The following is a 57671-nucleotide window of genomic DNA, read 5'->3' on the forward strand; positions in this document are numbered from 1 at the left end:
GCTCGGAGATACTGTATTCGTTAGAATACTTGACCGAGAACCCCGCGACTTTAGTCGTGGGAGGTTCAGACTCATATGTATGTACGTCGCGAAACAGTTGAAGTCGCAAAATTAATCAAAGAATTACAAACTGCTTTGACTGAAACAGCTACAAAATACAAAGATGTAATCATGCCTGGTTATACTCACCTTCAACGTGCACAGCCTATTTTATTTTCTCATCATATGATGGCATATTTCTCTATGCTCAGCCGTGACTTCTCCCGTTTCAAAGGTGTTTATGAACGCTGTGATATTATGCCACTTGGTGCTGGTGCTCTTGCTGGTACAACTTTCCCTATTGATCGTGAATTTGTTGCTAAACAGCTTAATTTTGATGCTATTTATGCAAATAGCTTAGACGCTGTAAGTGATAGAGATTATATCATGGAATTTTTATCCGCAGCTTCTATTCTCATGGTTCATTTAAGCCGTATCAGTGAAGAAATCATCTTCTGGTGCTCTCGTGAATTCTCTTTCGTAGAATTAGACGACGCTCATTGCACTGGTTCTAGTATGATGCCACAGAAGAAAAATCCTGATGTATCCGAACTTGTTCGCGGTAAAACAGGTCGTGTAATTGGTCATTTGATGGCTATGCTCACAACTGTAAAAGGTTTACCTCTTGCTTATAATAAAGATTTACAAGAAGATAAAGAAGGTTTATTTGACGCTATTGATACTATCAAATTCAGCCTTGCTGTATATGCTCAATTAATCCGTGGCATGAAAGTTAGAAAAGATGTAATGCTTAAAGCTGTTCGTGAAGACTTCTCTAATGCTACTGACCTTGCTGATTATCTTGTAAAAAAAGGTATGCCATTTAGAAAAGCTCATAGTGTATCTGGTCATGCTGTTCATTACTGCATTGAAAATAACAAATGGCTTGAAGACTTAACTATGGACGAATTCAAACAGATGTCTGATTTATTTGAAGAAGATATCTATGAAGCTATTGCACCAGAAACTTGCGTTAAAAACCGCAATTCCTATGGTGGAACTTCTTATCAACAAGTAGATATGCAACTTGCTCTTGCTGATAAAATCTTATCTCAAGAACAAGCTCAATTAGATATCTACAAAGATAAACAAATTAAACTTTAATATCTTAAAATATAGAAAGCACGCAAATTCTATAGATTTGCGTGCTTTTTGTTTTACTTATTGTATAAAATCTTTATTGTAAAGTTTACACTTTTTATTATTCACTCTAAATCTAAATTATGTTAATATATTACTAACATAAATTTTATTTAGAAAATTAATATATATTATATATAAAGGTAGGTTGATGACATGATTGAGGATAGCACAAAATTTGAGCTAACAGATGAACTCAAAGAAAAAATTGATAATATCTTAAAAGCTCACGATTATGATTACACTCAAATTGTTGGTATTCTAGTAGAAGTTCAACAAAAGATTACTCAACATTATATTCCTAAAATTGTAGCTTACTACATTGTGGAAAAACTCCCAAATGTTAAACTTTCTGTAATCTATGATTGCATAACATTTTATGATACTTTATCTGATAAACCTCGTGGACGTTATCCAATTGAAGTATGTGATAGCATAGCTTGCAAAGTAAATAACAATGAATTTTTAATCAATACATTGCGTCGCCTTTTAAATATTGATTTTAATTCTGTAACTTATGATGGCAGATTTACTTTAGAAAAAGTATCTTGCTTCGGTGCTTGTGATGTCGCTCCAGCAGTAAAAATAAACGGTACAATATACGGTCATTTAGATAGCGAAGAAAAAATCAGAGATTTATTACAAAAATTCATCTAAGAAACGGAGGTATTTTCATGAGTAGTGTAAAATACATAACTGAAAATTTTGGTAAATATGATGTATTTTCCATTGAGTCATATATGAATATCGGTGGCTTTTCTGCTTTAAAAAAAGCTATTACTATGGACGGAGAAGAAATAGCCACTTTATTAAGTGAAGCAAAAATCAAAGGTCGTGGTGGTGCAGCTTATCCTATGGGACGCAAATGGTCTCAAGCTCGTGCTGTAGAACGTCCTCATCACTGCGTAATCTGTAATGCTGATGAAGGGGAAACTTGCACTTTTAAAGATCGTGAATTAATAAAAAATGATCCATTTAATTTAATTGAAGCCATCATCATTGCTGGTTGGGCAGTAAATGCAGAAGACGGCTATATTTATATGCGTTCCGAATACAGCAGATTTCGCCCTCGTCTTTTAAATGCTATCAAACAAGCTGAAGAAAATGGTTTCTTAGGTGAAAATATTTTAGGCACTGGTTGGAATTATAAAATCCATCTCTATTCTGGTGCTGGTGCATACGTTTGCGGTGAAGGTACTGCTCTTATTCGCTCTATGGAAGGTAAAGCTGGTCGTCCTCGTATGAAACCACCATTTATGAAACAAAGTGGTTTATTCGCTCGCCCTACTTGCATGAACAATGTAGAAAGTTTATCTATCGTACCTCATTTACTTCGCGACAGTGCCAAAACTTATATGAAATATGGTGTAGGTGAATCCTTAGGTACAAAACTTGTAAGCGTTGGCGGTAATGTTAATAAACCTGGTGTATATGAAATACCATTTGGCACTACAATTCGTGAAATCATCTATGATTTAGCAGGTGGCATCCAAGGCGATCGTAAAATTCGCCTAATTCAATTCGGTGGTGCTTCTGGAAAAATCTCCGATGATAGCATTTTAGATGTTCCTTATACTTATGAAGATTTTAAAGAACATGATTTAATCATTGGTTCTGGTTCTATTCTAGTAATTGATGAACGTACTTCTGTAATTGATTTTTTACGTTATACTCAAGATTTCTTCTTACATGAAAGTTGCGGTCAATGCACTCCATGTCGTGAAGGAAATCGCCATATCAAAATGTTCCTAGATAAAATCAAAGCCCAAACTCATACAAAAGAAGACTTAGAAACCATGAAAACTTTCGCTAAAGTTATGCCTATGTCTTCACTTTGTGGCTTAGGAGAAACAGCTCAAAACGCTTTAAAATCCGCTATGAAAATTTTCCCTGATACGTTTAAAATAAAAAACTAGGAGGAATTGGAAGTTAATGGAAGAGTTAATTAATCTTAAAATAAATAATATGCCTATAAGTGTAAAAAAAGGCACTAAAATTTTACAAGCAGCTCAAATGCTTCATATAGATATTCCCCATTTATGTTATCATCCTGATCAACGCATCAAAGCCCGTTGCCGTATCTGCTCTGTAGAAGTTGTCGGTCAACGTCGTTTACTTGCGGCTTGCTCTACTGAATGTTGGGAAGGCATGGAAGTATTCACTGATACAAAAGTTGTTCGTGATACTCAGCGTGGTATTTTGCAGTTGATCATGGCTGACCATGAAGAAAATTGTTTGACTTGTCCTCGTAATGGCAACTGTGTGCTTCAACAACTCTGTAGCCGTTTCAATGTACTTCGCCCAAACATTCCTCATGTTGGTCAACATATCGAAAAACGTGGCACAAATCCAAGTTTAGTACATGATCCAGAAAAATGTGTAAAATGCGGTCGCTGTATCCGTGCTTGTAAAGAAATCCAAGGTATTGAAGTATTAGGTTTTGCAGGACGCAGTACAAATATCCATGTAACTACACCATTTGATATTGAATTTGACAATACAAAATGTGTTCTCTGCGGTCAATGTAGCCTTGCTTGCCCTGTAGGAGCACTCGTTGAAAAAGACGATACTGATCGCGTTCTCGATGCTATCTTTGATCCTAATAAAACAGTTATTGTACAAACAGCACCAAGTGTACGCATAGCCTTAGGCGATGAATTTGGTATGCCAAAAGGATCTATCGTAACTAAAAAAATGGTTACAGCCCTTCGCATGATCGGCTTTGATAAAGTATTCGATACAAACTATGGTGCAGACCTCACAATCACTGAAGAAGCTAACGAATTAATCGAACGCATAAAATCTGGCAAAAAAATGCCAATGACAACTTCTTGCTGTCCTGGTTGGGTAAATTATATGGAAAAACATTATCCTGACCTATTAGACCATTTATCTACTACAAAATCCCCTATGCAGATTTTCTCCGCTATCGCAAAAACACATTATGCTAAACAAGAAAATCTTGATCCTAAAAATATATTCACTGTAGCCATCATGCCATGTATCGCTAAAAAATATGAAATCACTCGTCCAGAAATGGCTCATGATGGTCGTCCTGATACTGACGCAGTATTGACTACTCGCGAATTGATTAAACTCATAAAATACATCGGTATTGATTTTGAAAATCTACCTGAAAGTGAGTTTGATAATCCTATGGGTACTGCAACAGGAGCTGCTGCTATATTCGGCACTACTGGTGGTGTTATGGAAGCTGCACTTCGCACTACTTATGAATGGCTCACTGGTGAAGAAATGAAAAATGTAGAATACACACCTGTACGCGGTTTTGATGGCATCAAAGAAGCTCAAATCAATATCGGCGATAAAACCATCAATATTGCTGTAGCTCATACATTAAATAATGCCAAAGTGCTCATGGATAAATTGCGTGCTGGCGAATGTAAATATGATTTCATTGAAGTAATGGCTTGTCCTGGTGGTTGCTTGGGTGGCGGTGGTCAGCCAATAGGCACTACTATGGCAGTAAATAAAAAACGCATGGAATCCATCTATCAAATAGATAAAAATACCAAATATCGTAAATCTCATGAAAATCCTTATCTCAAACAACTTTATAAAGATTTTCTTGAAAAACCAGGTAGTGAAATCGCTCATAAATTATTGCATACTCATTACCATGCACGCAAAAAACAATTTGATTTTGAAAAATAATTTAAAAATAATTTAAAAATAATTTATTGAAATAATTCATCATGGATACTAAATTAAACTCATTACAAATCATTGATGATTTAGTCATCAAACCCCAATTTAATAAATCAAACATAAAAAAACTTCTTGATGAATTATCTCAAGAAGCCTATGCAGGGCCGCTTAGCAAATATCTATTTGCAGCGGCTCGCTTTGTTCGCGAAAAATCTTATGGACATAATGTCTTTTTACGCGGTCTTATCGAATTTACCAACTACTGCAAAAATGATTGCTACTATTGCGGTATTCGCTGTTCTAATCATAAAGCTACTCGCTATCGTCTATCTTTAGAAGAAATATTATTATCTTGTCAAATAGGCTATAAAAACAATCTTCGCACCTTTGTCCTACAAGGCGGTGAAGATATGTATTTCACTGACGATAAAATGACACATATCATTAAAGAGATAAAAAATAAATATCCTGATTGTGCTATCACTTTATCTATCGGTGAAAAAACAAGAGCAAGCTATCAAAAATATTTTGATGCTGGTGCAGATAGATATTTACTCCGCCATGAAACGGCAGATATCCATCATTATCATAAACTACACCCAGACCAAATGGATTTAAATAACCGCTTAAATTGCCTTAAAAATTTAAAATATATTGGCTATCAAGTAGGAGCTGGTATGATGATCGGCTCTCCATATCAAACTTTAGACAATTTATTAACTGACTTAGAATTTTTAAGCGATTTTCAACCTCATATGATAGGCATGGGACCATTTATTCCTCATGAGCAAACACCTTTTAAAGATGAAAGAGCCGGCAGTGTTCCTCTTACTCTAATCATCTTAGCTATAACTCGCTTATTGTTGCCAAAAGTCTTATTACCTGCAACAACTGCCCTTGCTACTTTAGCTCCCAATGGAACTATACAAGGATTAGAAGCTGGTGCTAATGTCATCATGCCCAATATTTCACCTTTAAATATTCGTTCACTCTATACTTTATACAATAACAAAAAAATAACAGGTGGCGAATCCTTAGAAGGAATTCTTAAACTAACACAATTATTGCAAGAACATGGCTATCATGTAACCTCTACTAGAGGTGATAGCTTAATGTCTTAATATAAATTTCTAATAAAAAATAGAAAGAAGTTGATATTTTTGTATAATCCAAAGTCTAGTAAAGCAGAAGAATTCATCAATCATGAAGAAATTTTGTCTACACTTGCTTATGCTGATGAACATAAACATGATAAAGCCTTAATCTCTGAAATCATAGCTAAAGCCAAACTTGAAAAAGGTCTTTCTCATCGTGAAGCTTCTGTGCTTTTAGCTTGCGATATTCCTGAACTCAATGAAGAAATTTTCGCTCTAGCCAAAAAAATTAAAGATGATTTTTATGGCGATAGAATTGTTCTATTTGCTCCGCTTTATCTTTCTAATTACTGTGTTAATGGCTGTGTTTACTGCCCTTATCATGCCAAAAATAAACATATAGCTAGAAAAAAATTAACCCAAGAAGATATCAAACGCGAAGTCATTGCCCTTCAAGATATGGGACACAAACGCCTCGCTTTAGAAACAGGTGAAGATCCAGTAAATAATCCTATTGAATATGTACTTGAAAGCATCAAAACAATCTATAGCATAAAACATAAAAATGGTGCTATCCGTCGTGTCAATGTCAATATCGCTGCTACAACTGTTGAAAATTATCGCAAATTAAAAGAAGCAGGTATCGGCACTTATATTTTATTCCAAGAAACTTACCATAAAGAAAGCTATGAACAACTTCACCCAACAGGGCCAAAACACAATTATGCTTACCATACAGAAGCTATGGATAGAGCTATGGAAGGTGGCATTGATGATGTTGGTTGTGGCGTATTATTCGGCTTAGAAAAATATCGCTATGAATTTGCCGGTCTACTCATGCATGCAGAACACCTCGAAGCTCGCTTTGGCGTAGGCCCTCATACTATTAGTGTTCCTCGTATTCGCCGTGCCGATGATATCGATCCATCTACTTTTGATAATGGTATTGATGATGATACTTTCGCCAAAATCGTAGCTTGTATCCGTGTAGCTGTTCCTTATACTGGCATGATCGTCTCCACTCGTGAAAGTCAAGCTTGCCGTGAAAAAGTATTGCAACTTGGCATCTCTCAAATCAGTGGTGGTTCTCGCACTAGTGTCGGTGGTTATGCCGAAAAAGAAGCTCCTGAAGATAATTCTAGTCAATTTGATGTCAGCGATAATCGCTCCTTAGATGAAGTCGTAAATTGGCTCATGAAATCTGGTTTTGTTCCTAGCTTCTGTACAGCTTGCTATCGTGAAGGTAGAACAGGTGATAGATTTATGAGTTTATGTAAGAGTGGTCAAATTTCTAATTGTTGTTTGCCTAACGCTTTAATGACACTTAAAGAATATCTTTGCGATTATGCTAGTGAAGATACAAAACAAGTAGGCGATAAATTAATTCATGAACAATTATCCCAAATAAAAAGCGATAAAGTTCGTGATATCGTAACTAAACAACTTAAATTAATCGCTGAAGGTCAACGCGATTTTAGATTTTAATAGAAAATAAGGTGTATATTATGGATTTAAATCAAACTCCACTTGCCAATCGCACCCATATTGCCTTTTTTGGTATTCGTAATGCCGGTAAATCCAGCATTATGAATGCCTTAACCAATCAAAATATCGCTGTAGTTTCTCCAGTCAAAGGAACAACAACAGACCCAGTGCATAAAGCTATGGAACTTTTACCACTTGGCCCTGTAAATATCATTGATACAGCTGGTCTTGACGATATTGGCGAACTTGGCAAATTACGTATAGAAAAAACTAAACAAATTTTAAATAAAACTGATATCGCTATTTTAGTCATTGATGCTACTTTAGATTTTACCGATTTTGACAAAGATATTTTAAAATTAATCACTGACAAAAATATTCCCTATATCGTAGCTTATAATAAAGTCGATTTAATACCTGATTTTAAACCTAAAAATAAAGATATTAAACAATATGTATATATCAGTGCCAAAGAAAAAACAGGCATTGAAGAGCTAAAATCTAAACTCACTCAATTGACTAAAAACACACAGGAAAAATTCATCTTAAAAGATATCGTAAATCCCAAAGATACGGTAATTTTAGTAATTCCTATTGATAAAGCTGCACCTAAAGGACGACTCATCTTGCCACAACAGCAAGTAATCCGCGAATTGCTTGATATTGGTGCTACTGCTATCATGACTCAAGATGATAATTTAGAAAATACTTTAGCCAATCTAAAAACTAAACCAAAACTCGTCATCACAGATAGTCAGGCTTTCGGCAAAGTAAATAAAATCGTTCCGCAAGATATAGAATTAACTTCTTTTTCAATTCTCTTTTCTCGCTATAAAGGAGATTTAAAACGACAAGTAAATGCTGTTAAAATCTTAGACACAATCAAAGATAATGATAAAATTTTAATCGCTGAAGGTTGTACACATCACCGCCAATGCGATGATATCGGCACTGTGAAATTACCTAATTGGATAAAAAATTACACAAAAGCTAACCCAGAATTTTTCTTTACCTCTGGCACAGAATTTCCTGATGATTTATCTAGATATAAATTAATCATTCACTGTGGTGGCTGTATGCTCAATCAAGCGGAAATGCAATCAAGATTAAAAAAAGCTCATGAGCAAAATATACCCATGAGCAATTACGGTACTACTATTGCCTACATTCACGGCATTTTAAATAGAACCTTACATGTATTTTCTGATTTTTAATTTCATAAATTATAATTTTATTCTGCGTGCTACAGTTTTAATAACTTTAGCACCTTTATTTTTTATACTGCGAAGTGGTCTAAGTGGTGCAATACGAATTTTTATACGTGGTTTAACATCTTTGACCGTACCAAAATCGCCACGTTTTAAATAAGTCATTCTTATTTTTTCTGGCTTCATTAATTTTTTCAAAGCCTTAATTGCTTTTTCAGGTTTACCATCTTCTTGGCAAATAAATACATCGCTAGCAACATATTTTAATTTTGGATACGTACGCACTACTGCATGACCTTCTTGAAGTAAAATAAATACAATAGCTTGTTCTTCATTCCATAGTTGAGCACGAACTTCTATCGGTGTATATCCAGCCATATTCATCGCCATGTCCAAGGACTCACGCAAATCTTCATAATTACTTAAATCTTTATTTTTACAATCGTACATATCTACAGTTAATTGTCTGGCCAAAATCTTCACATCGCTTCTCTCCCTGCCTTAAAATTTACTAATATTATATCATAGCTATAAAAATTATTATATATATCAATCGATTAATAATATATAATAATTATAGAATATATTAGCTTTAAGGAGTGATTTTTATGTTAAAAAAAGTTATGACTTTAATATGCTTTTGCTGTTATCTTTGCTTTATGCAAATAGGTTTTGCTCAAGACATTATCAAACAAGAAACACCCCAAAAACAGACATTGAAAGTAGCTATTTTACCTACGCTTTCCAGTAGCCAACGCTATCCAGATGTCAATCAATTACTCTATAACAATTTAACCCAAGAAATGCATGTTCCTCTAAATGATACCTTACAAGCAGTTGAATATATTGATGAAAACAGTATTTATGCTGCGATAAAACAATCCAACTTTACTTATAATCAAAATCTTGATACACTAAAAGATACATCTGATTTATTAGATGCTGATGTCGTAGTTGGCTATACTATCCCTACTATGTATCAACATTATTATCATTCCATCTCTCGTTTAGATGGTTCTCCGCTTTTAAATAGTTATATATCAGTAAATCTTTGGGTATATTATCGCCCATTGAATAAAACATTTAAAATCTCTGATAGACGTCAATATTTTGATGAAATCTCTACATGGGGAATGTTAACTGAACTTGCTAAAGATGCTTCATCAAATCTCAATAAAAAAGCTGAACTAAAATCGCTATTAAAACAATCAATAAAAATAAAGAAAGGTGAATTATAATATGAATATCACTTACTCTCAAGAAAAAAATTTCGATGCTAAAACTCTTTTAGATTTCTTCACAGTATCTGGTAATCCTGATGCTAAATATGAAGAAACATTAGTTGAAGCTATCAACAATGCAGGCACTGTAGTTTCTGCATGGGATAAAGATACAAATGAACTTGCTGCACTTATCACTGTAGTTGATGATGGCAAAATGACAGCTTATATTCGCTATCTCGTTGTTGCGCCAAACTATCGTGGTAAAGGCATCAATGATGAATTAATTGCTCAAATAAAAGCTAAATACGAAAATTATCCTTATCTTTTTGCTTTTGCTCCAGATGATTTCCATGCTTCCTTCTTCTCCAAATTAGGATTTAATGTATTAGATGGTGCCAAAGTATTAGCTCGTTAATTTATAATACTAATACAAAACCGCATTTATTAACTTAAGTGCGGTTTTATTTTATACATATCGAGGTGTTTATCTATGGAATTAACTACTCTTTTATATTTTTTGATAGCTTCTGTGCTACTGACTTTAGCACCTGGCCCAGATATCATGTATTTACTTGCTAAAAGTCTAGCTGATGGCACTAAAGCAGGTATTAGCTTAGCTCTAGGCTTAACGACTGGTCTTATCTTTCATACAACGCTTGTAATCATCGGCGTTGCTGCTATCATTCAACAATCACCACTTGCCTTTGCCACCTTAAAATATATCGGTGCTGCTTATTTATTATATCTTGCTTGGGGAGCATTCCATGCTCAAGGCAATTTAAAATTAAACGCTGTAAATAATAGTACTTCCTTTTTTAAATTATATCGTCGTGGGCTCATCATGAATGTTTTAAATCCTAAAGTATTATTATTTTTCTTAGCCTTCTTACCTCAATTTGTCAATTTAAATTCTGATAGTGTGAGCCTTCAAATTGCATTTTTAGGATTTATCTTTGGCTTACAAACACTTATAATATTTTCCCTAGTCGCTATCTGTGCTGGCAAAGTTCGTGACTATATTTTAAACGTAAAAAACTTCAACAAAATAATGGGCTATATTCAAGGTATTGTATTACTCTTTATCAGCTTAGCCCTAATCATAAGTTAATTTTAAAAAGCTCTTATAAATATTTATAAGAGCTTTTAATATCTAATATGCTATAATATCAATATAAAATAAGTTCTAAAATACTGAAAGGAATACCTAAAATGATTAATAAAGAACTTGCTGAAAATGTTGCTTCTGCTATAAAAAGTTGTGAATTAGAAGGTTTTATTTATACTAAAGATGAACAAAAAATCTTTGCTAAAATTGCTTCAGGAGAAATTTCTACATCAGAAGCTAGAGAGCTTTTTAAAAGGATGTTTTAATTTGGACGAATATGTATTACAAAATAAATTTGGCATAAAAGATGAACTTACATTAAACAAAGAAGAACGTCGATATACTGCTATTAGAATTATTGAATTACGAGAAAAAACTTTTCATATTTTTTCTTTTAATACTTTAAAATATATGCATAAATATATTTTTCAAGATATCTACAAATGGGCTGGTACCACAAGAAATGTAAATATTTCTAAAGGAAAAGCCTTTTTTTGTCCAGTTGAAAATATTAATTCTTATGCAAATGATATATTCCAAAAATTAAAAACTAATAATTATTAAAAAAAACTATCAATAGATGAATTTTGCCAAAAAGCCGCTGATTTATTTGGTGATATAAATGCTTTACATCCATTTCGTGAAGGTAATGGTAGAACACAAAGAGAATTTTTTTATCATTTAGCCAAAAATGCCAAATACAAACTTGATTTAAACCAAATAAATAAAAATGAATATATGATAGCTTCTATCGAATCTATGTTAGTAAATAATAATAAAATAGAAAAATTAATGAAATCTATTATAAAACCTTTATAATAAAAAGACAGAACAAAAAACTTAAATGTTTCATGTTCTGCCTTTTTTTATATCTTATAATTAATTTTCAATTGGTTTCATTGTTGGGAATAAAAGTACATCACGAATAGAAGAGCTGTCTGTTAAGAACATTACTAAACGGTCAATACCGATACCAAGACCACATGTTGGTGGAAGACCATATTCAAGAGCTGTGATATAGTCATGGTCCATCATATGAGCTTCATCATCACCATCTTCACGAGCTTTTTGCTGATCGATAAAGCGTTGTTCCTGATCGATTGGATCATTAAGCTCGGAGAATGCATTTCCAAGTTCACGACCATAAACGAACATTTCAAAACGGTCAGTGAATGCAGGATTTTCTTTATTGCGTTTTGCAAGTGGAGAAACTTCTGTTGGATATTGAGTTACAATTGTAGGCTGAATTAATGTAGATTCAACTTTTTCGTCAAATACTTCATATAAAACTTCGCCAATAGAATGTTTACCTTCACAAGGAACTTCTAATTCATTTGCCATTGCTTTAGCTTCTTCTAAAGTCTGAGCTTTGCTGAAGTCTTTACCTGTTTTTTCTAAAACGATATCGTTCATTGTAACACGGCGGAAACTGTTTAAATCAATTTCTGTACCTTCATAAGTAATTTTAGTAGTGCCACAAGCATCTATAGCAGCCTGTCTAATAATACCTTCTGCTAAATCTATTAATTCATTGAAATCCGCATATGCCTGATATACTTCAATGGATGTAAATTCTGGATTATGTCTTACGTCGATACCTTCATTACGGAAAACACGACCGATTTCATAAACACGTTCAAAACCGCCAACTACAAGACGTTTTAAATATAATTCTGTAGCGATACGAAGATACATATCAATATCAAGTGCATTATGATGAGTGATGAATGGACGAGCATTTGCACCACCAGCGATTGGACTTAATACAGGTGTTTCAACTTCTAAGAAATTACGACTATCTAAGTAATTACGAATAGATCTAATAATTTTTGTACGTGTGATGAAAGTCTGACGTACATCTGGATTTACGATTAAATCTAAGTAACGTTGACGATAACGAGTTTCTACGTCTTTTAAGCCATGGAATTTTTCTGGCAATGGACGAAGAGATTTCGCCAAAATAGAGAAATCAGATACTTTAATAGTGATTTCGCCACGATGAGTTTTAAATAAAGTACCTTCTACACCGATGATATCGCCGATATCTAATAATTTAAATTCACCATATTTTTCTTCGCCGAGATTATCAAGACGGAAATATGCTTGAATTTTTCCACTAAGATCAGAAACAACAGTAAAGCTAGCTTTACCATGACCACGAACAGCCATCAAACGACCAGCTACACGCACTACAGTTTCTTCTCCCAAAGTTTCAAATTGGTCTAAAAGTTCTTGAGCATGATGAGTTACATCATATTTACGACCAAAAGGTTCAATCCCTTTATCTATAAAAGCCTGCATTTTGTCGCGACGCACTTGCATGAGCTCATTAATATCTTGTTGTTTTTCTTCTATATGCTGTTTTGCCAACGAAAGTCCTCCTCTTCTTATTTTTTAATTTCTACAATTTTATATTCTAAAGTACCAGCTGGAACTTTTACTTGAACTACTGTTCCTACTGTTTTACCTAAAATAGCCATACCTACAGGAGATTCATTGGAGATTTTTCCTTCTGTAGTATCTGCTTCTGTAGAACCTACGATTGTATATGTTTCATCTTCATCATATTCCATATCTTTGATTACTACAGTATTACCAAGATGTACTACATCTTTATTGCTATCATCAGCTTTGATGATTTCACTATTTCTAATCTGGCTTTCTAAAGTGAGAATTTCACCTTCAATGAAAGCCTGTTCATTTTTAGCATCATCATATTCAGAGTTTTCGCTAAGGTCGCCTAGTGCGATAGCTGCTTTCAAACGGTCAGCAACTTCTAAACGACGGACACTTTTTAAATATTCAAGTTTTTCTTCTAGCTTTTTCAAGCCTTCTTCGGTCAAAACTACTCGCTTATCTGCCATTTTAATGCTTCCTTTCAGTTATACAATTCAATTATACAAAATCGTACAATAGTTAAAAATAATAGAAGAAGTGCCAAGCTAACGCCTGACACTACCTTTTTGCAATCAGCAAATATTATATAGGTTTTAAGGTGTTTTGTCAATTTTTGACAGTCGTTTTTGAGACATTTATACTATACATAACACAGAAAATTTTTTCTTTTTTCTGTAAAAATTTAAACGAAAAGGGGTTTTAATATGCGACTTTATTTAATTATTCTTTGTCTTTGTTTCAGTATCCTTTCCATGGGTATGACTTTTGCTCCTACAAAAAATAATCTGCATTATAATCATTTAGCTCTAGGCGACAGTTATGACGATATGATATCTCAATTTGGTACACCACGCTATGATGAAAAAGACTACCTTTGGAGGCAAAAAATCACATATTATGTTTATAAAAATAATAATAAAATCGGTATAAATGACGATACAAAACAAATCGTTGATATGATCATTGTCGATGATACTTACAATCACAATGATAAATTAAAAACTGGAATGACTGCTTATAAAATAGAACAAGTATTTGGCAAAGCCGATAGACAATTATTCGAAGGCAATACATGCTATATTTATAAAAATGAAGCTAATGAAAAAATCATCATCCAAGTCGAACCTACAGACAAATATCTAGAAAGCTTCCGCATAACTAATTTACCGATTGAATTGCCTATAGATACTACAGAATATCTACCTGATGATGCCACTGACGAAACTGAAAATCCTTTAATGGCAGATAAAGAGATAGATACTTCTGCTGTCACTACTCCTGCCAAAGATAAATTCCAAATAAGTTATAACTATTCCTTTACAAAATAATCTTTTGTTTGTTTTACATCTTTTTTCATTTGATTCAATAGTGCATCAACAGAAGTAAATTTGATTTCTCGACGCAACATTTTTAAAAAATCTACACGAATGATTTTACCATAGATATCTCGTCTAAAATCAAAAATATTCACTTCCACACGGCGACTTATATCTTCAAATGTTGGATTTGTACCTACACTAGCTACTGCTTGATATTTTTCGCCTTCCACATAAGCCTCTACGACGTAAACTCCATTTGGTACCATAGCACGTTCTGCTTTTATCGCTAAATTAGCTGTAGGGAAGCCCAATAAACGACCACGCTTTTTACCATGAATTACTTCTTCATCTATGCTAAAAGGTTTACCTAACATTTTATTAGCACAATCTAAGTCACCTTCTAATAAGGCTTTGCGAATAGCCGTACTGCTCACCATATTATTACGACAATAAATAAAATGTTGCATATATGCTTTAAAGCCATATTTCTTGCCAAGTTCTTTTAATAATTCTGGTGTTCCCAATCCTTTTACACCAAAACTATAATTAGGACCTGTAACTAAAAATTTAGGTGATAAATAATCTTTTAACATTTTTACAAAAGCTTCCGGTTCCATCTGACAAAGTTCTGGCGTAAATTCTACATTAAATAGAATATCTACACCTAAAGCTTCAATATCTCTAATTTTGGCTAAAGTATCATTGATGATGAGTGGTCTATGAGTTGGTGCAATCACAGATAATGGGTGATTACTAAATGTAAATACCGCACTTACTCCTTGATGTTCTTTAGCCAATTTAACAGCCTGCATGATAACATTTTGATGACCTATATGAATACCATCAAATGTACCTAAGGCGACTGCCAAATTTTTACCTTGCAAATTCAAATTCTTTATATCCACAAGCGAGGAAAAAACTTGCATACAATTCTACCTCTTTACTACTTAAAATTTATATATATTTTAGGATAACATACTTCATCTAAAAAATAAATCTATACGCAAAGGAGCCTTATTATGGGCAAAATAATTCTAATAACTGGCGGTGCTCGCTGTGGCAAAAGTAGCTTTGCCGAAGACTATGTAACGACTCATGGCAAAGACATTGCCTATATCGCTACTTCACAAATTTATGATGATGAAATGGCTTATCGCGTGAAACTACATCAACAACGCCGTCCTAGTTCATGGCAAACTTTTGAAGCTCCATTTGACGCAGACACTGCTATCAATGAAGCTTTTTGTCATCATGATATAATCTTATTCGATTGCTTGACACTTTACTTAAGCAATTATCTCTGTAGTGAACAAACCCAAACATATACCATGGAACAATTATCTGCTGGAGCTAAAGACATGATGTCAGCTCTAATTGAAGCAGTACAAGCACAAAATACAGATAAAACATGTGTATTTGTAACTAATGAAGTCGGTTCTGGCATAGTTCCAGAAAATGCTCTTGCTAGAAAATATCGCGATTTAGCTGGGCTTTGTAATCAACAGATTGCCCAAGCTTCCGATGAAGTCTATCTCGTTGTTTCTGGCATTCCTGTAAAAATAAAATAATTTTTATATTTATATTTAACATTTTTTCGTCTATTATATAAATTATTCGCATTCGTTCGTTTCTTTTGAATTAAATTCCATAAAATTCTTAGGAAACGAACATATTATTTTTAAGGAGGTATTTTATTTGTGAATGATTTTTTATTAGGTTTGCAATTTTTAACACGTATCACTATCAAGAAAAATCTGGATTGGTCAGAAAAAGCTTGTGGCGGTAGTGTTAAATTTTTTCCTTTAATTGGTGTGATTTTAGGTATAATATATGTTCTAGTGGGTTATGTGGTATATTATTTATTACCTAGTTTTAACATTCATCTATCAGAGCATCTAATAGGGTTCATCTTTTTAATTTGCAATATCTTTTTGACGGGAGCTCTTCACTGCGATGGTTTCACTGATACAATGGACGGAATTTTATCAGGCAGAAAACGCGAACGCATCTTAGAAATCATGAAAGATAGCCGTGTAGGAGCTCATGGTGCTACTTGTCTGATTTTAATTTTAATTGGTAAATACACTATGTTTACTGATTTACTGGTCAGTCAAAATACTTTTGATACTCATATTCAACTTTTCAATGCTTTGATTGCTTTATTTTTAATGCCTGTTATCGCTCGCTGTTGCATGAGTATCGCTGTAGTCAATTTTCCTTATGCACGCAAAGAAGGTCTTGGTAAAGCTTTCCATGAATACTCTTCTCCCAAAAGTATGTTTATGGCTTTTATTTTCACGCTCATACTTTCTTTAGCTTTAGGAATTACTGCTACTGTTACTTTTATTTTAACTACAATTATCATGTATTTATTTAATCGTTACGTTTCTAATTTATTAGGTGGCTTAACCGGTGATGTATACGGGGCTACTGCTGAATTAGGAGAATTAGTAGTATTATTTATTTTTGTTTTAGCACAAGCTTTTGTATAATTATATGATTTTATTTTAATTTTTAAGGAGGACTTTCTTTGACTAAGCTTATTTTAGTTCGCCATGGTAGAACACTTTGGAACAGTTCAGGAAAATTTCAAGGACAATCTGATGTTGAATTATCCGAGGAAGGGATTTCACAAGCTAAAAAATTAGCTGAAAATTTTCCTGTCGCTCATATAGATAGAGTATATAGCAGTAATCTACAACGTGCTTACGTCACTGGAGAAATAATCGCTAATAAATTTAACGTACCTATCATCAAAGATGAACGTCTTCGTGAAGTATGCTTCGGCTCTTGGGAAGGTCTTACTTATGATGAAATTCATGAAAAATGGCCTAAAGAAATCGAAACCATGTTTTCTACTCCAGATGTTTTAACCATGCCAAATGGTGAATCTTTTGCCCAAGTACAAAAACGAGGTGTTGAAGCTTTATTGGATATCGTGCATAAACACCCTGATGAAACTATTGCCATTACAGCTCATGGTGGAATTTTACGCACTTTACTTGCTTATGCTTTGCATATGCCACTTCGCTATATTTGGACTTTAAGACAAGATAACACCGCTGTAAATATCGTTACTTTTTATGGCGATAAAATCAATGTTGAGTTATTAAATAGCACAGCACATCTTAGCCTTACACAATTGCCAAAATTAGGTCGTTTTTCTTAATTAACGAGGTTTATTATGACAAAAAAATATCTTATTTTACCTCAAAATGGTGGCGATAAATTTCGTCAGCTTCTTGCTTCTATGCCCGGAACAGCTCAAGAACAAAAAATCATGCAAGAAGCTACTATTAAACATGTAGAAATTGATGTAAATAACAATTCATGGGAAATCCTCATGCAAACTTACAATGGTATACCTGATGAATTATTAACCAAAGCTTCGTCATATATCTCGCAAAGATGCAATATTCCTACAGTTATCTTTTATCAAGACATCGTTGACTTACCACAGGAAGTGACTCGTCATTGGCCAATCATTGTTCAAAATGCAGCCAATGGCAATCCCACTTTATTTACACTATTAAATCAAGCAACTCATAGTGTCGATGGTAATAAAATCATGATTGACTTCAAAGGCGATCATGTCGAAGAAATATTGCGTTCTCACAATCTTGAAGAAACCATCTCTCAAGCAGTGCAAGCTATGGTTCATTGTCCCTGTCATGTTATTTGTCGCATTGAACCACAACAAACTTCTAATTTAAATAATAACAATACTAATGCTCTAGCTGATTTTGACCCTGAATCATATCTTCGTCAACTTCAACAACAAGCTAAAACACAAAATCATACTAATAATAAAAATACTACTCCTTCACATACTGCAAATAATAATGATAACTCTGCTCCAAAATTCCGTCGTAAAAGCGAACGCAAATTAATGATTGATAATATTCCTGAAGAACATATTGAAATCACAAGTATTGATGGTGAAATGAGAAATATCGTTCTACGCGGTCGTATTTTCAATATCAACAGTCGTGAATTCAATACGGGAACTAATCTTTTAACTTTTGATCTAGCTGATGAATCTGATGGTATTTCTTGTAAAGTATTCTTAAAAAATAAAGAAGACTTTGAAGAAGTGATGTCCGCTCTGAAAAAAGCTGATATTGTCAAAATAAAAGGCTCTATTCGTTTTGATTCCTATCTCAATGACTATGTAATGATGCCACTTAATATTTGTCTATCAGAATTGCCCAAAAGAGAAGATAGAGCTATCGAAAAACGTGTAGAATTGCACGCTCATACACATATGAGCAATATGGATGCTGTTGTATCTGCCAAAGATTTGATTGCTACTGCCGCTCGCTGGGGCTGGCCTGCTATCGCTATCACTGATCATGGTGTAGTCCAAGCATTTCCTGAAGCGATGAAAGCTGCTAAAGATAATAAAATAAAGGTAATCTATGGTATCGAAGGCTATCTAACAGGCGATGATTATCAACAGCGAAGAGCTAATCATATCATCATGTTAGCCAAAAATTCTATCGGTCTTAGAAATATTTATCGAATGGTATCTTTATCTCATTTAAAATATCTCTACAAAGCAAGACCTAGATTACCAAAAAAAATCATCTCGGAATTACGTGAAGGGGTAATCATCGGTTCTGCTTGTGAAGCAGGAGAATTAATCAGAGCTATTGTAAACAAAGAAAGCGATGAAAAATTACTTGAAATCGCCAGCTTCTATGATTATCTTGAAATCCAACCAATTGGCAATAATGCCTTTTTAATTCGCAATGAAAATTTCCCTGAAGTACAAACTGATGAAGATTTAATTAAAATCAATCTAAAAGTTGCTGAGCTTGCCAAAAAATTAAATAAGATGCTCATAGCTACTTGTGACGTTCATTTCTTAAATGCTAAAGATAGTATTTATCGTGCCATCTTAATGAAAGGCAAAGGTTTTGACGATGCTGAAAAGCAACCGCCATTATATCTTCGTACAACAGATGAAATGCTTAAAGAATTCAGCTATTTAGGTGAAGAATTAGCCTATGAAGCAGTTGTTACTAATCCACGTAAAATAGCAGATATGGTAGAAGTCTTCAAGCCTATCCCTGATGAATTATATTCACCTATGATACCGGGAGCTGACCAAGAAATTCACGATATGTCCTATGCCAAAGCCCGTGAATTATACGGTGAAAATCTGCCCAAAGTAGTACAAGACCGCTTAGAACTAGAATTAAATTCCATCATTGGTCATGGTTTTGCCGTACTTTATTTAATCGCTCACAAACTAGTAAAAAAATCACTTGATGATGGCTATCTCGTTGGCTCTAGGGGTTCAGTTGGTTCTTCATTTGTCGCTACTATGACTAATATCACTGAAGTAAATCCTCTGCCACCACATTGGCGTTGTCCTCATTGTCGCCATAGCGAATTTGTTGAAGATGGTACTTATGGCTGTGGTTTTGATATGCCAGATAAAGAATGCCCTTATTGCGGTACAAAAATGATTAAAGATGGTCATGATATCCCATTTGCTGTATTTATGGGATTTGATGGCGATAAAGTTCCTGATATTGACTTAAACTTCTCGGGAGATTATCAACCAGTTGCTCATAAATACACTGAAGAATTATTCGGCAAAGACAATGTTTTCCGTGCTGGAACTATCGCCACTGTAGCTGATAAAACAGCTTATGGTTATGTAAAAAAATTCTTTGATGAAAAAGGCATCAAAAAGCGTGATGCTTATATCAACAGCCTTGTAAATGGTTGTACTGGTGTAAAACGCACTACAGGGCAACATCCTGGTGGTATTATGGTTATTCCACGCAATATGGACGTTCACCATTTCACACCAATTCAAAGACCTGCTGATGATACTACAACAAATACCATCACTACACATTTTGATTATCACTCTATCAGTAGCCGTCTAGTAAAATTAGATATACTTGGCCACGATGATCCTACAGTAATAAAAATGCTTGAAAATATAACTCATCGCGACCCTAGAACTATTCCTTTTGATGATCCAGCTACCATGAGTATCTTCTCTTCCACCGAAGCACTCGGTGTAACACCAGAAGAACTAGGTGCTACATCTGGTACATTTGGTATCCCTGAATTTAGAACACCATTCACACGTCAAATGCTCGATGATACTAAACCTAAAAAATTCAGTGATTTAGTGCGTATCAGTGGATTTTCTCATGGTACTAACGTATGGCTTGAAAATGCTCAAGACTTGATCACCTCAGGAACTTGCACTGTTTCTGATGCGATTTCTTGCCGTGATGATATCATGATGCATTTAATTCACAGTGGTATTGATCCATTATTTTCCTTTAAAACTATGGAAAAAGTGCGTAAAGGTAAAGGACTCAGCGAAGATGATATTAAAGTCATGAAAGATGGCGGTATCCCTCAGTGGTATATTGATTCTTGTCTAAAAATAAAATATCTCTTCCCACGTGCTCATGCCACAGCTTATGTTATGATGGCATATCGCATAGCCTTCTGCAAAGTTCACTATCCACTTGCCTTTTATGCCGCTTATTTCTCTATTCGTGCTGCCGAATTTGATGCAGATATTATCTCTAAAGGTAAATTAGCCGTGCGAGATAAACTCGATGAAATCATTGAACTTGAAAAACAGAAAAAATTATCCGTAAAAGATAAAGGCTTCCAAGTCGTCTTAGAACTTGCTTGGGAAATGTATCTTCGTGGTTTCTCTGTAGAAAAAGTAGACCTTTATAAATCAAATGCGGATAAATTCATCTTACATGAAAAATCACTATTACCACCATTTACTGCCCTTACTGGCATCAGTACCATGGCTGCAAACAATATTGTTCAAGCTCGCCTTGAGGGCGAATTCACCTCTATTGATGACCTCAAAAAACGTGCCAGTCTATCTACGCCAATTATTGAACGTTTGCGTGAACATGGTTGCTTAAATGGTCTCCAAGAAAGTGATCAACTTTCCTTATTCAGTTAAACAATAAAATTAAATAAAGACAAATCAGAAAGGATTTATCATGAAACGAACTCTTTCACTTTCCCAATATATTTTAGTTGGGTCTATGTTATTTGGTTTGTTCTTTGGTGCAGGAAATTTAATATTTCCTGTACACTTAGGACAAGCAGCAGGCAGTAATGTCTTAATGGCTAATATCGGCTTTATGCTCACTGCTATCGGTCTTCCTTTTTTAGGTATTATTGCTATGGGTATATCTCGCAGTGAAGGTCTTTTTGATTTAGCTAGTCGCATTAATAAGCCTTATGCCCATTTTATAACTGTACTTTTATATCTCACGATCGGGCCTGCTTTCGCTATTCCACGTACAGCAGCTGTTTCTTATGAAATTGGTTTATCCAGTCATATTGATGCTTCTATGCAAACAATTTATTTAGCAATTTTTTCACTTATTTTCTTCGTTTTAGCTTTAGCTTTCGCTTTAAAACCTGGAAAAATCCTTACTTGGATCGGTAAAATCTTAAATCCACTCTTTTTAATATTTATCGCGATTTTAATGGTAACAGCTATAATCAATCCGATGGGCTCACCTTCTGCCATGCCTGTACAGGAAGCATATCAACAAGAAGCATTCTTTAAAGGCTTTACTGAAGGTTATAACACTATGGATGCTTTAGCTTCCCTTGCTTTTGGTATCATCGTTATTCATACACTTCATGATTTAGGACTGAAAAATCCTAAAGATGTTGCTTATGGCACTTTAAAAGCTGGTATTGTTGTCTTAATTCTCATGGGTATTATCTACAGCTTTCTAGCTTATATCGGAGCTTGTAGTTTAGGACAATTTGCTTTATCTGATAATGGCGGTATTGCTCTTGCTCAAATCTCCACATATTATTTTGGTTCATTTGGTCATATCCTTTTAGCCCTCACAGTTACTGTAGCTTGCTTAAAAACTTCCATTGGTCTTATCACTGCTTGTTCTACTACATTTAGTGAATTATATCCACATTCTTTTAGCTACAAAACATATGCTTTTATCTTTACTATTGTTTCCTTCTTAATTGCTAATGTTGGTTTAACTAGTATTATTTTCTTAGCTATTCCAATTCTCATGTTATTATATCCACTAGCTATAACACTCATCTTCTTAGCATTCATCAGTGCAATTTTTGGCTATCATCGTTATGTATACTCTGTAACGACGCTATTCACTTTATTTGCAGCTATCGGTGATATGTTAAACGCCCTACCTTTTGGATTAAATAACACCGCCACTATTAGTGCTATTATCGAAGTATATAAAAATACTTTGCCATTTTTTGATATGGGTATGGGCTGGATTGTTCCTGCTCTTATCGGTCTAATCATTGGCGTCATTATCTCTTTTATCAAAAAAGATTAAAAAAAATGCGGTAACACAAATAAGTGTTACCGCTTTTCTTATTTTTTAGGATAAACGCCTATAGTCAATTCATTTAATCTTGGATATTTTGTATTGCCAAGCTTTCTAAATACTATAGCTACGATTAAAGTAAATAATACTACTAATACATAAAAAATCATAGAATTAACAGCTGTCATAACTATATTAAACTTTGCCATAAATAAAGCTAAATAAGTGATTGCTATAGGATGAGCTAAATATACAAAATATGAATGTCTACCTAATAGAGAAAATAAACTCGTTCCTATCTTAGCTAAAAATCCATATTGAAATTCTGCAAATAAATATAAACTTGCACCTAAAGTATAAACAAGGCCAGCTGGAGATAATTGATGAGCTGTATTTATTGCTCCTTCTGGAGAATAGCCATTATAGTAAATACAATAATAATAATATGCTAATAAACCAATCAGACTTATAAAACCAAAAGCTCTTAATTTATTTAAATTATCTCTCATGAAAATTTTAAATTCATCATAATGTACAGATACATATCCACCTAATAAAAAGATAAATACATAATGTATTACCCAATAATTTAAACGATACATAAAAATAGCTTTAACTATTTCATTTTGCATACCATATGGATTCAGCAAAAAGCTTGAATAATAATCTACTGCCATTTGAAAAACAAATAAAACTGCCAATAATACAAGATTTAATCTTTTTACTATAAAAATCCAAAGTGGCATTAAAGCATAGAACCAAACTAATAAAACCATAAAATACAATTGATAACATGCTAAACCAAAAAATAAAATGCCAATTAAATTCAATGGATGAAGTAAATACAATGTTTGATTTGTCACTGTATAATGCAAAATATAAAAGACAGACCAAACAAGATATGGAATTAATACTGTTTTAAATCTTCGCTTCATAAAATTTTTATAATTAAATTTATCATCTAAATCTAAATTATAAAATAGACCAAAAGCGGAGATAAAGAAAAAAATCGGTACTGAAAATCTCGTTACAATTTCATATAAAGCCAATAATTGTAAATTAGGCGTGGGATTATTCATCAAGTATTGTGAACCCACATGTATACCAACTACACCTAACATGGATATTCCTCGCATATATTCAATAGCTGGCACTCTCTCTTTTTTCATACTCACATGAATACCTCTTTTATTATTTATTTTTATTCATCATAGCAAATCCCTTCTCAAAATACAATAACTACCATATAATACACTAATAAAGCAGGATATTTAACCATACGTATTGAATACTATAGGTAAAGTCTCTAAAATGTAAATGCAAAAAATTTTTAAATAAAATTTAAAAATAAAGCAGGATTTATATAATTCTATGTAGAATGTATTTACGTTATGGCAAAAATCATCTATAATTAAATAGTTTTATTGAAAGGTGAGTTTATATGCGTACACAAAACTTGCATGATGATTTTGTTGAACAAGTTCGTTCATCTTCAGATATATTATCTGTCATCTCAAGTTATGTTCATCTCAAAAAACGAGGTAATCGCTATTGGGGTTGTTGCCCCTTTCACAATGAAAAAACGCCTTCATTTTCTGTAGTTCCCCAACAGGGATTTTTTTATTGCTTCGGCTGCCATGCCGGTGGCAATTTATTTAAATTTATATCTTTGATAGAAAATATTTCTTATTATGAAGCCATAAAACTTCAAGCTCAAAGATTAAATATCCCTATACCGACTACGAAAAAAAGTGCTGACGAACTCAAACAAGAACAAATAAAAGATTCATTGTTTAAAATACATGAAATGGCGGGTTCTTTTTTTCATAATTGTTTAACTCGTACCTCTCTTGGAGAAGCTGGTAGAATATACTTTTCTTCTCGCCAAATAAATTCAGATATAATTACAAAATTTAAACTTGGCTTTGCACCTAACCTTTGGGATAAACTATTTACCTCTTTTACTAAACGAGGCATTACTAAAGAGTTACTTGCTAAAGCAGGTCTAATCACCATAAAAGATTCTGGTAAAGCATATGACAGATTTCGTAACCGCATTATCATTCCTATCATGAATGAACATGGGCAAATCTGTGGTTTTGGTGGTAGAATTATTAATCCGAATGATTCTCCAAAATATTTAAATTCACCAGAAACACTTATTTTTAATAAGAGACATTTACTATTTGGATTAGATCATGCACAAAAATCAATAAAAGAACATAACTTCAGTATTGTTGTTGAAGGTTATATGGATGCTATCGCATTACATAGTCATAATATTACTAATGCCGTAGCATCATTGGGTACTGCATTCACAGCTCAACAATGTAGAAAAATCCTTCGCTTTTCACCAAATATTTATTTTTGCTACGATAGTGATAATGCTGGCCAAGCTGCTACTATGCGAGCTTTGGCTATCGCTAGTAGTAATGGTGCCAATGTCAAAGTCATCACCATTCCTGACGGCAAAGATCCTGATGAATTTTTACGTCATCATGACAGCAAGGATTTTTATGCATTAATTGATAAAGCTCTTCCGCTAATGGAATATCAATTGCAATATGTATTAAAATCAACTGACCGCAATACTTTAGAAGGAAAGCTTTTAGCAGTCAACCAATTAATGCCACTTTTAGCTAATATTACAAACACTGTTGAACGCAATGAATATATTATTCGCATATCAAATGTTTTAGGCATAGATGAAGGCGTTATTCGCAGTGATTTGCAAAGACAAAATTCACAAAAAAATTTCAATGCATATGATATCTCTACAGATAACCTTCCTGGTATAAATTCTCGCAAGGCTATTCCTGAAAAAAAAGATGCACTAACTAGGGCAGGAAGATGCATTATAAAAAAAATTTGGCATGAAGCTAGTGTTTTAGATTATGTATTAAATCTCATACCAGCTGAAGAATTTCCTAATAAAATACATGGTGAAATTCTCAACTATTTGGCAAATACTCTTGCCAATAATCAACCTTTTACAGATATCGATGCTGCTGAAAAATTAAGCGATACTGCTTATAGTGAACTTTCACACTGTTTAGTTGAGGAATCTACAACTGATGATGACACCCAGCTCACTGAAGATTGTCTAAAACTTTTACGTCGTTATTATCTAAATAGTAATTATGAAAAACATCGCCTTTTAGCAGATGAATTACAACGAAATGGCGACAATAGATTTTTAGAAGAATTAAAAATTAGTCAACAAATACGAATGGAAATGGATAATTTATCCTCGTAAAACTCCTATAAATCTGGAGACATACGCCCTATATTAATCGCTAAAAAGCGTAAATAATCATTTTAAGAGGAGGCATGTAATAATGGCTCAATCCAAAAAAACTGTAAAAGCCGTTAAAGATACTAATGCAGCTGCTGCTGCCAGCTTAGATGCAATCAGTAAGTTATTAGATAAAGGTAAAAAAACTGGCGTTTTAACTTACAATGAAATTATGGAATCCCTTCAATCAGTCGACATGTCACCAGATGAAATAGACGAATTATACGATACATTCACCAAACGTGGTATTGACATCATTGATAATGGCAATGACATGGGACCTGATGATGATTCCAATATAAAAGATGATGAGGACGATATTGATATCGACCTTAGTATTCCAGAAGGTATCAATATTGATGACCCTGTAAGAATGTATCTTAAAGAAATTGGTCGTGTTCCATTATTATCCGCTGATGAAGAAATAAAATTAGCTAAACGTATGGAAGATGGTGACCTTGAAGCTCAAAAACGCCTAGCAGAAGCAAACTTACGTCTTGTTGTAAGTATTGCTAAACGTTATGTTGGTCGCGGCATGCTCTTTTTAGATTTAATTCAAGAAGGTAATTTAGGTTTAATTAAAGCTGTTGAAAAATTCGATTATAATAAAGGCTACAAATTCAGTACTTATGCTACATGGTGGATTCGTCAAGCCATTACTCGTGCTATTGCAGACCAAGCTCGTACTATTCGTATTCCTGTTCACATGGTCGAAACTATCAATAAATTAATTCGCGTATCTCGTCAACTTCTTCAATCCTTAGGACGTGAACCTAGTCCTGAAGAAATTGCAAAAGAAATGGATGTAAGTGTAGATCGTGTTCGTGAAATCATGAAAATAGCCCAAGAACCTGTATCATTAGAAACACCTATCGGTGAAGAAGAAGATTCTCATCTCGGCGATTTCATCGAAGATCATGATGCTCCAGCTCCAGCAGAAGCTGCTTCATTCGTTCTCTTAAAAGAACAATTAGAAGATGTTCTTGATACATTAACTGAACGTGAAGAAAAAGTTCTTCGCCTTCGCTTTGGTTTAGACGATGGTCGTGCTCGTACCCTCGAAGAAGTTGGTCAAAACTTTGGCGTAACTCGTGAACGTATTCGTCAGATTGAAGCTAAAGCTCTTCGCAAACTTCGTCATCCTAGTCGCAGTAAAAAATTAAAAGACTTTTTAGAATAAGCAACTAAAAGCCTATTTATTATATATATAAATAGGCTTTTAAATTTTTTATAAAAAAGTTTTAAAAAAGTGTTGACAATATACTAAATAATGTATTATAATAATTTCCGTTGGTGATGAGACATTCCTCGATAGCTCAGTTGGTAGAGCAATCGGCTGTTAACCGATCGGTCGTAGGTTCGAGTCCTACTCGAGGAGCCATTTTCTAACAAAACTGTAAGATTCCTTGATAGCTCAGTTGGTAGAGCAATCGGCTGTTAACCGATCGGTCGTAGGTTCGAGTCCTACTCAAGGAGCCATTTTTATTTTGGGCCTATAGCTCAGCGGTAGAGCCCCCGGCTCATAACCGGTTGGTCCCTGGTTCGAATCCAGGTGGGCCCACCACTTAATAAAGATGATAAACTTCCATAGAAATATGGAAGTTTTTTTGTTTTATAAATAAATTTATTAAATAAACTAAACTAGATTATTTTATAATCTAGTTTTTTTATTTTACATAAATATGATTTTGTTTAAATTAAATCTTTGCTATAATTTAATTATCTTATTATTTTTTAGAAATCCAGGTGATTTTATGCAATCTTGTATGATTTTAGTTCCTTTTATCGGTTGGCTTGTAGCAGTTATCATAAAATTTATAACTAATTATATTTACTATTCTACGCTAGATTTGAAATTATCTTTCAGTAATGGTGGTTTTCCCAGTGTACATACAGCCACAATAATAACTACAACAACTTATATCGGCCTTTATGATAATTTTAATTCTCCACTATTCATATTGGCAGTAACCCTAGCTTTTATTGTAATGATTGACGCTACTCATCTACGCCGTTCTCTAGGAAAACACGCTTCTATACTCAATCATTTAACAGGAAAAACCGACTTGCATGAAAAAGAAGGCCATACGTATTTCCAAGTCATAAGTGGTGCTATCATTGGTATCGCTACAGGATATATCCTTTATTGTTTCTTTTAAAATTGTAACATTGACGTGAAATAAAATTTATAGTATATTAAAAGCAAATAAAAGTTGTTTTCAATATATAATAAATTTTATTTATTAAGAAAATTTTAACTTTTATATTTATAAAATTAGGAGGGGATATTATTATGTCCAGTTGGTTTTCCAAACTTCAAGCTGTAGGTAAAGCGTTAATGCTTCCTGTTGCCGTTCTTCCTGCTGCCGCTCTTTTACTTCGTTTAGGAGCACCTGATGTCTTCGACATTCCATTTATTACTCAAGCAGGTGGTGCTGTTTTCAATAATTTAGCACTTATTTTTGCCGTTGGTATCGCTGTTGGCTTAGCTAAAGATAACAATGGTGCGGCAGGTCTTGCTGGGGTTATTGGCTATTTAGTATTAACAGAAGCACTCAAAGCTATCGATAAAGATTTAAATATGGGTGTTCTCGCTGGTGTTATTGTTGGTATTATTTCTGGCGTACTTTATAACAAATTCTATAATATTAAATTACCTGAGTTTTTAGGTTTCTTCTCTGGTAGACGTTTCGTTCCGATCGTTACTGCTGCAACATTTGTTGTTTTAGCTCTTATTTTTGGTATTATTTGGGGTCCTATTCAGAACTTTATTCATGGCATCGGTGAATGGATCGTAGGTGCTGGTGCTGCTGGTGCATTCGTTTATGGTGTATTAAACCGTTTACTCATTCCTGTTGGTCTTCATCACATTCTCAATTCTCTTGTTTGGTTCGTATTTGGTTCTTATACAAATCCTGAAACAGGTGTTACTGCAACAGGTGATTTAAACCGTTTCTTCGCTGGCGATCCAACTGCTGGTGTATTCATGGCTGGTTTCTACTTTATCTTTATGTTCGGTGTTCCTGCTATCGCACTTGCTATGTATAGTGCTGCCAAACCAGAAAATAAACCAAAAGTTGCTGGTATGATGTTCTCCATCGCTTTCACAGCTTTCTTAACTGGTATCACTGAACCTGTAGAATTCACTTTCATGTTCTTAGCTCCTGTTCTTTATGCATTCCATGCTGTTATGACAGGTATTGCTCTTGCAGTTGCTAATATGTTTGGTATTTTACATGGCTTTGGTTTCTCTGCTGGTCTTATCGACTATGTATTAAACTATGGTCTTGCAACTAAACCTATCTTAATCATTCCAATCGGTTTAGTATTTGGTATCATTTACTTCATCGTTTTCAGATGGGCAATCGTTCACTTCGACCTTCCAACTCCTGGTCGTTTTGAAAATGAATCTGACAATGAAGCTATTGAAAATGCTAACCCAGATGAATTAGCTCAATCCTTTATCGATAAATTAGGTGGTGCTGATAACTTAACTACTATCAGCTCTTGCATCACTCGTTTACGTTTAAATGTTAAAGATATTGATAAAATCGATGAAGCTGGTCTTAAAGCTCTAGGTGCTGCTGGTGTTATCAAAAAAGGAAATAGCGTTCAAGTAATTGTTGGTACAAAAGCTGAAGCTGTTGCTGACGATATGAAAAAAATCGCTAAAAAATAATTAAATATTAATAAAAAGCTGGTTCAATATAGAACCAGCTTTTTTTGTATCTATTATCATGATATCATATATTTAATCAATTTATTTTAAGGAGATGATTTTTTTGTCTTTAGGTGCTAGATTACAAACTGTAACAAAGTTCGTGCCTCATGGTAGTGTCATTGCTGATATTGGCACTGACCATGGTTATTTACCTATAGAATTAGTAAAAACTGGAAAATGTTGTAAAGCAATCGCTGGTGATGTAAATGAAGGCCCTTATTTAGCAGCCAAACGTTCTGTACGCAATGCTTCATTGATGAATAAAATCGATATTCGTTTAGGTAGTGGTTTAGAAATTCTTCAACCTAACGAAGTAGATATTGCTATATTTTGTGGTATGGGCGGAAATCTAATGGTTCAATTATTACAAGATTGCCCTGAAATTGTAAATTCTTTAAAAGGTTTAATCTTACAACCACAACAAGGATTTACTGCTCTTAGAAAATATCTTTACAGCATAGATTGGCATATCGAAAATGAAGCTATAGCCAAAGAAGATGGTCGCATTTATCAAATAATTTATGCTAAACCTGGAAAACAAGCTTTACCAACTGAACTTGAGCTTGAAATAGGGCCTATATTAAATCGCACTAGACCTACTTTATTTAAAGAAATGATTGCTGAATTTATCGCCAAAGCCAATCGCAGTTTAAACGGCATGGCAAAATCTGAGACTGCTAAAAATACTGCACATTATCATCAATTACAAACTTATGTAAAAGCTTTGGAGGAATTATTATGATTAAATGTCAAGTTGTAGTTGAAGCTATGGATAGACTTGCCCCACGTTACCTCGCTGAAAATTGGGATAATGTAGGTCTTTTAATCGGTAATCCTGCTCAAGAAATCACTAAAATTTTGACTTGCTTAGATGTTACAGAAAAAGTAATTGATAAAGCTATCTGTGAAAATTATAATATGATAATTTCTCACCACCCATTTTTATTTAAAGGTATAAAAAAAATTGCTACTGATAAACCTCTTGGTAGAATGCTTCAAAAAATTCTCAGTAACAACATCGCTATCTTTGCTGCTCATACAAATTTAGATACTACCTATGGTGGTGTAAATGATGTTTTAGCTCAAAAACTTCAACTCACAGAAGTAAAACCACTTACTATTTCTTATCGTGAAGAAATTTTAAAATTAGGAGTCAATGTTCCTAGCGATTATGCTGATGCTGTTCGTGAAGCTTTAGCTAAAGCGGGAGCAGGTGCTATCGATAATTATAGTGATTGCTCCTTCACTTATAATGGCACAGGATATTTTAAGCCTCTTGAAAATTCCAATCCTTTTATCGGTCAACAAAATAAATTATCCAATGTGCAAGAAGTTCGCATAGAAACCATTTTACCTAGCAAAATAAAAAATCGCGTGATTAAAGCTATGTTAAAAGCTCACCCTTATGAAGTTCCTGCTTGGGATATCATTCCTACAGAAAATGTTTATCACGAAAATGGACTTGGTCGCATTGGTAAACTCGCTGAGCCTATCACACTTGATGAATTTGCTCAACGCATAAAACAAAGTCTTCCTGGTGATACTTTCCGCTATGTAAAAGGAAATGACAAATTAGTAAAAAAAGTAGCCCTTTGTTCTGGTGCCGGTGTTGAATTTTTAGATAAAGCTGCTATGCAAGGTGCTGACACTTATATAACAGGTGATGTTAAATATCACGAAGCACAACATGCACAAGAATTAGGTATAAATATCATTGATGCAGGTCATTTTGGCACAGAATTGCCTATAGTTGAAACTTTAGCTCAATATTTACAAGCAGAAAATATTAAACAAAAATGGCAAATAACAATCACTGCTGATAATGATGCAACAGATATTTTCACTACTATAAAATAAAAAATAAAATTCTATATTTAGAAAAGAGGTCTTTCCATGCGTAAAGGAATGGAACATTTTATCAATAATCCCATCTATACTATAACTGCTGAAGCATTATCTAATGGACGAGATAATATAGAAGTTGTAGGTAAAATGCTCGAAGCTGGCATTAAATTTATCCAATATCGTGAAAAAGAAAAACCTGCTCTTGAACGTTATCATGAATGCATGCAATTAGTAAAGATGACTAAAGAAGCTGGTGCTATATTCATCATTGATGATTTTGTTGACCTTGCTATGGCTGTAAACGCTGATGGAGTGCATATCGGTCAAACCGATTTGCCACCTCAAGTAGTACGTCAATTAATCGGTGATGATAAAATCTTAGGGCTTTCTACTCATGAAGAAGCCCATCTTCAAAAAGCAAACGAACTTGGTGATATCATTGACTATATTGGTGTAGGCCCTGTCTATGCGACACAGACAAAAAAAGATGCTATACCTGTTGGTTTTTCCTATGTAGATTACGCTAGTAAATATGCTAAACATCCATTTGTGGCTATCGGTGGCATTAAAGAACATAATATCTGTGATGTTGCTTCTCATGGTGCTAAGACTTTTGCTATCGTTTCTGAAATTGTCGGTGCTGATGATATCGTAAATAAGATAAAATCCATTGAAAATACATTAAAAAATCGATGATAATTTAAATTAATTTTAACAATAGAAAGCGAGCTGATTACATGCGTTTAGAAGAACAAATGAAGTCTGGTCTACTTTATCGTGAATATGGTCATAAAGATCCAGTTGACCAAGAATACGAAAAAATTATTGAAAAACAACGTGTCAATGCTAAGGAAATGATGTACGATTTCAACCTCACTCGTCCTAGTGATATGGAAACTAGAACTAAAATTCTCAAAGAATTATTAGGTTCTGTTGGGGATGGAATTTATCTTGAACCACCTGCACATTTTGCTTATGGCTGTAACACTCATATCGGTAAAAATTTCTATGCAAACTTTAATTTTCAAGTTGTAGATGATTGTGAAGTATTTATCGGTGATGATGTTATGTGTGGTCCAAATGTATTGCTTTGTGTAACAGGTCACCCACTAGATCCTGAATATCGTCTTGGTGGCACTCAATTCTCCTTGCCTATTCACATCGGTAACCGCGTTTGGCTTGGTGCTGGTGTAATGGTCATGCCAGGTGTTACTATAGGTGATAACTGTGTAATCGGTGCAGGTAGTATCGTAACTAAAGATATCCCAGCTAATAGCTTAGCTTATGGTTCTCCATGCAAAGTAATCCGTGAAATCGGCGAATATGATAAAAAATATTTCCGCAAAGATGTTTTAGTAAATGATTTTAAATAAAATGACAAAAGCCTTAGGTTTTCCTAAGGCTTTTTTTATAAATTAAATTTAGCCAAGATATTTCCTGCAAAAATCATTCCATGCATGCTAGAAATATCTGACTCTATCTCATCTTTAGCTACTACAGATAATCTACTTTTAAGTGCCAAATAAATAGAATAATGATACATATAAACATTTTCATTTGTATTTCGTTCAATAATCAACTGTTTATAATGATATCTATATCGTTGCAAATCAGGTTTTATACGTTTATACATTTCTGAAATATAATCATTATGTGCAGCCTTAACGATTAAATCATGAAATCGCTCATCATTTTTACAAAATAATTCATCATCAATTGGTTCATCATTGCCCTTGCGAAAGTTCAGCAAAATTTCCTTTAAACCCATAAGTTCTGCTTTTGTTATGCGTTTAGCTGCCAAATAAGCAGCTTGTCCTTCCAAAAATTTACGAGCTTCATATAGATAAAAACATTCTTGTGGACTTATCTTTCGCACCGTCAAAAACCTTTTACTGCGTCGCTCAAACCAACCATCTTTTAAAGCTCTATTAAGAGCTATATTTACAGGTGTTCTACTCACATCTAATTGCTGTGCAATCTTTGACTCAACAATCTTATCACCTGGCAATAATAAGCCCTGCATAATATCATTTTTTAAATGTTTATAAATAACGTCAGCTAATACGATAAAAGGATTTTCTTTTTTACACGCTTCAATATCTAATTTATCCATATATTTTCACCACCACAAGCATAATTTCCTTAATTATACTATATAAAGCTCATCTAAGCTTAAGAAATTGCCCTTTTCGTCTGAACTTTTAAAGCAGGGAATGTAAATACAAAAATTATATATATGCAACTACATACAATATAAAATACCATGGATAAATCCCAACCATAATATGAAAGTATAATGCTCCAAATAAAATTCAATACAGTATAAATAGTATAGCCCAATGCCCAAAACACACCGAACATAATAGTTAGTTTACGTGGGTTCATATTTGGCAATTCATGAGGAAAATTCAGATACACAGAATACTGAGAAAACATCACAAATCCGCCAATCGCAAATAAAAAGTATGCTAATCCTGGATTTATATATGCCATATACAAACCTAAAGCCATAGCAATAATCATCATAATACCATGAACTAATAAAAATGGCTTACGCTCAAAAGGTACTTTGCCAATTAAAATGCTAAATAAAGTCCCCACTATACCACCCATAGTAATTGCCAATATCATAAATTCAGCATTAAAACCATTATTGACCTGTGCAACTAATTTTACAGGTATAGATACTAAAGACATTACATATAAAAATAAAAAACCGCCAAAGCCCATAGAAAAACAATAAACAAATTTATCTGTCAATGCATCTTTATATTTATATTCCTCTTGATGATGTGTATTCTCATCATTAGGTGAAAAATCCTTTGCTAACATAGTCCATAAAACTAAAAGCAAAATACTAAATAAGCTAAATACATACATTGTATGTTGCCAATCACTAATAACCACATCTTTATATAAAAAGAAAATAATAGCTACTAAACCTGCACCAATATTATACGAAGCTGTAACTAGCGCACTTGCTATAATTTTTTCATCATTAGCTATAAATCTAGCTACTACAGTATTCATATATACCATTATCATAGAACCGCCTAATGCCATAATCATACGCGCAATAGTATATAGCCAATAATTTGTAGCAAATACAGCAACAAAAGAAAAACAAAGTAATACTAATGCTACAATACTTGCCTTTCGCGGATTTAATTTCAATAAAATATACGCTGCGACTAAGTTTGCAAAAATTCGAGCAATCGTTATCGTATAATTTATAACTTCTGAAACCATTGGCGATACTTGTTCACCATTAAAATAATGATATACAATCTTTTCAGATAAATTTGAACCTGCTACCCAATTTGAAGCAAATACTATATACGATAATAACAAGATAATAAACATCATTATTCCCTGTGATTTTTTTACATTGGTCAAAGTATTCATAATACTATTCCTTTCTTATCATAACAATTAAAACACGACCTTATCTTTAAAATTTAAACCTATAAAAATAGCGAGATTTTCTACTTAAATAAAAACCTCGCTATTAAAATAAATATTTATAAATTATCTAATTGTATTTAAGCTACAGCTTCTGTCTTTTTCTCAATAGCTTTCATAGCAAATTTTACACTTTTAGCAGAAGCTATCATTTTACCTACTTCTTCATCAGTTAATTTTGGTGTAAATTTCTTGATAATTCCTGTGTTATTAAGCATACAAGGCAAGCTCAAAGCCACATCATGAATGCCATATTCACCAGTTAAAATAGATGACATTGGTAAAATTGTATATTCATTATATTTTATAGCTTTAATAAAACGACAAGCTACCATAGCAATACCTGTATTTGTACAACCTTTTAAATTAATTACATCATATACAACTTGCATGATTTTTTGTTCAATCATACCTTTATTTAATTTATAATCACGATAAAAAAATTCATCCATATTGCCTAAACCTAAACTTGCAATGTCCACTGTACTCCATGCCACAAAACCAGAATTGCCATGTTCACCTAATACATAGCCATGTACAAGTTTTGGGTCTAAATGATAATAATCAGCCAAAATTCTACGTAAGCGGAAAGTTTCTAATAAAGTACCTGTACCAATTATCTTTTCTCTTGGATAATCAAAATTAGCAGATACATAATAAGTAGCTACATCTAAAGGATTAGTTACTACTAAAATAATTGCGTCTTTTGTATAACGAACGATTTGCGACATTACACTATCCATGATTTTACAATTCGTCTTAGTTAAAATTAATCTATCAGGTGTTTCTCCTGGTTTTATACTTGGACCAGCTGTGATAATAATCATACTAGCATCTTTGCAATCTTCATAATCGCCTTCATGAATATAGATATTATGACTGCTAATGCAAGCTGTAGCATGACTTGTATCCAAAGATTCACCCATGCATTTTTTCTCGTTAATATCAATTAATACAACTTCTGATGCTAAACCGAAATCTGCAATTTTATTCAACACTGCTGTACCAACATTACTAGCACCAATAATAACGATTTTACCTTCATCAAACATAATTCCCGCACCTCTTTTATAATTTATAAATATTCTTATTTTTCTAACGTTTTATCTTTGACTATATTCTATCGCTATTATTTTTCCGTTTCAAAATCCATTCTATTTTTTAGAGATTTTTACAATAATGCTAGTTTTCATATACTTTATTGTATTTTATATCTCTAATTTGTTTTTTATAAATGCCATAATTCGCAAAATCGCCCCTAAAATACATAAAAATAACATAAATTAAAATTATTTTTTTATAAAAATCTTCAATATTTGCTCAATCTTGTTTTTAATAAATTTTTATGATATACTTTTCACTGTAAAATTGTAATATAACTAAGCGATGATAAAGAGAGTAAATTAAGATTTCTTTTACAGAAAATATTGTCTAGGCTGAGAACAATAAAAGAAAATTTAATTGAAGTTCACTTTGGAGCTTCTATGGTGAAAATAAGTAGTCATAGCGTCTGGCAGCGTTAATGCTTTTAAGTATCAATTAGGGTGGTACCGCGAAACAAGCTTTCGCCCCTTCATGGGGTGAGAGCTTTTATTTTTTGTTAAAATTTTGTAGGAGTGAAATCATGGAACAAGAACTCAAAAGTTTACAACAAGAAGCGATTAATGATATTAATAGTGCTTCTAATCTCAATGCACTAAATGATGTGCGTGTAAAATATCTTGGTAAAAAAGGCTCTTTGACTAGCATTTTACGTGGTATGGGTAAATTAAGCCCTGAACAACGTCCTGTAGTTGGTCAAATGGTAAATACAACTCGTAAAGAATTAGAAACTGCAATCGCAGCGAAACAAGAAGAATTAAAAGCAGCTGAACTTGCAAATCGTTTAGCTACAGAAAAAATTGATGTTACTCTTCCTGGTCGTCGTCAAAGCTTAGGACATCTTCATCCTTTGACTGTTACATTAAATAATATAAAAAATATCTTCACTAGCATGGGTTATTCCATCGCAGAAGGTCCTCAAATTGAATCTGATTATTTCAACTTTGAAGCTTTAAATCTTCCAAAAGATCACCCAGCTCGTGATATGCAAGACTCTTTCTATATCACAGAAGATATCTTACTTAGAAGTCAGACTTCTCCTGTACAGGCTCGCACAATGCAAGCTCATGAACCAAATAGCCCAATCCGCATCATTGCTCCTGGTCATGTATATCGCCGTGATGATTATGATGCTACACATTCCCCAATGTTTACTCAAGTTGAAGGTCTTTGCATTGACAAAAATATCAGCTTTGCTGACCTCAAAGGCACACTTGTTACTTTCTTACAACAAATGTTCGGCGAAGATGTAAAAGTTCGTTTCCGTCCTAGCTTCTTCCCATTCACTGAACCAAGTGCAGAAGTAGATATTTCCTGCGTTATGTGTAAAGGTAAAGGTTGCCGTGTATGTAAAGGCACTGGCTGGCTTGAAATCTTAGGTGCAGGTATGGTTCATCCTCATGTACTTGAAATGAGTGGTTATGACCCTAAACAAGTTAGCGGTTTTGCTTTCGGTATGGGTGTTGAACGTATTGCTATGCTCGCTTATGGCATTGATGATTTACGTTTATTCTATGATAATGATGTACGTTTCTTACGTCAGTTCTAATATTAAGGAGGATTATATTTAATGCAAGTTTCTATTAAATGGCTTAAAGATTATATAGATTTTACTGAAACTCCAGAGCAGCTTGCTGATAAACTCACAATGGCTGGTATTCCTGTAGAAAATGTTGTAGACCCTGGCGAAGGTTTAGAAAAAGTTGTAACTGGTCGCATCGAAAAACTTGAACCACATCAAAACTCTGACCACTTACAAATCTGCACTATGAATGTTGGTCTTGCTGAAAATATCATCATTGTAACAGGTGCTCAAAACGTAGCCGAAGGACAAGTTGTTCCTGTAGCTATGGTAGGTGCTCATTTGCCAAACGGCATGAAAATCTCCAAAGGTAAACTTCGTGGCGTAGCTTCTAATGGTATGCTTTGCTCCGCTCAAGAATTAAAACTCGACCTTGAAAAATTACCTGAAGAACAAAAAACTGGTATCTTCATTTTACCTAGTGATACTCCTGTAGGTATTCCTGCTAAAGATGTATTAGGTTTAAATGATGTTGTATTGGAATTTGAACTTACAGCTAACCGTGCAGACTGCTTCAGTGTTTTCGGTCTTGTTCGTGAAATTGCTGCTATCACTGGCAACAAACCACATTTTCCTGAAATCAAAGTTAATGAAGATGATAATACTAAATTAAACGATATCTTCTCTGTAGAAATCGCAGACCCTGATTTATGCTCTCGTTTCTCTACACGTATGCTTAAAAATGTAAAAATCGGCCCATCTCCTGAATGGATGCAACAACGTCTTGAAGGTGCTGGCATTCGTTCCATCAATAATGTAGTTGACGTTACAAACTTCGTTATGATTGAACTTGGTCATCCTATGCATGCTTATGATTATGATAAAATCACAGGCAAAAAATTAATTGCTCGTCGTGCCATTGAAGGTGAAGAACTTCATACTCTTGATGATACTTCTCGCAAAGCAAAAGGCGAAATGCTCGTTATCGCTGATAGCGAAAAAGCTGCTGGTCTTGCTGGTATCATGGGTGGTTTTGAAACAGAAATCACAGACACTACTACTACTGTAGTATTAGAATCTGCAGATTTTTATGGTCCATGTATCCGTAGAACTGCTCGTGCTTGCGGTCTTTCTTCTGAAGCTTCTGGTCGCTTTGAACGCGGTATTGATAGTGAAACTACTATCAAAGCTTTAAATAGAGCTGCTCAATTACTTCAAGAAATGGGTGCTTGCTCCGTTTGTGAAGGAATTGTAGACGTATATCCAAATCCAAAACAGCCTGTTTATGTTACATTCACACCAGAACAAATCAATAGACATCTTGGTACTGATATATCCAAAGATGTTATGATCGATATCATCACAAGTGTTGGTTTTGACATCACTAAAGATGAAAACGATGAAATTACAGTTAAAGTTCCATCTTGGAGAAATGATGTAACTCGTATGGCTGATATTTCTGAAGAAATTGCCCGTCTATACGGTTTTGATAAAATCAATTCCACACTTCCAAGTGGAGCATCTATGCAGGGAACTCAATCTGCAAAACAAACATTTATTGATAAAGTAAAAGCTTCCTTATCTAGCCAAGGACTTTATGAAACAATTTCCTTTGCTTTAACTAATGAAGAAACTTTCAATAAATTAAATGTTCCACAAGATAGCCCTCTTCGTAAAGCTGTACCTATCATGAATCCACTTTCTGATGAATATCCTCTCGTTCGCACAACATTGCTCAGCAGTATTTTTGATAATCTTGCTCGCAATCTTGCCCGCAAAAATGATGATGTAGCTTTATTTGAAGTAGGCTCTGTATTCTTCCCTAAAGCTCTTCCTGTAACAGAACTTCCTGATGAAGTTGTAAAAATTGCAGGTGCTATCACTGGTCGTCGCCATGCTCAGGGCTGGAACCAAACAAATGATATGGTAGACTTCTACGATGCTAAAGGCATTATTGAAGAATTACTTGCAAATCTTCGTGTAACTCGTTATACAGTTGAAGCTGGTACACACTACGCTATGCACCCAGGCAAAACTGCTCTCTTCAAAAAAGGTCGCGATGTAATCGCAACAGTTGGTGAAGTTCATCCTGCTGTACTTTCTGCTTATGGTATTACAAAACCTGTATATATCTTTGAACTTGACGCTACTACTGTTATGAAATACATGGCTAAAGACTTAAAATATAAAGCATTACCAAAATATCCAGCAACTAGCCGTGACCTTGCAATGCTAGTGGATATTGATGTAAATGCTGCTGATATCGAAAAAGCTATGACTAAAGCTGCAGGTCAAAATCTCACTCAAATCACTTTATTTGATGTTTATACTGGTAAACAAGTTGAAGAAGGCAAGAAAAGCTTAGCATTCTCCTTGACTTTCCAATCCAATGATAAAACATTAACTGATGCTGAAATTGATCCTGCAATTGAAAAAATTGTAGCTAAACTTCAAAAAGATTTCAATGCAAATCTTCGTGGTTAATTTTTAATATGTATAAGCAAAAGGCACTATAGAAAGATATCTATAGTGCCTTTTATTTTAGATTTCTTTATTTTTGATTTTCATGATTAAATCATTCATTTTTGCTTTTATCTGTTCAACGATTTTTAAAAATTCTTCATCAGATTTTCCTGTAGGATCTTGTAGTCCCCAATCCTCACGATATTTACATTTAATCGTAGGGCAAGCTACATTGCAACCCATAGTTATAACAACATCAATTTCTGGCAGCTCCTGCAATAATTTAGGTTTTTGCACCTTTGTTATATCACCATAACCTAATGACTCCATAATGCGAACTGCATCAGGATTTATTTGACTTTTTAACTGTGTCCCGGCAGAAAAAGCTTCAAATACATCTTTTCCCATTTCTTTAGCTATAGCTTCTGCCATTTGGGATCTACAAGAATTATGCACACAAATAAATGCTACTTTTAACAAATTTTACACCTCTATCTTAAAATACAAAATTAAAAATATAGCCTACAAAAATAATCCCTATACTTACAATACCTATAAATAAAAACAATAATTTTCTTTGCAATACTTGGCTGAGCATAATAAGTGATGGAAGTGATAAAGCTGTTATCGCCATCATCAATGCTAAAATCGTACCAGCTGGCACACCTACTAAATACAAAGCTTCAGCGATTGGCAAAGTTCCAAATATATCAGCATAAATAGGTATGCCAATAATTGTAGCTAAAATAACAGCAAAAGGATTATTATCTCCCAAAATACTTAAAATAAATTCTTGTGGTATCCAATTATGAATTACTGCACCTATTAATACGCCCAATAATACATAAGGAAAAACTTTTCTCACGATAATTTTAGTATCATTTAAAGCATAATTTAATCTTTGTCTTTGATTAAAATACTCTGATTCAGCATAAAAATCTCTAATTGCTCCATCATATTTTTTCAAATATCTTTCAACCTTCATTATCGATAAGACTTTACCGCCAACAACAGCTAATATTACGCCTACAACTGTATAAAAAATAGCAAATTCAGGTCCAAAAAATGACATCAACATAAGCATAGATGCCACATCTACCATAGGAGAAGATATCAAAAAAGAAAAAGTCATGCCCACAGGTAATCCCGCTCTAGTAAAACCTATAAAAATAGGCACACTTGAACAAGAACAAAATGGCGTTACAGTTCCAAGTAGTGCTGCAATTATGTTCCCAGTAAAACCATCAAAATGTGTCAAAATTCTTTTTGTCTTTTCTGGTGGAAAATACGACTGAATATATGATATCAAATAAATTAAAGTTACTAATAAAATAGTTATCTTTATCGTGTCATAAAAGAAGAAATGAGCACTTGACCACCAATTTGAATTTTGGTCTGCATGGAAATAATTTATTAATACAAACCAAACTAAATCACTTAACCACTTCATTCCTAATATCTGTTCAATAAAAAAATCAAACATCATACCACCTCATATCAATTTTTTTTGATATGAATATTATATCAAAAATTTTTGATATGACAAGTTATTTTATTTTTTTAACAAAGAAATCATCTCTTCAGTAAATATACATTTTAATAAAACATGATTTATACTATAAAAATTCCACTTACCTTGAGGCTTTACTTTTATTAAATTCGCATCTAACAATAATTTTAAATGATAAGATAATTTACTCTGTGCTATTGCGAATTCTTCCATTAATTTACAAACACAGATTTCTTCATGTTTCGCTATTTCTTGTAAAATTTTTAATCTCATTTCATCAGATAAAGCCTTAAAAATTTTTACATAATCAATTTCTGTCATATTATTTATCTCACTTTCTCATTTTATTAAGAAAAATCCCTTATACTTTGTTATAATAACTATATCATATTTAAGGAGGGATTTTCTTGAAATACCTAATCGTCGGTACAGGAGGTACTGGTGCATGTATTGGCAGTTTTTTAGCAAAAAAAGGCCATGATGTAACTTTCATTGCTAGAGGAAAACATCTTCAGGCTATCCATGAAAAAGGTCTTACGATCAAATCCGATAGAATAGCTCCATTTAATTTAAAACCAGTTAAAGCTATGACCACTGAAGAATATATCCAATCAAATGAAAAACCAGACGTAATTTTTATCGCTGTCAAAGGATATGCCCTTGAAGACATCATTCCTTTATTAGCCAAAATCAGTGATGAAAATACCATTATTATTCCTATATTAAATATTTATGGTACAGGATATAAATTGGCTAAAAAATTACCTCATACAAATGTTATTGAAGGCTGTATCTATATCGTAGCATATATTTCAGCTCCTGGAGAAATCACACAAAAAGGTAAAATTTTCCGCATTGTCTTCGGCACACGCGGTCAAAGTCCATTAAAACCTAAATTAGAACAAATCGCCACAGATTTAAAAAATAGTGATATTTCCGTAGTTTTATCCGAAAATATCGCTGATGACACTTTCCGCAAATTTGTTTTAATTTCTCCTTATGCTAGTTGCGGAGCATATTTTGATATACCTGCAGGTGTCATGCAAAAACCTGGCAAAGAACAAGATTTATTTATCGCCTTGACTAAAGATTGCATTAATCTTGCCCAAGCCTACAATATCAATATTCCTACTAATTCAATTGATATAAATTTAAAAACATTAAATGCTATGACGCCAGATACTACTGCTTCTATGCAAAAAGATTTACAAAAAGGCAGTCAATCAGAAATTGATGGTCTTATTTTTGAAGTTGTTCGCATGGCAAAAGCTAAAAATATTTCTGTGCCTGCCTACGAATTAGTTGCTAAACATTTTGGATTCATTGAATAAAATATAATAAATTATAAAACATGAAAGTAAGGTTTTTTTATGATTGAAATACTTGTCTTATTTGTCGTTGGTATCGGTGTTGGTACATTTGGTACTTTAATCGGTATCGGTGGTGGTTTAATCATGATACCACTTTTTACATTTGCTTTAACTCCTTCTATTTTTCATTCCGCTCCTGAAATTATCGGTACTTCATTATTTGGTGTATTTTTAAATGCACTTTCGGGAACATATGCTTATATACGACAACATCGTGTTTATTTTAAAGCCGCAATTCCTTTTGCTATTGCTACATTACCAGGAGCTATTTTAGGTAGTCTCGTCAGTGATTATTTTACAGGCCCAACATTTAGTTTGAGTTATGGTATTTTCATCTTAATTATCGCTGCTATAATGTATTGGAACTCTTCCAATAAAAAAGCGATTGCTTTAAAATTTGATGAAAATTTATTTATTGCCCGCAAAAAAATTGGTATCATCTTAAGTATGTTTGTCGGTTTTATTTCTAGTATTTTCGGTATTGGTGGTGGCATTATCCATGTTCCAGTGATGATCTATGCACTTGCCTTTCCTCCACATATGGCAACTGCCACATCTCATTTTGTATTAGCCGTATCATCATTTATGGGTGTCACTTCTCATATTTTCTTAAATCATATTGTTTGGATACCTGCTCTTGCTGTCGGTATTGGTGCTATTTTCGGAGCACAAATCGGAGCTAGATTATCTAAAAAAACAAAACCTCGCAGTATAATTTTACTTCTTTGCATTTCTCTATTCTTATTGGGTATCCGTATGATCGTTGAAAGTCACCTTTTATTTTAAATTTATCTTCTAAAAGCTTCTGTTCTTAATTATAAAAAAGAGCAGAAGCTTTTTAATTAAAAATCATGTATTTATAAATCTTTTGTGATAAAATATTCTTTGAATATATTAACAAAAAGGAGAATTATTTTGCGTTTACGAAGAAAACCTTGGATTGATGAAGCTATTTTAGATTTTAAAGATTTTGTATATACTAAAGGACAAAGCCCTTCCGAAGAAATAAAAGGTCATTGGCATGAAGTATTTAATCGTCAAGCACCTCTTTATGTAGAACTCGGCACTGGTAAAGGTGATTTTATCAGTAAAACAGCCGCCCTTCACCCAGATGTAAATTTTATTGGCATAGAACTTCAACAAGATGTCTTATATTATGCTGCTAAAAAAGTAAAAGAACTTGGCTTAACTAATGTTCGCCTAATGGTATTTAATATTGAACAAATTGAAAATATTTTTGCCGAAGATGAAGTTGATCGCTTTTACATCAATTTTTGCGATCCATGGCCAAAAGCTCGTCATGCTAAAAGACGTTTAACTTATGTAGGATTTTTAGAAAAATATCGTAAATTATTAAAAGATAATGGGGAATTATTCTTTAAGACTGATAATAGACCTCTATTTGATTTTTCATTAGAACAATTTGAACTCGCTAATTTAAAAGTAAATGCACTTACTTTTGACCTTCATAATAGCGAATATCAAGCTGATAATATCATGACAGAATATGAACGTAAATTTAGCGGTTTCGGTGAAAAAATCAATCGCTGTGAGGTAACTTTTACTAAACAGGATAAAAAATAATGCTGACTAAACAAAAATTTTGGATAAATGATATGGAAGCTATCACCTGTATCATGTTTATCCTGATTATCATAGGTACTATAAATATTTGTAGTGCTAGTTCAATAACAGCTTATACCAATTTTGAAAATCCCTATTTCTTTTTAATTCGTCATTTAATAAGTCTTTTAATTGGTTTTATAGCTTTTGCCATAACATCTAGATTTAATTACAAACGATTACAAAATTATTCTTTACTTTTAGTAATACTAACCATTTTATCTTTAAGTGCAGTATTGCTATTTGGTATTACCGTAAATGGATCAAAACGTTGGCTTCCCCTAGGATTTATGCAATTCCAGCCTTCTGAAATTGCCAAAATAGTAACTATTATCATCAGTGCCTCTTATTTAGGACAATGTTTAAACAAACAAATTCCCATCACTATAAATCCTCAAAAAAACATCATCTTTCTTTTATGTTTAATAATTGCTGGTTTTGTTGAAGCTCAACCAGATATGGGGACAGCACTTATCATCATCGGTATTCCAACCATCATGTATTTTATTGCTGGTTTATCCAAAAAATGGATTGGTATAACGTGTGGCATAGGTATTATTTTATTTATACTTCTAGCTACATTCCAACCATATCGTTTAGATCGTATTAAAAGTTGGTATGACCCTTGGTCAAGGGCTCAAGAAGATGGCTATCAAATCGTACAATCCATTTTGGCTATTGGCTCAGGAAAAATCTCTGGTATGGGACTTGGACATGGTTTTAGTAAATATTCATATCTTCCAGAATCTCATACCGACTTTGCTTTTGCCGTATTATGTCAGGAATTAGGATTTATAGGTACATTGATCGTATTTCTATTCTTAATAGCACTTGCTTATTATTGTATAAAAATTGCTCTACGCACTAAAGATAATTTTGGTAAAATGCTCGTATGCGGCATTACTTTATTGATTGTTGGACAAGCTACTGGTAATATGGCTATGGTTATAGGTCTTGTTCCCGTTGTTGGTGTGCCATTACCATTTATCAGTTATGGTGGTACTTCATTAATTTTAAATATGATTAGTATTGGCTTAGTATTAAGCGTAGACCGTCATAATAATAAAACTACTAAATCGTTAAAAAAAGAAACTTTATCTACTAATCCTCCTATTAAATATCTAAGCAAGAAAAAACATTTATATCGTTTAAAATAAAATATTTCACTTAATTAAATAAGCATAAAATAAAAATTTATTTTATGCTTATTTTTTATTTATCCTAATAAAATAAAAGACGATTAACATATCTTCATGCTAATCGCCTTTTATCTAGTATACTGTGTATACATCAAATTACCTCACTATTTAATTTTTTTTTGCAAATCTTCCCTTAAGTTAGAAGTCTTTGCTGTATTTATCAGTCAGCTAACATGTGTAATATGCATTTAATTCCAAATACACCATTTTACATTTTCTTTATACCCTAACTAACTTAAAATACACCTAATACGTATTATACACTTTTGATAAATTAAATTATGAATTTTGTAACGTTACTTTTTGTGCACCCTTATAAATCAATTTAGACTTTAACTAGCAATGCCTTACTACCTATAAAATCTAGTTTTTCTTTACAAACTTGCTTTCTTCAACAGCACGAGATATCTAAGTGCAACTTTCATTAAAGCCTTTTTGCAAATACGCTATAACCCTCACTCCCTTCGAATGTTTCTTATACCAAAGTAATTTTCTAGTTCCTCTGTACAATAATTATATTGCTCATTCTCCATAAATTACATTTTAGATAATCACATTCTTTTCGTTTTTAATAAAACTCTGAAGAAGTTCTAAGCACTATAGCTTTTCTTTCTGCCTTTATTATAACATAATGCTCATTTTATTGCAATAATCAGATTATTTTTTTTTTATATTTTTTTCAGTAAAAAATAAGTGTCTACTATATAATTTCATAGTAGACACTTATGAACTATCAACAATTTATTAACGTTGAAAAAAGTTATATAATTCTCTAACCATAATAATTGAAGATGTCGCACCTGGGTCTTGATGGCCAATACTTCTGATACCTAAATAACTTGCACGACCTTTGCTTGCAGAAATAGTACGTGTATAATCAGCACCTTCCTTAGCTGCTCTTGATGCTTCACCTAAACATTGGAATAATGTTAAATCTTTTTCCTTTCCTTTTACAAAAGCTGTATGTACAGGAATTAAAACATCTAACATTGTTTTTTCACCTGGTTCTACACGACCACGTTTTTTGATAGCCTCAATAGCTTCACCTAAAACTTTAATTACAGAATCTACTGTAAAAGATGTATTTTCATCACAAGCTTTAGCTGCACGATTAAATGCTGCTGCATACAATGGACCAGCTGCACCACCTACATTTTCAGAAAAAGCTGTGCCAATAGCTTTAAAAACTTTTGCTGGATTGCCATCATCATTCATATTATCAATTTCTTCTAAAGCAGCTTTAAATCCAATAGCCATATTATTGCCATGGTCGCCATCACCAATAGCTTTATCTAACATATTTAAATAATCTTTTTGGGCAATTATAGCTTTGGCTATATGTTCAACTGCATCTTTAATTCTTGTCATATACAATACTTCCTCCCCAAATCTAGTATGAATATTATAATATTATTTAATTAAATAACTTATAAATAGCCTAAATATACAGATTAATTTTAACATATAATCTGCTCACTGTGTATATATATCTATAAAAAAATCATATCTATCAATATACTCCATTTATCTAATCATATAATATATAATATAAAAAATAAGCTTTATTGTTTTTCTTTTGTCAAAATAATATAATAGTATATTATATTATCCTATATTTTACAACATTTTAATATAATATTTTTATTTTCATAATTCAATAAAAGAGGTATCTACATGCTTAAACCAAACGTTGGTCATATAAATTATTTAAATTGTCTTCCCTTAACCTATACATTTACCAAAAAACCTAGTGATAAATTTAATTTATTCAAAGATGTCCCTGCTAATTTAAATCAAGCAATCATGCAAAACAAATTAGATATCAGTCCTGTATCTTCCATAATTTATGCCCGAAACTTTGATAAATTAATGATTTTACCTGATATCAGTATCATGGCAAATGGCGATGTTCAAAGTATTTTTTTAGTCAGCAAAAAACCGATTGATGAAATTACTAATGATAAAATTTTACTAACATCACAATCAGCGACATCTCATTGTCTTTTAAAAATCATCATGAATAAAAGATATTATGCTACACCTAATTATACCATTGCTAAAGTTTCTCCCCAAAATCCAATTCCAGATAAAGATGCTACAGCTTCATTATTCATTGGTGATGATGCCCTTTACTTAAAATATCATCAAAATAAAGAACTATATTATTATGATATGGGCAATCAATGGAAAGAATTAACTAATCTTTGTATGGTATATGCTGTATGGGTTGTCCGCCAAGATTTCGCTCAAAAATATCCTTTAGAAACTATGCATATTCAACAATACATTCAAAATGGTTTCACTGATGGTTTTAATAATCTCACTCAAGCTATCAATGAAATTGCTATAGATAAACCATTTTCTTTTTCTCAATTAGAAGAATATCTTCATGTAATTCAATGGAAATTACAAAAAGAACAAATACAGGCTTTATCTTTATTTTATCAATATGCTTTTGAATTAAATTTAATTGGTAAACTTCCTACATTAAATATTTTCCATAAATAATTCAATATATCCTTTTTAATATTTTTATAAACAACCATAAATAAAAATGGTGCTGATAAAATTTATCAGCACCATTTTTTTATATTAATTTTGGTCGGGGAACTTATTTAAGAATGCCTAAGCCATAACCGATAATACCTACAGCGAATAAACCAAAAATGATCCAAATCGCATTGACTTTTTTCTTCATTAATTTCATACATGCAAAAGTCAATAAGAGTGGTACAAGACCTGGCATCAATTGATCTAAAATAGATTGAATAGTAGTTGTAACTACGCTACCATCTTGCATAGTTACTTCTGAAATAACTACTGGAATATTGACTGTTGTCCATTTATTTACCAGTGCCCCCATGACAAACAAACCTAAAATAGAAGCACCTTCTGTAATTTTTTGAAGAGTATTTCCAGCTACATCCTGAATAATATCAGTACCTTTAGTGTAACCGTATTTAATACCATACCAACGAATAAGTAAACGTACTACATTGAATAATACAAAGAATAAAATAGGACCAAGTAAGCTACCGCCCATAGCTAAAGAAGCACCAAGAGCTGCACAGATAGGACGAAGTGTACCCCAGAATATTGGGTCACCAACACCAGCAAGAGGTCCCATCATACCTACTTTAATACCGTTGATAACACCATCTTGAATATCTTTACCGTTAGCTTTTTGTTCTTCCATAGCTGCTACTACACCAATGATTGGAGCTGTAACAAATGGCTGTGTATTATAAAATTCTAGATGTCTTTTAATAGCTTGTTTTCTTTCTTCGCCTTCATATAATTTTTTAATAATAGGAACCATACCAAAGCAAAAACCAAGTGCTTGCATACGTTCCATATTCCATGAACCTTGAAGGAAATTCGAACGAATAAAGGTCCAGAATAAATCATTTGAACTTAATTTTTTCATAGTCTTCAACCTCCTCTTAGTCTAATTCATCATCAAGATCATCATCTAAATCGCTCTTAGCACTACCAGAACCAGTTGCTGCTGCTGGAGCTGCCACCTGATGATATTTAGGACTAAGTTGAATGTAAACAATAGCACAAACAAGACCAATTACACCAAATGCAACTAAGTTAAAATCTGTAAATGCTGCTGTAACAAAGCCGAGGAAGAAGAATGGCATTAAGTATCCAGCATTCATCATATTGATAACCATTGCATAACCAACTACAACGATGAAACCACCAGCAACTTGAAGACCACCTGTGATTACTGGAGGAATTGCATTTAATAAACCTTGAACAGCATCTGTACCAATGTACATAGCTACAAGTAAAGATGGAATAGCTACACGTAAAGCTTGAAGTAATAATGCACCTAAATGGCAAATATCAATACCTCTTAAATTACCTTCTTGAGCAAAACCATCAGCTTTATGTTGGAAAAATACTGTTATTGTACGGCAGATAATAGTTAATACTTGACCTGCTGCTGCAAGTGGCATTGCAATAGCAATACCTGCACCAATACTTTGATGACCTGCAATTACAAGGATTGTGGAAATAACTGAAGCAAGTGCTGCATCTGGTGCCATAGCTGCACCGATATTCATCCAGCCAAGTGCAATCATTTCCAAAGTACCACCAATTATAATGCCTGTTGTCATATCACCTAAAATTGCACCAACTAATGTACATGCTATCAATGGACGATGAGTCTGAAATTCATCTAGAACACTGCCCATACCAGCTATTGCTGAAACTATAAAAATAGCTATAAGTTGTACTCCACTGAGTTCCATAAAAAAAACCTCCGTTCATAAGATTAGATTAACAGCTATTGAGGTTAATAGCTGTTAATCTTTTCATTTAATTATTTAATAATTTCCATTAAATTAACGCGTTTATCTGTATCTACTTTTCTAAATTCGATTTCAATACCTTTTTCACTTAATTTTTTGAAGGATTCTACATCTTTATCATCTACAGAAACAGCATTTGTAATCTGACGTTTGCCTTCTTTAAAGCTCATGCCACCAACGTTTACAGATTTAATATCTACGCCGCCTTCAACCATACGCAATACACTTGTAGGATTTGTGAAGAGCAATAAACATTTATCATTTTCATATTTAGGATTATTATATACGCGGATAGCTTTATCTACGCTAACAACACTGGATTTGATACCTGGAGGAGCTACTTGTTTTAAAAGAGTAGCACGAATAGTATCTGCTGCTACATCATCATCACATACAATAATACGTTCGCAACCTGTAACTTTTGCCCATACTGTTGCTACTTGTCCATGGATTAAACGGTCATCAATTCTAGCTAATACAATTTTCATTATAAATCGTCTCCTTCATCATCTGTTTCGCTTTCTACTTGACTTTTATGGAATTTTTGAGCTCCAGCCGCACTAGCTTCTATTGCTTTTTCCATAGCATCTTGTATATTAGCATTATCACCATTACATAAACGATAATTAATAACTTCTACAAGCATTGGTAAGCTAACGCCTGTTACAATACCACATTTATCATTTTCCATAGCTACTCGGCATGCGGCATTGTAAGGGCTACCACCAAATAAATCATTTAAAATAATTACTCCATTTGTTGTATCCATTTCTTCCATGGCTTTATTATATTTAGCCATTAAATCTTCTGGACCTTCCCCTGGTACTAATGTTACTGTTTTTAAATTATCTGGTTGACCACAAATCATTGCACAAGTATTCACTAATTCTTCTGCTAAATGACCATGAGTACCAACAATAATACCTAACATTTTTATTTCCCCTTTCAAAATTCTTCTTGTTATATATTATATGCAAATGGCGTGCCAAGTTTTAGTGTCAAAAATTTTATTAGAACCATAAGGACTTTTCTTTTAATAATTATGCGTATTGTCTAAAAATTGACACTCTTCTTCATTTTACTAAACTGTGTCAATTACATTTTGACACTAAATCAAAAAGTCTGTGTCAAAATCAATTTGACACAGACTTTTTTGAACACACTATTTTTTTAAATCATCGTTACAATATAATACAATTCATCTTTTGTTAATTTTATTTGTAATGTCTCATCAAAGATTTTTGCTGCCTCTTCTACAATCTCCAATTTTTTTATATCGACATTTTTTATATTTTTTTCATTAAATTTAAGACCATTGTGAATTACCATTCGCTCTAATGCACAACCTATGTGTATTATTAAACGCAATTTTTGAGGATTATCCCATGTTAACTTCAATTTTTCTTCTAATGCATTAATAAATTTAAGCAAAATATCAATTATCTTACTAGGATTTAAATACAATAACATTTCTTGCAATCCATCTTCACAAAAACGCTTTAATACAATATTTGTTTCATCTTTTTTTACAATATCCTTTGCACCAACAATTTCACGCAAAATAATATCGCCTTGTCCACTTATTATCTGTTCAATAGGTATAAATGGTGCATCTATATGAGGATTTTTTATACCTACAACAGCAATAATTTGATATTTATGTCCTATTTCAGTTAAGCGTTTATGCATATCTACAAGCCCTATAGGAATTACTTTTATATGATTCATCGAAGCATCGATCAAGATATCTATCACTAAATTTTGTAATTTTTCTGCTGTTCCCTTTCCTGTACTACAGATTGTTACTACAGCTTTTTGTCTATCATTTGTGTCATCAATTGATAGTGTGTTATGTTCATATCCATTAAAATTTTTCATTGAATCATATATTGCATTTAAACTAATGCCCGCGATATCTGCTTTTCTCATCGCTTCTAATACAAATGGTGTCGTAACCATGCCTAAAGTCCTAACTGGCACACCCAATCTTTCTTCTAATATAGGCCCAAAACTACATAAAGAACCCATATCCGCCAACAATAATACACCTTCTTGGCAATTAATATTTTGTAATTGCTCAACAATCTGATTCAACATATCCTCAGGTCGACACTCTAAAGGCATATCAAAAGCCAGTAGTGGAGCTTTATTAGCACTAAATAATTTTCGTGCTACATTCACCATAGAACTTGCTGTATATTCTCCATGCATTGCTACTGCTATTACTATTTTTTGCGATTTATCTTCTTGTTTTAAAGATTGTAATAACATGGCAAAATATTCTGTTTCAGATTTTGACACAGATACTTTATATTTTTCTTCAATCATCAATTTTATTTTTGTCGCTAATTTAAATTCTATAGAATTAGTGTCAATCGTACCTTCCAAAGCATTATGCAAGTTTTGCTTTCCTTTTATGCGATTGAATAAAGAACTTAAATGTAAACCAAACGCATATAAAAAACGTTCTCTTGACACTAATTTTATATAACGTTCAACTAAAGACACTACTTGCTGAGCAAATTCCACCATATCTGCATCAATAATCTTCAATAATCTATCATAAACAGATAAAGATACATCATTTTTTTGATTATAAAAAGTTTTTACATACGTATTTACATCAGCTACAACTATTTGTTGAATTAATTCTTCTGCTATGCCTTCTCGTTTAAGCATATTAACTTTATTTTCTACCATTTGATATAAATTAAATGGTTCATCTTCGCTTTCTCGCGGCAATTTACTCTTACTAGATGGCGTCACATATAATCCCTTTTCAATATAACGACCTATTAAAGCTATATCTTCACGAGTTTGACTCATCGGCAAAATCCCTGATTTTATATTAGCTGGTAACATTTGATAATTTATCTCTATATGACCATCTGTTTTTATGCCATTTAAAAAAGCTTGTGCACATAAAAGACGAATATTAGATTTTAATTGACCTACATTGCCATTACCAATACTACCAATAATAGCTTTTATCGCATCTGAGGAAACTTTTACTGGTCTTTTAATACTTCGTGATTCTTCCGTAAATAACACAGTCATTATTTCTAATTTTTCTTTTAATGAACGATCTGCCAGTGGTGGTATAGATATTATATTAGGGATACGTCTTTTAAAAGTCTTAGTCAATACTGAATCAGGATTTTCTGTAGTTGCTCCAATGATTAACACACTAGCTGTTCTCTCTCTTTTTGTTTCACCCAAACGATTAAATGTGCCTGTATCCATAAAATAAAAAATCATTTCTTGACCTTCTGGTGGAAGTCTATGGATTTCATCTAAAAATAAAATACCTTCATTGGCTGACTCTATAAGACCTGGAACAGATTTATCTGCCCCAGTAAAAGCCCCTTTTATATGCCCAAAAATATGCGATATTAATAATTGCGGATTATTATAATAATCTGCACAATTAAAAGTTACAAAAGGAGCATTTGTGGCAAAACGACCAACTTCTTTGCCATATTCAAACATCATATGTGCTAAAAGAGTTTTACCAACACCAGTTTGACCAACAATCAAAGTATGTAATCCATTTGGAGGATAAATAACAGCCGCCTTAGCTTGCTCTACCTGTGTTTTTAAACTATCTTCCGCACCAATTAAATCGCTAAAAGCTGATTTTTCTATTTTATTTAATTTAGTAAGCGTTTTTATACCTATCTTATCATCAATATTTTCATTATTTATTTTATATAAAACAGGTCTACCTGCTATTTTAGTAATTTTACCCATTCTATATAATCTATTTAATTCTCTACTCACATTACTGCGTAAAATTCCTAAATTGTCCGCAATAGCAGTTGCTGTTAAACCTTTTTCATTTTCTTGATTTTTGGCTACTTCTTGCAAATATTCAAAAACTTTCTCGATGCGTTTCATTGTCAATTACCTTTCTGCTCATATTATATTTATAAATCATTTCTATCACTCAAAATTCTTCAACAATGAAATTTTTTTCACTTTATTTTTTATTTAGAAAAAACAGCAGGAAAAACCTGCTGTTTTCTTTATTTTACTATATGTTTACCACCATAATATCGAGCTGCCCAATATGCATTATCCAAGTTATCTACACGAATACCTCTACTTGTTGAAGCATGTATAAAATTTCCGTTACCTAAATATATACCACAATGCGATGCTCCTGGTTCATACGTAGTAAAAAATACTAAATCTCCAGCTTCTAAATCATCTTGTTCTACAAGTCTGCCTAATTTATATTGTTCATCTGCCGTACGTGGTATACGAATTCCATGTTTAGCAAAAACATATTCTAAATAACCCGAGCAATCAAATCCTGCCGGTGTATTACCACCAAAAACATAAGGAACACCAACATAATCTTTCGCTGTTGCTATAATACCTGGAACTTCTTTTTTAGATAAAAATTGTCTACCATATGGTACAGATGATAAGTTATCTAAAATAATATTTGTATTCGTAGACGATTGCGAATTAACTATAGCTGTTTGTCTTCCACCCTTAATAGCCCACCATGTCTCACGATTTACAATACCCGTCGCTTTTATCTTATGATCTTTTTGGAATGCTTTTACTGCCTCTTGCGTTTCCTTATCATAATTTCCACTAATTTTACTCAAATCATAATTCATACGAATGAGGTTTTGCTGTAAAACAATTACATCATGTCCATGAGAATTTAATTTCAATATTGGTGCTGCTTGTGCATTTACATTTATAAAACAACAAATAATTGCTAATATCAGCACTTTATAACTCAATATATAATACCGCTTTGCAATCTCCACCTATTCCCACCATCCCTTCATTTTTATTTATATTATTTTCTTTTATATCTTACATAAAATCATATTTAAATAGCATCACGCATATTTTGCAAATTTACTTTTAAAGTATTATTTACATCAAAAACTTTTAATGCCTTTACTTGCTCTTCTATATTATTAGTATAAATAATTTCTATATTATTCTTTAATAAACGTTTCACTTGTGCCATAACCAAAGAACTTGCTTTATTATTAGACAGAATAATATAATTTTGAGCAATATCTCCATGGATTAAATTTATTAAATCACCAACAGATGGACCACTTACTTTATCTTGAGTGATGACTGCTATAGCTCCTAATTTTTCCAGAATCTGTGCTGTCTTTTCATCATCAGCTACTGTTAAAATAGCAGTATCCATAATAGTTTTATCTACATTTTTTAAATCATGTGGCATTGCTAAATTTTGAATTTTAATATCTTCTATCTTACCCCAATCTACAGCTTGTTCAAGTACAAAACCTGGACAATCTGTATGTAAATATACAGTTATTTTATCATCAAAAGCCTTAACTACCACTACTTTACCCAATGGATTTAACATTTTTTCTAAATCATCTATACTAGCACGACATTTTTCCAAACCAAATGATACTGCATATGTATAAACGATATCATGTTTAGGATTTGGTACATCATGAGATTTTTTAAACCCAGAAGAAAATAATAATATTGGTGATACATAATTTCCATCTAAGCCAGCTCTACAACCCTGTAAAAATACAACTAAAGCTTTAGCCCCTGCATCTACAAAGCCATTTTTCTTTTCTGCTTGACCAAGAGCAACACCACCTGCTTTAATAGCTTCTGTCAAAATTTCAGCAATTGGCAAATTAGCACGAACTGCATTATAGGCACCTTTAGCTACGGCTTTTGCTGTAATAATTAAAGGACGTTCTACTTCATCATTTACAGCACGTTGAGCATATAAAATACCATATTGGAAAGATTTTCCAAAAACAGAAGATGAAGCATCATATTTTCCAGCTAAACCCTTGGCAATACCGCGTAAAATCTGAGAAATCAATACACCAGCATTTCCATGTGCTCCTAAAATAGCTGCACTACCTACACGTTTTGATACACCGCCAATACTATCCGCTTGTAAATCACGTAATGACATTGCAGCCGCACCTATTGTACGTAAAATATGTGTACCAGCTTTTTCATCCATTAAAGATTCTGAATTCAAAGCATTAATATTTTCATATTCTAATAAAAAAGCACTATATGCACCTGCAATCATTCTTTTAAAATCATTACCTGTAATTACTTCTCTATTTCCTGTCATAAAAACCACTCCAATATTCTAAGTGAATAATATATATTCTACTAAATAATATTCTAAAAATCCATCAATATATCCTTTTATTATTTATAAAAAAATGGATTACTAAAATTATACATCTATTTTATCACTTATTTATAAAAAATTTCCCATAATAAAATTAAATTTAAACAAGTTACAATTATGCCAACAACAATTAAAATAATTTTTTGATATAATCCATTCACAAATTTCCCCATTATTTTTTTACTTGATGTTAAATATATCAACAAAAATATAGTAATCGGTAATTGTATGCTTAGAAACATCTGAGAATAAATCAAACCTTCAAATGGGTCTTGAATGAATATGATAACTAATATAGCTAAACCATAAGTTATCAATACACCATGCCATGAATGATAATCTTTAATATTATAATCTTCACCAAAAATACCAGAAAAAATACTACCTCCTGCTATACCACAAGTCGCTGTTGAAGATATCCCTGCAAACAACAAAGCTATAGCAAAAATCAAAGCTGCACTATTCCCTAAAATCGGTCTTAATAATTCTGTAGCTTGCACTAAATCATCTACTTGTAAATTATGTGAAAAAAATACACTGGCCGCAATAATAATCATGGCACTATTTATAGCCCAACCAAGCCCCATAGAAAATAAAGTATCTAAAAACTCATATTTTAATTGTCGTCTTATGATTTTTTCATCTTGTAAATTCCATTGACGCGATTGTATTACTTCTGAATGCAAAAACAAATTATGAGGCATAACCACTGCCCCCAATACACTCATGATAATTATAATTGAACCATCAGGAAAAGATGGCGTTATCCATCCTTTTACTGCACTTGTCCATTCAATCGGCACCATATTTAATTCAAGCAAAAAAGAAAAACCTATAATTGATACAAATGCAATGATAATTTTTTCCATTTTAGGATAAGAATTTGTTTTTAATAATATGGCACAAAAAACAGCTGTAATTATAGCACCTAAAACGAGTGGTATATTGAATAATAAATTAAGTGCTATAGCTCCACCTAAAATCTCTGCTAAAGCCGTGGCGATAGAAGCCATCATCGCCGTCGCTAATATTGGAC

The 57671-nt window shown here is 32.9% G+C and carries 53 protein-coding genes, 3 tRNA genes, 1 pseudogene and 1 other annotated feature (1 of these 58 running past the window's edge); of the genes and pseudogenes, 37 read left to right on the forward strand and 20 right to left on the reverse strand.

Annotated elements, in window-relative coordinates; translation table 11 throughout:
• Positions 1 to 63 precede the first annotated feature (63 nt).
• The 7 genes and pseudogenes from argH to hydF all read left to right on the forward strand — a co-directional run.
• Positions 64 to 1143: pseudogene (gene argH / locus Q5I67_RS06120) on the forward strand (argininosuccinate lyase); the annotation flags it as partial.
• A 192-nt stretch (positions 1144 to 1335) separates the two neighbouring features.
• On the forward strand, positions 1336 to 1836 hold the full coding sequence (locus Q5I67_RS06125) for an NAD(P)H-dependent oxidoreductase subunit E (protein ID WP_302486725.1): 501 nt from the start codon (positions 1336 to 1338) through the stop codon (positions 1834 to 1836).
• A gap of 17 nt (positions 1837 to 1853) precedes the next feature.
• The gene (locus tag Q5I67_RS06130; RefSeq protein ID WP_296897404.1) at positions 1854 to 3095 is read left to right on the forward strand and encodes an NADH-quinone oxidoreductase subunit F; all 1242 of its coding nucleotides are present in this window, start codon (positions 1854 to 1856) and stop codon (positions 3093 to 3095) included.
• A gap of 16 nt (positions 3096 to 3111) precedes the next feature.
• Positions 3112 to 4854, forward strand: a complete 1743-nt coding sequence (locus tag Q5I67_RS06135; protein ID WP_296897402.1) for an NADH-dependent [FeFe] hydrogenase, group A6 — start codon at positions 3112 to 3114, stop codon at positions 4852 to 4854.
• A gap of 41 nt (positions 4855 to 4895) precedes the next feature.
• Entirely contained in the window at positions 4896 to 5969 is a 1074-nt protein-coding gene (hydE, locus tag Q5I67_RS06140; RefSeq protein ID WP_296897400.1) for a [FeFe] hydrogenase H-cluster radical SAM maturase HydE, read from the forward strand.
• A 39-nt stretch (positions 5970 to 6008) separates the two neighbouring features.
• Positions 6009 to 7427 (forward strand): [FeFe] hydrogenase H-cluster radical SAM maturase HydG, encoded by a 1419-nt coding sequence (hydG, locus tag Q5I67_RS06145; protein WP_302486726.1) that lies wholly within the window; start codon positions 6009 to 6011, stop codon positions 7425 to 7427.
• A gap of 20 nt (positions 7428 to 7447) precedes the next feature.
• A complete protein-coding gene (gene hydF / locus Q5I67_RS06150; RefSeq protein WP_302486727.1) occupies positions 7448 to 8641 on the forward strand; it encodes a [FeFe] hydrogenase H-cluster maturation GTPase HydF in 1194 nt (397 codons plus the stop codon).
• Positions 8642 to 8650: 9 nt separating this feature from the next.
• Here hydF and speD read toward each other — a convergent pair whose 3' ends face one another.
• Positions 8651 to 9118: an adenosylmethionine decarboxylase gene (gene speD / locus Q5I67_RS06155; RefSeq protein ID WP_008538945.1), complete on the reverse strand. Its 468-nt coding sequence runs from the start codon at positions 9116 to 9118 to the stop codon at positions 8651 to 8653.
• A gap of 125 nt (positions 9119 to 9243) precedes the next feature.
• On the opposite strand from speD, the gene Q5I67_RS06160 reads away from it, so the two are divergent.
• The 6 genes from Q5I67_RS06160 (at position 9244) to Q5I67_RS10425 (ending at position 11782) form a co-directional block, all read left to right on the forward strand.
• Complete coding sequence (locus tag Q5I67_RS06160) at positions 9244 to 9873, forward strand: hypothetical protein (RefSeq protein ID WP_302486728.1); 630 nt, start codon at positions 9244 to 9246, stop codon at positions 9871 to 9873.
• A 1-nt stretch (position 9874) separates the two neighbouring features.
• Positions 9875 to 10273 carry a GNAT family N-acetyltransferase gene (locus Q5I67_RS06165; protein WP_302486729.1) on the forward strand — a complete coding sequence of 133 codons (399 nt, stop codon included), beginning with the start codon at positions 9875 to 9877 and terminating at the stop codon, positions 10271 to 10273.
• A 75-nt stretch (positions 10274 to 10348) separates the two neighbouring features.
• A complete protein-coding gene (locus Q5I67_RS06170) occupies positions 10349 to 10966 on the forward strand; it encodes a LysE family translocator (RefSeq protein WP_008538948.1) in 618 nt (205 codons plus the stop codon).
• A gap of 101 nt (positions 10967 to 11067) precedes the next feature.
• Positions 11068 to 11229 (forward strand): antitoxin VbhA family protein, encoded by a 162-nt coding sequence (locus tag Q5I67_RS06175; protein ID WP_302486730.1) that lies wholly within the window; start codon positions 11068 to 11070, stop codon positions 11227 to 11229.
• A gap of 1 nt (position 11230) precedes the next feature.
• Entirely contained in the window at positions 11231 to 11527 is a 297-nt protein-coding gene (locus Q5I67_RS10420; RefSeq protein ID WP_366446947.1) for a hypothetical protein, read from the forward strand.
• A gap of 12 nt (positions 11528 to 11539) precedes the next feature.
• Complete coding sequence (locus Q5I67_RS10425; protein WP_366446949.1) at positions 11540 to 11782, forward strand: Fic family protein; 243 nt, start codon at positions 11540 to 11542, stop codon at positions 11780 to 11782.
• Between the two features lie 60 nt (positions 11783 to 11842).
• On the opposite strand, the gene lysS is transcribed toward Q5I67_RS10425, so the two are convergent.
• Both lysS and greA read right to left on the reverse strand, forming a co-directional pair.
• On the reverse strand, positions 11843 to 13333 hold the full coding sequence (lysS, locus tag Q5I67_RS06185; protein WP_296899615.1) for a lysine--tRNA ligase: 1491 nt from the start codon (positions 13331 to 13333) through the stop codon (positions 11843 to 11845).
• Positions 13334 to 13350: 17 nt separating this feature from the next.
• A complete protein-coding gene (gene greA / locus Q5I67_RS06190; RefSeq protein ID WP_008538956.1) occupies positions 13351 to 13827 on the reverse strand; it encodes a transcription elongation factor GreA in 477 nt (158 codons plus the stop codon).
• A gap of 237 nt (positions 13828 to 14064) precedes the next feature.
• On the opposite strand from greA, the gene Q5I67_RS06195 reads away from it, so the two are divergent.
• Positions 14065 to 14688, forward strand: coding sequence for a hypothetical protein (locus tag Q5I67_RS06195; RefSeq protein WP_302486731.1), 624 nt, complete (start codon positions 14065 to 14067; stop codon positions 14686 to 14688).
• On the opposite strand, the gene Q5I67_RS06200 is transcribed toward Q5I67_RS06195, so the two are convergent.
• Complete coding sequence (locus Q5I67_RS06200; RefSeq protein WP_296898883.1) at positions 14670 to 15605, reverse strand: bifunctional riboflavin kinase/FAD synthetase; 936 nt, start codon at positions 15603 to 15605, stop codon at positions 14670 to 14672. The genes Q5I67_RS06195 and Q5I67_RS06200 overlap by 19 nt on opposite strands.
• A 93-nt stretch (positions 15606 to 15698) precedes the next feature.
• On the opposite strand from Q5I67_RS06200, the gene cobU reads away from it, so the two are divergent.
• The 5 genes from cobU to brnQ all read left to right on the forward strand — a co-directional run bounded on the left by cobU (position 15699) and on the right by brnQ (position 23027).
• A complete protein-coding gene (gene cobU / locus Q5I67_RS06205; protein ID WP_302486732.1) occupies positions 15699 to 16247 on the forward strand; it encodes a bifunctional adenosylcobinamide kinase/adenosylcobinamide-phosphate guanylyltransferase in 549 nt (182 codons plus the stop codon).
• Positions 16248 to 16376: 129 nt separating this feature from the next.
• On the forward strand, positions 16377 to 17171 hold the full coding sequence (cobS, locus tag Q5I67_RS06210) for an adenosylcobinamide-GDP ribazoletransferase (RefSeq protein ID WP_302486733.1): 795 nt from the start codon (positions 16377 to 16379) through the stop codon (positions 17169 to 17171).
• A 38-nt stretch (positions 17172 to 17209) separates the two neighbouring features.
• A complete protein-coding gene (gene cobC, locus Q5I67_RS06215) occupies positions 17210 to 17848 on the forward strand; it encodes an alpha-ribazole phosphatase (RefSeq protein WP_302486734.1) in 639 nt (212 codons plus the stop codon).
• 15 nt (positions 17849 to 17863) lie between these two features.
• Entirely contained in the window at positions 17864 to 21643 is a 3780-nt protein-coding gene (locus tag Q5I67_RS06220) for a PolC-type DNA polymerase III (protein WP_302486735.1), read from the forward strand.
• Positions 21644 to 21683: 40 nt separating this feature from the next.
• On the forward strand, positions 21684 to 23027 hold the full coding sequence (gene brnQ, locus Q5I67_RS06225; protein WP_302486736.1) for a branched-chain amino acid transport system II carrier protein: 1344 nt from the start codon (positions 21684 to 21686) through the stop codon (positions 23025 to 23027).
• 38 nt (positions 23028 to 23065) lie between these two features.
• On the opposite strand, the gene Q5I67_RS06230 is transcribed toward brnQ, so the two are convergent.
• Positions 23066 to 24193 (reverse strand): acyltransferase, encoded by a 1128-nt coding sequence (locus Q5I67_RS06230; RefSeq protein ID WP_302486737.1) that lies wholly within the window; start codon positions 24191 to 24193, stop codon positions 23066 to 23068.
• 266 nt (positions 24194 to 24459) lie between these two features.
• On the opposite strand from Q5I67_RS06230, the gene dnaG reads away from it, so the two are divergent.
• The 11 genes from dnaG (at position 24460) to Q5I67_RS06285 (ending at position 33252) form a co-directional block, all read left to right on the forward strand.
• Complete coding sequence (gene dnaG, locus Q5I67_RS06235; protein WP_302486738.1) at positions 24460 to 26274, forward strand: DNA primase; 1815 nt, start codon at positions 24460 to 24462, stop codon at positions 26272 to 26274.
• Between the two features lie 82 nt (positions 26275 to 26356).
• A complete protein-coding gene (gene rpoD, locus Q5I67_RS06240; RefSeq protein ID WP_296897785.1) occupies positions 26357 to 27493 on the forward strand; it encodes an RNA polymerase sigma factor RpoD in 1137 nt (378 codons plus the stop codon).
• A 125-nt stretch (positions 27494 to 27618) separates the two neighbouring features.
• Positions 27619 to 27694 (forward strand) — tRNA-Asn (locus Q5I67_RS06245).
• Between the two features lie 22 nt (positions 27695 to 27716).
• Positions 27717 to 27792, forward strand: a tRNA-Asn gene (locus Q5I67_RS06250).
• Positions 27793 to 27802: 10 nt separating this feature from the next.
• A tRNA-Ile gene (locus Q5I67_RS06255) sits at positions 27803 to 27877 on the forward strand.
• Positions 27878 to 28067: 190 nt separating this feature from the next.
• Positions 28068 to 28472, forward strand: coding sequence for a divergent PAP2 family protein (locus Q5I67_RS06260; RefSeq protein WP_302486739.1), 405 nt, complete (start codon positions 28068 to 28070; stop codon positions 28470 to 28472).
• Positions 28473 to 28606: 134 nt separating this feature from the next.
• Positions 28607 to 29992: an N-acetylglucosamine-specific PTS transporter subunit IIBC gene (gene nagE / locus Q5I67_RS06265; protein ID WP_302486740.1), complete on the forward strand. Its 1386-nt coding sequence runs from the start codon at positions 28607 to 28609 to the stop codon at positions 29990 to 29992.
• 94 nt (positions 29993 to 30086) lie between these two features.
• A complete protein-coding gene (locus Q5I67_RS06270; protein WP_302486741.1) occupies positions 30087 to 30776 on the forward strand; it encodes a class I SAM-dependent methyltransferase in 690 nt (229 codons plus the stop codon).
• Entirely contained in the window at positions 30773 to 31891 is a 1119-nt protein-coding gene (locus Q5I67_RS06275) for a Nif3-like dinuclear metal center hexameric protein (protein WP_302486742.1), read from the forward strand. Before Q5I67_RS06270 ends, Q5I67_RS06275 begins: the two co-directional genes overlap by 4 nt.
• Positions 31892 to 31927: 36 nt before the next feature.
• Positions 31928 to 32575, forward strand: a complete 648-nt coding sequence (gene thiE, locus Q5I67_RS06280) for a thiamine phosphate synthase (RefSeq protein WP_302486743.1) — start codon at positions 31928 to 31930, stop codon at positions 32573 to 32575.
• A gap of 41 nt (positions 32576 to 32616) precedes the next feature.
• The gene (locus Q5I67_RS06285) at positions 32617 to 33252 is read left to right on the forward strand and encodes a sugar O-acetyltransferase (RefSeq protein WP_302486744.1); all 636 of its coding nucleotides are present in this window, start codon (positions 32617 to 32619) and stop codon (positions 33250 to 33252) included.
• A 35-nt stretch (positions 33253 to 33287) separates the two neighbouring features.
• Here Q5I67_RS06285 and Q5I67_RS06290 read toward each other — a convergent pair whose 3' ends face one another.
• The 3 genes from Q5I67_RS06290 to Q5I67_RS06300 all read right to left on the reverse strand — a co-directional run bounded on the left by Q5I67_RS06290 (position 33288) and on the right by Q5I67_RS06300 (position 36393).
• Positions 33288 to 33992, reverse strand: a complete 705-nt coding sequence (locus tag Q5I67_RS06290; protein WP_302486745.1) for a GntR family transcriptional regulator — start codon at positions 33990 to 33992, stop codon at positions 33288 to 33290.
• Between the two features lie 59 nt (positions 33993 to 34051).
• Positions 34052 to 35284, reverse strand: coding sequence for an MFS transporter (locus Q5I67_RS06295; RefSeq protein WP_204965309.1), 1233 nt, complete (start codon positions 35282 to 35284; stop codon positions 34052 to 34054).
• Positions 35285 to 35421: 137 nt separating this feature from the next.
• Complete coding sequence (locus Q5I67_RS06300) at positions 35422 to 36393, reverse strand: L-lactate dehydrogenase (protein ID WP_302486746.1); 972 nt, start codon at positions 36391 to 36393, stop codon at positions 35422 to 35424.
• A gap of 325 nt (positions 36394 to 36718) precedes the next feature.
• Positions 36719 to 36917, forward strand: a binding site (T-box leader).
• A gap of 48 nt (positions 36918 to 36965) precedes the next feature.
• On the opposite strand from Q5I67_RS06300, the gene pheS reads away from it, so the two are divergent.
• Together pheS and pheT are read left to right on the forward strand one after the other, a co-directional pair.
• Positions 36966 to 37991: a phenylalanine--tRNA ligase subunit alpha gene (gene pheS / locus Q5I67_RS06305; protein WP_302486747.1), complete on the forward strand. Its 1026-nt coding sequence runs from the start codon at positions 36966 to 36968 to the stop codon at positions 37989 to 37991.
• Positions 37992 to 38012: 21 nt separating this feature from the next.
• Complete coding sequence (gene pheT, locus Q5I67_RS06310) at positions 38013 to 40448, forward strand: phenylalanine--tRNA ligase subunit beta (RefSeq protein ID WP_302486748.1); 2436 nt, start codon at positions 38013 to 38015, stop codon at positions 40446 to 40448.
• Between the two features lie 57 nt (positions 40449 to 40505).
• On the opposite strand, the gene Q5I67_RS06315 is transcribed toward pheT, so the two are convergent.
• The 3 genes from Q5I67_RS06315 to Q5I67_RS06325 form a co-directional block, all read right to left on the reverse strand.
• A complete protein-coding gene (locus tag Q5I67_RS06315; RefSeq protein WP_302486749.1) occupies positions 40506 to 40907 on the reverse strand; it encodes an arsenate reductase ArsC in 402 nt (133 codons plus the stop codon).
• A gap of 16 nt (positions 40908 to 40923) precedes the next feature.
• A complete protein-coding gene (locus Q5I67_RS06320; protein WP_302486750.1) occupies positions 40924 to 41910 on the reverse strand; it encodes a permease in 987 nt (328 codons plus the stop codon).
• A gap of 69 nt (positions 41911 to 41979) precedes the next feature.
• Positions 41980 to 42258 carry a helix-turn-helix transcriptional regulator gene (locus Q5I67_RS06325; protein ID WP_302486751.1) on the reverse strand — a complete coding sequence of 93 codons (279 nt, stop codon included), beginning with the start codon at positions 42256 to 42258 and terminating at the stop codon, positions 41980 to 41982.
• A gap of 86 nt (positions 42259 to 42344) precedes the next feature.
• Between Q5I67_RS06325 and Q5I67_RS06330 the strand changes: the two genes are divergently transcribed.
• The 4 genes from Q5I67_RS06330 to ftsW all read left to right on the forward strand — a co-directional run bounded on the left by Q5I67_RS06330 (position 42345) and on the right by ftsW (position 46087).
• The gene (locus Q5I67_RS06330) at positions 42345 to 43268 is read left to right on the forward strand and encodes a ketopantoate reductase family protein (RefSeq protein ID WP_302486752.1); all 924 of its coding nucleotides are present in this window, start codon (positions 42345 to 42347) and stop codon (positions 43266 to 43268) included.
• A gap of 39 nt (positions 43269 to 43307) precedes the next feature.
• Positions 43308 to 44093 (forward strand): sulfite exporter TauE/SafE family protein, encoded by a 786-nt coding sequence (locus Q5I67_RS06335; protein ID WP_296895914.1) that lies wholly within the window; start codon positions 43308 to 43310, stop codon positions 44091 to 44093.
• A 129-nt stretch (positions 44094 to 44222) separates the two neighbouring features.
• Positions 44223 to 44891: a tRNA (guanosine(46)-N7)-methyltransferase TrmB gene (gene trmB / locus Q5I67_RS06340; RefSeq protein ID WP_302486753.1), complete on the forward strand. Its 669-nt coding sequence runs from the start codon at positions 44223 to 44225 to the stop codon at positions 44889 to 44891.
• A complete protein-coding gene (ftsW, locus tag Q5I67_RS06345) occupies positions 44891 to 46087 on the forward strand; it encodes a putative lipid II flippase FtsW (protein ID WP_296895910.1) in 1197 nt (398 codons plus the stop codon). The genes trmB and ftsW overlap by 1 nt, the downstream gene beginning before the upstream one ends.
• 786 nt (positions 46088 to 46873) lie before the next feature.
• Here ftsW and dhaL read toward each other — a convergent pair.
• Positions 46874 to 47497 (reverse strand): dihydroxyacetone kinase subunit DhaL, encoded by a 624-nt coding sequence (gene dhaL / locus Q5I67_RS06350; RefSeq protein ID WP_302486754.1) that lies wholly within the window; start codon positions 47495 to 47497, stop codon positions 46874 to 46876.
• A 306-nt stretch (positions 47498 to 47803) separates the two neighbouring features.
• On the opposite strand from dhaL, the gene Q5I67_RS06355 reads away from it, so the two are divergent.
• The gene (locus Q5I67_RS06355) at positions 47804 to 48637 is read left to right on the forward strand and encodes a menaquinone biosynthesis protein (RefSeq protein WP_302486755.1); all 834 of its coding nucleotides are present in this window, start codon (positions 47804 to 47806) and stop codon (positions 48635 to 48637) included.
• Between the two features lie 103 nt (positions 48638 to 48740).
• On the opposite strand, the gene manZ is transcribed toward Q5I67_RS06355, so the two are convergent.
• The 8 genes from manZ to Q5I67_RS06395 form a co-directional block, all read right to left on the reverse strand.
• On the reverse strand, positions 48741 to 49556 hold the full coding sequence (manZ, locus tag Q5I67_RS06360) for a PTS mannose transporter subunit IID (protein ID WP_302486756.1): 816 nt from the start codon (positions 49554 to 49556) through the stop codon (positions 48741 to 48743).
• Positions 49557 to 49572: 16 nt separating this feature from the next.
• Complete coding sequence (locus Q5I67_RS06365) at positions 49573 to 50394, reverse strand: PTS mannose/fructose/sorbose transporter subunit IIC (RefSeq protein WP_302486757.1); 822 nt, start codon at positions 50392 to 50394, stop codon at positions 49573 to 49575.
• Between the two features lie 71 nt (positions 50395 to 50465).
• Positions 50466 to 50942, reverse strand: a complete 477-nt coding sequence (locus Q5I67_RS06370) for a mannose/fructose/sorbose PTS transporter subunit IIB (protein ID WP_018998592.1) — start codon at positions 50940 to 50942, stop codon at positions 50466 to 50468.
• Positions 50942 to 51385, reverse strand: a complete 444-nt coding sequence (locus Q5I67_RS06375; protein WP_302486758.1) for a PTS sugar transporter subunit IIA — start codon at positions 51383 to 51385, stop codon at positions 50942 to 50944. The genes Q5I67_RS06370 and Q5I67_RS06375 overlap by 1 nt, the downstream gene beginning before the upstream one ends.
• Before the next feature lie 239 nt (positions 51386 to 51624).
• The gene (locus Q5I67_RS06380; RefSeq protein WP_302486759.1) at positions 51625 to 54351 is read right to left on the reverse strand and encodes a sigma 54-interacting transcriptional regulator; all 2727 of its coding nucleotides are present in this window, start codon (positions 54349 to 54351) and stop codon (positions 51625 to 51627) included.
• A 128-nt stretch (positions 54352 to 54479) separates the two neighbouring features.
• A complete protein-coding gene (locus Q5I67_RS06385) occupies positions 54480 to 55202 on the reverse strand; it encodes an NlpC/P60 family protein (RefSeq protein ID WP_302486760.1) in 723 nt (240 codons plus the stop codon).
• A gap of 104 nt (positions 55203 to 55306) precedes the next feature.
• Positions 55307 to 56572 (reverse strand): DAK2 domain-containing protein, encoded by a 1266-nt coding sequence (locus Q5I67_RS06390; protein WP_302486761.1) that lies wholly within the window; start codon positions 56570 to 56572, stop codon positions 55307 to 55309.
• Between the two features lie 128 nt (positions 56573 to 56700).
• Positions 56701 to 57671 carry the 3' portion of an Nramp family divalent metal transporter gene (locus tag Q5I67_RS06395; protein ID WP_302486762.1) on the reverse strand. 283 nt of this gene lie beyond the right edge of the window, so 971 of the gene's 1254 nt are visible here — the last part of the coding sequence; its start codon lies off the right edge, out of view; the stop codon is at positions 56701 to 56703.

The sequence above is a fragment of the uncultured Megamonas sp. genome (genome assembly GCF_958438645.1).
Classification (GTDB): domain Bacteria; phylum Bacillota; class Negativicutes; order Selenomonadales; family Selenomonadaceae; genus Megamonas.

Excerpts from the sequence above, each read along its gene's own strand:
- Q5I67_RS06125 (WP_302486725.1), top strand. The coding sequence starts at position 1,336 with ATGATTGAGGATAGCACAAAATTTGAGCTAACAGATGAACTCAAAGAA.
- Q5I67_RS06130 (WP_296897404.1), top strand. The coding sequence starts at position 1,854 with ATGAGTAGTGTAAAATACATAACTGAAAATTTTGGTAAATATGATGTA.
- Q5I67_RS06135 (WP_296897402.1), top strand. The coding sequence starts at position 3,112 with ATGGAAGAGTTAATTAATCTTAAAATAAATAATATGCCTATAAGTGTA.
- hydE (WP_296897400.1), top strand. The coding sequence starts at position 4,896 with ATGGATACTAAATTAAACTCATTACAAATCATTGATGATTTAGTCATC.
- hydF (WP_302486727.1), top strand. The coding sequence starts at position 7,448 with ATGGATTTAAATCAAACTCCACTTGCCAATCGCACCCATATTGCCTTT.
- Q5I67_RS06160 (WP_302486728.1), top strand. The coding sequence starts at position 9,244 with ATGTTAAAAAAAGTTATGACTTTAATATGCTTTTGCTGTTATCTTTGC.
- Q5I67_RS06165 (WP_302486729.1), top strand. The coding sequence starts at position 9,875 with ATGAATATCACTTACTCTCAAGAAAAAAATTTCGATGCTAAAACTCTT.
- Q5I67_RS06170 (WP_008538948.1), top strand. The coding sequence starts at position 10,349 with ATGGAATTAACTACTCTTTTATATTTTTTGATAGCTTCTGTGCTACTG.
- Q5I67_RS06175 (WP_302486730.1), top strand. The coding sequence starts at position 11,068 with ATGATTAATAAAGAACTTGCTGAAAATGTTGCTTCTGCTATAAAAAGT.
- greA (WP_008538956.1), bottom strand. The coding sequence starts at position 13,827 with ATGGCAGATAAGCGAGTAGTTTTGACCGAAGAAGGCTTGAAAAAGCTA.
- Q5I67_RS06195 (WP_302486731.1), top strand. The coding sequence starts at position 14,065 with ATGCGACTTTATTTAATTATTCTTTGTCTTTGTTTCAGTATCCTTTCC.
- Q5I67_RS06200 (WP_296898883.1), bottom strand. The coding sequence starts at position 15,605 with ATGCAAGTTTTTTCCTCGCTTGTGGATATAAAGAATTTGAATTTGCAA.
- cobU (WP_302486732.1), top strand. The coding sequence starts at position 15,699 with ATGGGCAAAATAATTCTAATAACTGGCGGTGCTCGCTGTGGCAAAAGT.
- Q5I67_RS06220 (WP_302486735.1), top strand. The coding sequence starts at position 17,864 with ATGACAAAAAAATATCTTATTTTACCTCAAAATGGTGGCGATAAATTT.
- brnQ (WP_302486736.1), top strand. The coding sequence starts at position 21,684 with ATGAAACGAACTCTTTCACTTTCCCAATATATTTTAGTTGGGTCTATG.
- dnaG (WP_302486738.1), top strand. The coding sequence starts at position 24,460 with ATGCGTACACAAAACTTGCATGATGATTTTGTTGAACAAGTTCGTTCA.
- rpoD (WP_296897785.1), top strand. The coding sequence starts at position 26,357 with ATGGCTCAATCCAAAAAAACTGTAAAAGCCGTTAAAGATACTAATGCA.
- Q5I67_RS06260 (WP_302486739.1), top strand. The coding sequence starts at position 28,068 with ATGCAATCTTGTATGATTTTAGTTCCTTTTATCGGTTGGCTTGTAGCA.
- nagE (WP_302486740.1), top strand. The coding sequence starts at position 28,607 with ATGTCCAGTTGGTTTTCCAAACTTCAAGCTGTAGGTAAAGCGTTAATG.
- Q5I67_RS06270 (WP_302486741.1), top strand. The coding sequence starts at position 30,087 with ATGATTTTTTTGTCTTTAGGTGCTAGATTACAAACTGTAACAAAGTTC.
- Q5I67_RS06275 (WP_302486742.1), top strand. The coding sequence starts at position 30,773 with ATGATTAAATGTCAAGTTGTAGTTGAAGCTATGGATAGACTTGCCCCA.
- thiE (WP_302486743.1), top strand. The coding sequence starts at position 31,928 with ATGCGTAAAGGAATGGAACATTTTATCAATAATCCCATCTATACTATA.
- Q5I67_RS06285 (WP_302486744.1), top strand. The coding sequence starts at position 32,617 with ATGCGTTTAGAAGAACAAATGAAGTCTGGTCTACTTTATCGTGAATAT.
- Q5I67_RS06290 (WP_302486745.1), bottom strand. The coding sequence starts at position 33,992 with ATGGATAAATTAGATATTGAAGCGTGTAAAAAAGAAAATCCTTTTATC.
- Q5I67_RS06295 (WP_204965309.1), bottom strand. The coding sequence starts at position 35,284 with ATGAATACTTTGACCAATGTAAAAAAATCACAGGGAATAATGATGTTT.
- Q5I67_RS06300 (WP_302486746.1), bottom strand. The coding sequence starts at position 36,393 with ATGTTTGATGAAGGTAAAATCGTTATTATTGGTGCTAGTAATGTTGGT.
- pheS (WP_302486747.1), top strand. The coding sequence starts at position 36,966 with ATGGAACAAGAACTCAAAAGTTTACAACAAGAAGCGATTAATGATATT.
- pheT (WP_302486748.1), top strand. The coding sequence starts at position 38,013 with ATGCAAGTTTCTATTAAATGGCTTAAAGATTATATAGATTTTACTGAA.
- Q5I67_RS06320 (WP_302486750.1), bottom strand. The coding sequence starts at position 41,910 with ATGTTTGATTTTTTTATTGAACAGATATTAGGAATGAAGTGGTTAAGT.
- Q5I67_RS06325 (WP_302486751.1), bottom strand. The coding sequence starts at position 42,258 with ATGACAGAAATTGATTATGTAAAAATTTTTAAGGCTTTATCTGATGAA.
- Q5I67_RS06335 (WP_296895914.1), top strand. The coding sequence starts at position 43,308 with ATGATTGAAATACTTGTCTTATTTGTCGTTGGTATCGGTGTTGGTACA.
- ftsW (WP_296895910.1), top strand. The coding sequence starts at position 44,891 with ATGCTGACTAAACAAAAATTTTGGATAAATGATATGGAAGCTATCACC.
- dhaL (WP_302486754.1), bottom strand. The coding sequence starts at position 47,497 with ATGACAAGAATTAAAGATGCAGTTGAACATATAGCCAAAGCTATAATT.
- Q5I67_RS06355 (WP_302486755.1), top strand. The coding sequence starts at position 47,804 with ATGCTTAAACCAAACGTTGGTCATATAAATTATTTAAATTGTCTTCCC.
- manZ (WP_302486756.1), bottom strand. The coding sequence starts at position 49,556 with ATGAAAAAATTAAGTTCAAATGATTTATTCTGGACCTTTATTCGTTCG.
- Q5I67_RS06365 (WP_302486757.1), bottom strand. The coding sequence starts at position 50,394 with ATGGAACTCAGTGGAGTACAACTTATAGCTATTTTTATAGTTTCAGCA.
- Q5I67_RS06370 (WP_018998592.1), bottom strand. The coding sequence starts at position 50,942 with ATGAAAATTGTATTAGCTAGAATTGATGACCGTTTAATCCATGGACAA.
- Q5I67_RS06375 (WP_302486758.1), bottom strand. The coding sequence starts at position 51,385 with ATGTTAGGTATTATTGTTGGTACTCATGGTCATTTAGCAGAAGAATTA.
- Q5I67_RS06380 (WP_302486759.1), bottom strand. The coding sequence starts at position 54,351 with ATGAAACGCATCGAGAAAGTTTTTGAATATTTGCAAGAAGTAGCCAAA.
- Q5I67_RS06390 (WP_302486761.1), bottom strand. The coding sequence starts at position 56,572 with ATGACAGGAAATAGAGAAGTAATTACAGGTAATGATTTTAAAAGAATG.